Annotated in this window: 56 protein-coding genes and 1 rRNA gene (1 of these 57 running past the window's edge); 13 read left to right on the top strand and 44 right to left on the bottom strand. The window is 45.3% G+C overall.

Annotated elements, in window-relative coordinates:
- The 16 genes from NLX74_RS18310 to uptA form a co-directional block, all read right to left on the bottom strand.
- A 16S ribosomal RNA gene (locus NLX74_RS18310) occupies positions 1-63 on the bottom strand; the annotation flags it as partial.
- 451 nt (positions 64-514) lie between these two features.
- The gene (locus NLX74_RS18305; protein WP_254327115.1) at positions 515-1,393 is read right to left on the bottom strand and encodes a nucleotidyltransferase-like protein; all 879 of its coding nucleotides are present in this window, start codon (positions 1,391-1,393) and stop codon (positions 515-517) included.
- Positions 1,394-1,505: 112 nt separating this feature from the next.
- Positions 1,506-3,224 (bottom strand): glycosyl hydrolase family 18 protein, encoded by a 1,719-nt coding sequence (locus NLX74_RS18300; protein ID WP_254329562.1) that lies wholly within the window; start codon positions 3,222-3,224, stop codon positions 1,506-1,508.
- Positions 3,225-3,377: 153 nt separating this feature from the next.
- Positions 3,378-3,809, bottom strand: a complete 432-nt coding sequence (gene perR / locus NLX74_RS18295; RefSeq protein WP_254329561.1) for a peroxide-responsive transcriptional repressor PerR — start codon at positions 3,807-3,809, stop codon at positions 3,378-3,380.
- Positions 3,810-3,917: 108 nt separating this feature from the next.
- The gene (locus tag NLX74_RS18290) at positions 3,918-5,321 is read right to left on the bottom strand and encodes a DUF4097 family beta strand repeat-containing protein (RefSeq protein WP_254329560.1); all 1,404 of its coding nucleotides are present in this window, start codon (positions 5,319-5,321) and stop codon (positions 3,918-3,920) included.
- Between the two features lie 7 nt (positions 5,322-5,328).
- Entirely contained in the window at positions 5,329-5,982 is a 654-nt protein-coding gene (locus tag NLX74_RS18285) for a hypothetical protein (protein WP_254329559.1), read from the bottom strand.
- An 82-nt stretch (positions 5,983-6,064) separates the two neighbouring features.
- Positions 6,065-6,778, bottom strand: coding sequence for an MgtC/SapB family protein (locus NLX74_RS18280; RefSeq protein ID WP_071642911.1), 714 nt, complete (start codon positions 6,776-6,778; stop codon positions 6,065-6,067).
- 98 nt (positions 6,779-6,876) lie between these two features.
- The gene (locus tag NLX74_RS18275; RefSeq protein ID WP_254329558.1) at positions 6,877-7,338 is read right to left on the bottom strand and encodes a GNAT family N-acetyltransferase; all 462 of its coding nucleotides are present in this window, start codon (positions 7,336-7,338) and stop codon (positions 6,877-6,879) included.
- 131 nt (positions 7,339-7,469) lie between these two features.
- Positions 7,470-8,915 carry an Asp-tRNA(Asn)/Glu-tRNA(Gln) amidotransferase subunit GatB gene (gene gatB / locus NLX74_RS18270; protein WP_013311908.1) on the bottom strand — a complete coding sequence of 482 codons (1,446 nt, stop codon included), beginning with the start codon at positions 8,913-8,915 and terminating at the stop codon, positions 7,470-7,472.
- Between the two features lie 26 nt (positions 8,916-8,941).
- Positions 8,942-10,399 carry an Asp-tRNA(Asn)/Glu-tRNA(Gln) amidotransferase subunit GatA gene (gene gatA / locus NLX74_RS18265; RefSeq protein WP_235309967.1) on the bottom strand — a complete coding sequence of 486 codons (1,458 nt, stop codon included), beginning with the start codon at positions 10,397-10,399 and terminating at the stop codon, positions 8,942-8,944.
- A gap of 27 nt (positions 10,400-10,426) precedes the next feature.
- Positions 10,427-10,714 (bottom strand): Asp-tRNA(Asn)/Glu-tRNA(Gln) amidotransferase subunit GatC, encoded by a 288-nt coding sequence (gene gatC, locus NLX74_RS18260; protein ID WP_013311910.1) that lies wholly within the window; start codon positions 10,712-10,714, stop codon positions 10,427-10,429.
- A 304-nt stretch (positions 10,715-11,018) separates the two neighbouring features.
- The gene (locus NLX74_RS18255) at positions 11,019-11,405 is read right to left on the bottom strand and encodes a hypothetical protein (RefSeq protein WP_061831452.1); all 387 of its coding nucleotides are present in this window, start codon (positions 11,403-11,405) and stop codon (positions 11,019-11,021) included.
- Between the two features lie 80 nt (positions 11,406-11,485).
- Positions 11,486-11,695: a hypothetical protein gene (locus tag NLX74_RS18250; RefSeq protein ID WP_254329557.1), complete on the bottom strand. Its 210-nt coding sequence runs from the start codon at positions 11,693-11,695 to the stop codon at positions 11,486-11,488.
- 242 nt (positions 11,696-11,937) lie between these two features.
- Positions 11,938-12,567 (bottom strand): MBL fold metallo-hydrolase, encoded by a 630-nt coding sequence (locus tag NLX74_RS18245; RefSeq protein ID WP_254329556.1) that lies wholly within the window; start codon positions 12,565-12,567, stop codon positions 11,938-11,940.
- Between the two features lie 3 nt (positions 12,568-12,570).
- Positions 12,571-13,140 carry a thioredoxin family protein gene (locus NLX74_RS18240; RefSeq protein WP_061831455.1) on the bottom strand — a complete coding sequence of 190 codons (570 nt, stop codon included), beginning with the start codon at positions 13,138-13,140 and terminating at the stop codon, positions 12,571-12,573.
- Position 13,141: 1 nt separating this feature from the next.
- Positions 13,142-13,756 (bottom strand): undecaprenyl phosphate transporter UptA, encoded by a 615-nt coding sequence (gene uptA / locus NLX74_RS18235; RefSeq protein ID WP_069290373.1) that lies wholly within the window; start codon positions 13,754-13,756, stop codon positions 13,142-13,144.
- Between the two features lie 143 nt (positions 13,757-13,899).
- On the opposite strand from uptA, the gene NLX74_RS18230 reads away from it, so the two are divergent.
- Positions 13,900-14,223 carry a hypothetical protein gene (locus NLX74_RS18230; RefSeq protein WP_013311916.1) on the top strand — a complete coding sequence of 108 codons (324 nt, stop codon included), beginning with the start codon at positions 13,900-13,902 and terminating at the stop codon, positions 14,221-14,223.
- Between the two features lie 81 nt (positions 14,224-14,304).
- On the opposite strand, the gene NLX74_RS18225 is transcribed toward NLX74_RS18230, so the two are convergent.
- Positions 14,305-15,519, bottom strand: a complete 1,215-nt coding sequence (locus NLX74_RS18225; RefSeq protein WP_254329555.1) for a class I SAM-dependent methyltransferase — start codon at positions 15,517-15,519, stop codon at positions 14,305-14,307.
- A complete protein-coding gene (locus tag NLX74_RS18220) occupies positions 15,506-16,162 on the bottom strand; it encodes a DUF6483 family protein (protein ID WP_254329554.1) in 657 nt (218 codons plus the stop codon). The genes NLX74_RS18225 and NLX74_RS18220 overlap by 14 nt, the downstream gene beginning before the upstream one ends.
- A gap of 397 nt (positions 16,163-16,559) precedes the next feature.
- Between NLX74_RS18220 and NLX74_RS18215 the strand changes: the two genes are divergently transcribed.
- Positions 16,560-17,126: a pyridoxamine 5'-phosphate oxidase family protein gene (locus NLX74_RS18215; RefSeq protein WP_254329553.1), complete on the top strand. Its 567-nt coding sequence runs from the start codon at positions 16,560-16,562 to the stop codon at positions 17,124-17,126.
- Positions 17,127-17,219: 93 nt separating this feature from the next.
- Here the strand turns inward: NLX74_RS18215 and NLX74_RS18210 are convergent, their stop codons facing one another.
- Both NLX74_RS18210 and yyaC read right to left on the bottom strand, forming a co-directional pair.
- Positions 17,220-18,014, bottom strand: a complete 795-nt coding sequence (locus tag NLX74_RS18210; protein WP_254329552.1) for an alpha/beta fold hydrolase — start codon at positions 18,012-18,014, stop codon at positions 17,220-17,222.
- An 88-nt stretch (positions 18,015-18,102) separates the two neighbouring features.
- Complete coding sequence (gene yyaC, locus NLX74_RS18205) at positions 18,103-18,693, bottom strand: spore protease YyaC (RefSeq protein ID WP_023990265.1); 591 nt, start codon at positions 18,691-18,693, stop codon at positions 18,103-18,105.
- Positions 18,694-18,813: 120 nt separating this feature from the next.
- Between yyaC and NLX74_RS18200 the strand changes: the two genes are divergently transcribed.
- The gene (locus tag NLX74_RS18200) at positions 18,814-19,041 is read left to right on the top strand and encodes a DUF1128 domain-containing protein (RefSeq protein WP_013373034.1); all 228 of its coding nucleotides are present in this window, start codon (positions 18,814-18,816) and stop codon (positions 19,039-19,041) included.
- A gap of 196 nt (positions 19,042-19,237) precedes the next feature.
- On the opposite strand, the gene NLX74_RS18195 is transcribed toward NLX74_RS18200, so the two are convergent.
- Positions 19,238-19,957, bottom strand: coding sequence for a pirin family protein (locus NLX74_RS18195; RefSeq protein ID WP_254329551.1), 720 nt, complete (start codon positions 19,955-19,957; stop codon positions 19,238-19,240).
- 231 nt (positions 19,958-20,188) lie between these two features.
- Between NLX74_RS18195 and NLX74_RS18190 the strand changes: the two genes are divergently transcribed.
- From NLX74_RS18190 to NLX74_RS18175, 4 genes are all read left to right on the top strand, one after another.
- On the top strand, positions 20,189-20,893 hold the full coding sequence (locus NLX74_RS18190; protein WP_254329550.1) for a phosphatase PAP2 family protein: 705 nt from the start codon (positions 20,189-20,191) through the stop codon (positions 20,891-20,893).
- Between the two features lie 137 nt (positions 20,894-21,030).
- Entirely contained in the window at positions 21,031-21,288 is a 258-nt protein-coding gene (locus NLX74_RS18185) for a GlsB/YeaQ/YmgE family stress response membrane protein (protein WP_013311925.1), read from the top strand.
- Between the two features lie 50 nt (positions 21,289-21,338).
- Positions 21,339-21,740 carry a YtxH domain-containing protein gene (locus NLX74_RS18180; RefSeq protein WP_023990268.1) on the top strand — a complete coding sequence of 134 codons (402 nt, stop codon included), beginning with the start codon at positions 21,339-21,341 and terminating at the stop codon, positions 21,738-21,740.
- A 94-nt stretch (positions 21,741-21,834) separates the two neighbouring features.
- Positions 21,835-22,311: a DUF5665 domain-containing protein gene (locus tag NLX74_RS18175; RefSeq protein WP_254329549.1), complete on the top strand. Its 477-nt coding sequence runs from the start codon at positions 21,835-21,837 to the stop codon at positions 22,309-22,311.
- 115 nt (positions 22,312-22,426) lie between these two features.
- Here NLX74_RS18175 and NLX74_RS18170 read toward each other — a convergent pair whose 3' ends face one another.
- The 11 genes from NLX74_RS18170 to NLX74_RS18120 all read right to left on the bottom strand — a co-directional run bounded on the left by NLX74_RS18170 (position 22,427) and on the right by NLX74_RS18120 (position 34,478).
- The gene (locus NLX74_RS18170; RefSeq protein ID WP_254329548.1) at positions 22,427-23,386 is read right to left on the bottom strand and encodes a magnesium transporter CorA family protein; all 960 of its coding nucleotides are present in this window, start codon (positions 23,384-23,386) and stop codon (positions 22,427-22,429) included.
- A 120-nt stretch (positions 23,387-23,506) separates the two neighbouring features.
- Positions 23,507-24,280, bottom strand: a complete 774-nt coding sequence (locus NLX74_RS18165; RefSeq protein ID WP_013311929.1) for a sigma-70 family RNA polymerase sigma factor — start codon at positions 24,278-24,280, stop codon at positions 23,507-23,509.
- Positions 24,277-24,729, bottom strand: coding sequence for an anti-sigma B factor RsbW (gene rsbW / locus NLX74_RS18160; protein ID WP_061831463.1), 453 nt, complete (start codon positions 24,727-24,729; stop codon positions 24,277-24,279). The genes NLX74_RS18165 and rsbW overlap by 4 nt, the downstream gene beginning before the upstream one ends.
- An 18-nt stretch (positions 24,730-24,747) precedes the next feature.
- The gene (locus tag NLX74_RS18155) at positions 24,748-25,086 is read right to left on the bottom strand and encodes an STAS domain-containing protein (protein WP_023990272.1); all 339 of its coding nucleotides are present in this window, start codon (positions 25,084-25,086) and stop codon (positions 24,748-24,750) included.
- Positions 25,087-25,185: 99 nt separating this feature from the next.
- The gene (locus tag NLX74_RS18150) at positions 25,186-26,856 is read right to left on the bottom strand and encodes a response regulator (RefSeq protein WP_254329547.1); all 1,671 of its coding nucleotides are present in this window, start codon (positions 26,854-26,856) and stop codon (positions 25,186-25,188) included.
- A 19-nt stretch (positions 26,857-26,875) separates the two neighbouring features.
- On the bottom strand, positions 26,876-27,745 hold the full coding sequence (locus tag NLX74_RS18145) for a CheR family methyltransferase (RefSeq protein ID WP_235309957.1): 870 nt from the start codon (positions 27,743-27,745) through the stop codon (positions 26,876-26,878).
- Positions 27,746-27,824: 79 nt separating this feature from the next.
- Complete coding sequence (locus tag NLX74_RS18140) at positions 27,825-31,544, bottom strand: response regulator (protein WP_254329546.1); 3,720 nt, start codon at positions 31,542-31,544, stop codon at positions 27,825-27,827.
- Complete coding sequence (locus NLX74_RS18135) at positions 31,528-32,709, bottom strand: PP2C family protein-serine/threonine phosphatase (protein WP_254329545.1); 1,182 nt, start codon at positions 32,707-32,709, stop codon at positions 31,528-31,530. Before NLX74_RS18135 ends, NLX74_RS18140 begins: the two co-directional genes overlap by 17 nt.
- Before the next feature lie 235 nt (positions 32,710-32,944).
- Positions 32,945-33,286, bottom strand: coding sequence for a YflT domain-containing protein (locus NLX74_RS18130; protein WP_254329544.1), 342 nt, complete (start codon positions 33,284-33,286; stop codon positions 32,945-32,947).
- Positions 33,287-33,382: 96 nt separating this feature from the next.
- Entirely contained in the window at positions 33,383-33,901 is a 519-nt protein-coding gene (locus NLX74_RS18125) for a hypothetical protein (protein WP_254329543.1), read from the bottom strand.
- Positions 33,902-33,956: 55 nt separating this feature from the next.
- Positions 33,957-34,478, bottom strand: coding sequence for a DUF948 domain-containing protein (locus NLX74_RS18120; protein WP_254329542.1), 522 nt, complete (start codon positions 34,476-34,478; stop codon positions 33,957-33,959).
- 260 nt (positions 34,479-34,738) lie between these two features.
- Here NLX74_RS18120 and NLX74_RS18115 point away from each other — a divergent pair, with 260 nt between their 5' ends.
- On the top strand, positions 34,739-34,906 hold the full coding sequence (locus tag NLX74_RS18115; RefSeq protein WP_028541846.1) for a DUF1328 domain-containing protein: 168 nt from the start codon (positions 34,739-34,741) through the stop codon (positions 34,904-34,906).
- Between the two features lie 125 nt (positions 34,907-35,031).
- On the opposite strand, the gene NLX74_RS18110 is transcribed toward NLX74_RS18115, so the two are convergent.
- Together NLX74_RS18110 and NLX74_RS18105 are read right to left on the bottom strand one after the other, a co-directional pair.
- Positions 35,032-36,198 carry a C40 family peptidase gene (locus NLX74_RS18110; RefSeq protein ID WP_061831469.1) on the bottom strand — a complete coding sequence of 389 codons (1,167 nt, stop codon included), beginning with the start codon at positions 36,196-36,198 and terminating at the stop codon, positions 35,032-35,034.
- Positions 36,199-36,389: 191 nt separating this feature from the next.
- Complete coding sequence (locus NLX74_RS18105; protein WP_235309951.1) at positions 36,390-37,259, bottom strand: cation diffusion facilitator family transporter; 870 nt, start codon at positions 37,257-37,259, stop codon at positions 36,390-36,392.
- Positions 37,260-37,669: 410 nt separating this feature from the next.
- Here NLX74_RS18105 and NLX74_RS18100 point away from each other — a divergent pair, with 410 nt between their 5' ends.
- On the top strand, positions 37,670-37,855 hold the full coding sequence (locus NLX74_RS18100) for a hypothetical protein (RefSeq protein ID WP_029517162.1): 186 nt from the start codon (positions 37,670-37,672) through the stop codon (positions 37,853-37,855).
- Positions 37,856-38,028: 173 nt separating this feature from the next.
- On the opposite strand, the gene NLX74_RS18095 is transcribed toward NLX74_RS18100, so the two are convergent.
- The 8 genes from NLX74_RS18095 to isdC all read right to left on the bottom strand — a co-directional run bounded on the left by NLX74_RS18095 (position 38,029) and on the right by isdC (position 48,479).
- Positions 38,029-39,657, bottom strand: a complete 1,629-nt coding sequence (locus NLX74_RS18095; RefSeq protein WP_235309950.1) for an ABC-F family ATP-binding cassette domain-containing protein — start codon at positions 39,655-39,657, stop codon at positions 38,029-38,031.
- Between the two features lie 282 nt (positions 39,658-39,939).
- A complete protein-coding gene (locus NLX74_RS18090; protein ID WP_235309949.1) occupies positions 39,940-40,719 on the bottom strand; it encodes an ABC transporter ATP-binding protein in 780 nt (259 codons plus the stop codon).
- Complete coding sequence (locus NLX74_RS18085) at positions 40,709-41,692, bottom strand: FecCD family ABC transporter permease (RefSeq protein ID WP_069290386.1); 984 nt, start codon at positions 41,690-41,692, stop codon at positions 40,709-40,711. Before NLX74_RS18085 ends, NLX74_RS18090 begins: the two co-directional genes overlap by 11 nt.
- A gap of 14 nt (positions 41,693-41,706) precedes the next feature.
- Complete coding sequence (isdE, locus tag NLX74_RS18080; protein WP_235309948.1) at positions 41,707-42,666, bottom strand: heme ABC transporter substrate-binding protein IsdE; 960 nt, start codon at positions 42,664-42,666, stop codon at positions 41,707-41,709.
- Between the two features lie 158 nt (positions 42,667-42,824).
- Entirely contained in the window at positions 42,825-46,796 is a 3,972-nt protein-coding gene (locus NLX74_RS18075; protein WP_254329541.1) for an NEAT domain-containing protein, read from the bottom strand.
- Between the two features lie 98 nt (positions 46,797-46,894).
- Positions 46,895-47,392, bottom strand: coding sequence for an NEAT domain-containing protein (locus NLX74_RS18070; RefSeq protein WP_071642952.1), 498 nt, complete (start codon positions 47,390-47,392; stop codon positions 46,895-46,897).
- A 31-nt stretch (positions 47,393-47,423) separates the two neighbouring features.
- A complete protein-coding gene (locus NLX74_RS18065; protein WP_025718712.1) occupies positions 47,424-47,891 on the bottom strand; it encodes an NEAT domain-containing protein in 468 nt (155 codons plus the stop codon).
- A gap of 72 nt (positions 47,892-47,963) precedes the next feature.
- Complete coding sequence (isdC, locus tag NLX74_RS18060) at positions 47,964-48,479, bottom strand: heme uptake protein IsdC (RefSeq protein ID WP_254329540.1); 516 nt, start codon at positions 48,477-48,479, stop codon at positions 47,964-47,966.
- Positions 48,480-48,877: 398 nt separating this feature from the next.
- Between isdC and NLX74_RS18055 the strand changes: the two genes are divergently transcribed.
- The 4 genes from NLX74_RS18055 to isdG are packed head-to-tail and all read left to right on the top strand — an operon-like array spanning position 48,878 to position 52,006.
- Positions 48,878-49,858 (top strand): ABC transporter substrate-binding protein, encoded by a 981-nt coding sequence (locus NLX74_RS18055; protein WP_254329539.1) that lies wholly within the window; start codon positions 48,878-48,880, stop codon positions 49,856-49,858.
- A 9-nt stretch (positions 49,859-49,867) separates the two neighbouring features.
- Positions 49,868-50,866, top strand: coding sequence for a FecCD family ABC transporter permease (locus NLX74_RS18050; protein WP_254329538.1), 999 nt, complete (start codon positions 49,868-49,870; stop codon positions 50,864-50,866).
- Positions 50,863-51,654, top strand: coding sequence for an ABC transporter ATP-binding protein (locus NLX74_RS18045; protein ID WP_061831482.1), 792 nt, complete (start codon positions 50,863-50,865; stop codon positions 51,652-51,654). The genes NLX74_RS18050 and NLX74_RS18045 overlap by 4 nt, the downstream gene beginning before the upstream one ends.
- Before the next feature lies 1 nt (position 51,655).
- Complete coding sequence (isdG, locus tag NLX74_RS18040) at positions 51,656-52,006, top strand: heme oxygenase (protein WP_061831483.1); 351 nt, start codon at positions 51,656-51,658, stop codon at positions 52,004-52,006.
- 219 nt (positions 52,007-52,225) lie between these two features.
- On the opposite strand, the gene NLX74_RS18035 is transcribed toward isdG, so the two are convergent.
- Entirely contained in the window at positions 52,226-53,236 is a 1,011-nt protein-coding gene (locus NLX74_RS18035) for an MBL fold metallo-hydrolase (RefSeq protein ID WP_254329537.1), read from the bottom strand.
- Positions 53,237-53,447: 211 nt separating this feature from the next.
- On the bottom strand, positions 53,448-53,552 hold the 3' portion of the coding sequence (gene cydS, locus NLX74_RS26025; RefSeq protein ID WP_414126406.1) for a cytochrome bd oxidase small subunit CydS family protein. 6 nt of this gene lie beyond the right edge of the window; 105 of the gene's 111 nt are visible here — the last part of the coding sequence; the start codon falls outside the window, past its right edge; its stop codon occupies positions 53,448-53,450.

Genomic DNA, 53,552 nt, shown 5'->3' with positions numbered 1-53,552 from the left:
GACTTGCATGTATTAGGCACGCCGCCAGCGTTCGTCCTGAGCCAGGATCAAACTCTCCATTAAAGACCAACCGAAGCTAGTTTATAGAAAGAGCGATAAGCTCATTTTGAAACTGACGAGATAAAATATCTCTTGTTTTGATTTTGCGAACAAAATCGTTTTACTCACTCGTTGTTCAGTTTTCAAAGATCAAACCTGCATAATGTCTCACTTTGTTTCACCACCGCGTCTCAGCGGCGACTTAAATAATGTAACACATAACTTCATTTTTCGTCAAGCTTTTTTTGAAAATTTATTTTTTCGCTTGAAGCAACACGTTTATCCTGCTTTAAACAGATCTAAATTATTCATGCTGCTTAATGGGGCGAGTTATAACTTAGCACATATTTTATATACTCGTCAACCTAAATTAATAATTTATATTTTGTAACTATCTATAAACACTAAATCACGTACAAAAAAGGAAGAAAAGTCGATTTAACAACCTTTCTTCCTGACAAATCAACCCTGCACATCAAATAAGGGAGTAACGCAGTTCACGATTTTGCCCACGATCCCTAAAATCCCCGGCAGCTGTTTCTCTAATAAGTGAACGATATACCAGTTTACGGAGCACGACGGTAAGATCCAATTGAAGATTCTTTAGCTCTGAATGGTTAATAAGTTCATTTATAGACCAGGGTTCCCGTCTGCTGCCTAATATACGGAATAGCGGAGATGAGCACTCCTCCATTTTTGACATCACTGAAAATTCACAAGCAAGCAATACTAGTTCAACCCGTTGCTCCAAGGTTTCTGTACTTAATGTGAGTTCGTTATACAGTTTGTCAATCGTTCGATCCAGAGGCTGTACCTGAACCCATAAGTGAGTCTTTGGATAAATCCCCCGTTCAATGAGTTCAATAGATGCCCAATGATCCAATGCTTTCAGAACACTTTGATAAGCGTCAATGATCCGCCCTTCTCGCACCGCTCTTTTACCATGAACGTAATTGACCAGAAAGCGGGAGAACTCATGAAATCGCTTCTGCTCCCGTAGTGGATCGTTAAAATCAACAATTTCCTGTCTTAAAAGACGGACCCTGTCATCCCGTTCCCAGACAATACGACCTTCTAGTACATAATCTATAATGTTGGCTTGTTCACCAGCGATAATCCATTCCTTCAGACAACTGAGCGTTGTGTACAACACTTGGCATCTTAAGCCATTCATAAATAAGTGTTGAATAGAACGAACCGGCTTGGTGCCTTCTCCAATAATTAGAATGAGTTCATCAAAGTCATACAACATCGAACCGTGAAAATACTCTCCCGGCTTTCTGTACGAAATAATACCTATTGAATCTTCCTGCAACAATTCATCATACATTAGGTTTAATTTGGTTAGCTGCACTTCTCCCTCCATACCTGCAAGGCGGCTATGACCGCAAATTGGATATTTGGATACATGTGATCATTTCTACATAAATAAGAAACTTCCTTCTTCAATTGTATAATTTTTTATCTTATTCACTTATTTTTTTCAGTGTTACCCAAGCACTTGCATCAGCAAAAGTTCGATTCCACACACCAATTCCTCCGAGCTTCAGCGATTTGGCAAGTTCTACTCTTGCCTTCAGAGATACCTGATCCTCTAGCCAAATCTTTTTGACCACGCCGTCTTCTGTATACTCGACATAATTCTGGCCTTCGGAAGCTCTAAACTTAGGCTTCAACTTAAATTTGGCTATGATATCCGCTGCTGACTTCATACCAAGTGATTTGGAGGTGACCTTAATCTTCCCTTCTTTGGGAGTCTCGGACCACACGCGAGTATATAACGGAATACCTAAAATCACTTTTTGAGGCGGCACTTCATCTTCCTGAATAATTCGCTTAATTGACGCTTCCGTCCATGGTAGCGAGGCGACAGAACCAGCCTTTGGACTAGCCGCCCAATGCTCATCATATGCCATTACCATGAGGTAATCTGTGATGGTGCCCAATGATTTTCGATCCAAAAAAGCTGACCACATTTCACTTTGAGATTTAGGCGTAACATCAATGGACAGTATTAAATCATGTTCCCGAGCCATCGGTTTAAGTTCCCGCAAAAATTGGGTGACATTGGGGCCATCCTTCGTATGAACATTTTCAAAGTCAATATTAATACCATCCAGATCATTTTCTAGGGCAAGTGAAATCATCTGATCTACAATCGCCTTTCGACGTTCAAAGGTAGACAATGCTTCAGTTGTTAATTCGGGATTAAAGCTGTTGCTCAACAAGCCCCAAACCTCCATCCCCTTGCGATGTGCCCAGCTGACATAGGCAGGATCTGCCTTGCTTTCTACAGTGCCCTCAGGATCGACGACACTGAACCACGTAGGACTCACCACATTTACTCCAGGCATAGGATCAAACTTGGAAGGATCGGGCTTGCGATTATAGACGGCTTCCCAAGCGAGGTTTACTGGCCTACCCTCCCAATGTTTTTCCGAGATGGACAAATCGTCTTTAGCCGAAGGGATCACAAGCTCTTCTCCTTCAGCGATATGGTCTGACTTAATGTATCCCGCATAGCCATTGTCTAATTGAACAAAACACCAATCTCCTTGTTTGGACCAAATACGTACCTTCGTCCGCTGAGATATATCTGTCAAAATGAAAGATAGGCTGGAGGCTTCTTTACGTAAGGCAATTCTAGCATCCTGTGGGCCATCCTTCTTTTCTACACTCCCCAGCCTGACCTTCTCTCCAGCTTTCATTAGGATGACAGCACCAGTTACAGGGTCTTCGTGTATAGAAACGCCGTATACTTCACGTACAGCCTCTATCGGGATATATACCTCTCCACTGATCACCTGAGGGGCTACGCTCAGCGCATATGTCTTACCATTCAGTTCCCCTTGTGCCTTCGAAACCTTCATATAGAGCAGGCTTTGTCTCGTCGCCATAATGACGGTTTGGCTATCATCCTCATAGCGAACTGTAGGATCAATTTGACTTTGCACCAATTTAAGCGGCATCAGCATGTTCTTGCCCGAGCTTTGAGCTTCATACCCAGTCAACTTGCCCTGCATAAAAATAGGACGGACACTGCCCTGCCAATCGGGTTTCTCGTGAAGGGGATTACCAAACCATACGACAGTAATTGCGCATATAATCGCTGCAAATAATAGCAGGCTTGCCGCTCCTTTGAATCGTGAACGTTTACGGCGGCGTCTGGAATGATTTCTGGCCAATATTGAACCTCCATTGTATAAACTTTGAATTACAAAAATAAAGTGATTTAAATAAAAAAACGCGGTAAATCCCCGCTTATGGGGAATTCCTCACGTTTCCAATCCATTACAATATATACATACCGCACAAAAAAACTTCTATTCCTTGTTTCGTTACGTTTGTATGTTACTACAAGCTTTGCATACTCCGTGTAACTCCATACGATGTCCATGCACCTCGAAGCCTGTTTCCAACGCGGCATGGCGTTCCACATCAGCCAAATAGGGATAACTGAAATCTTCAATTTTTCCGCATTTTTCGCAAATGATGTGATAGTGCTCCGAAATATTGGCATCATAACGACTGGCGTTATCTCCATAGGTCAACTCATGTACCATACCCGCTTCTATAAACATCTTTAAGTTATTATAAACCGTAGCCACACTCATACTTGGAAACTTGGACTCAAGCGCTCGATATATTTCATCTGCAGTCGGGTGCCCCATAGTTTCCATTAAATAGTTTAATATGGCATGACGCTGGGGTGTTATGCGTACACCTGTCTTCTTCAGAAGTTCCAAAGCATGCTGGACGCGTGCCGCCATATATGTCCACCGCCTTATCCCTTACTTACGATCCTATCAATTACCACGCATCTATTTACAACTTACTTCTAAACCTACTCACATTGTACGGTCTACTCAAGTTTCTTGTCAACGCGCCGTATTGTCGCCGGATGTTCCTATAGAGGTATCTGACTCAGGAGCTCCGGGTTCAGCCGGAGAGCTTTCAGATGTATCGGGCGCAGTCGTACCCCCGGAATCATCCAAGTCGGGTAACGACGGCATCAGTAACTTTTTAATGGTTAAATTGCTGTTACCCTCTACGTTGATCGCATACTTACCTGCCCCATTCTGACCTGAAATACTTTTACTATCTATTTTAAATGGAAAATCGGATTGAAGATTACCATAACTGCTTGAACCCTCTAACTGAAAATCTCCATTCGACGGAAGATCCAATACGATATCACCGACAGCACTGTATATTTTCCAATCTCCGCCCACCTGCTCGCTATGCACTTTGATAGAGCCATTAAGCGAAGTTGCATTCAGCTTGGCTGTAGAATTCAGCACATTCATGTCACCATTCTGAGTATCTACGGTGATGTCCCCTTCCGAGCGAGCGAGTTGAATATCACCTACCATGGTGTGTAGTGTCACAGCTCCTTCAATATCTCCTGCCTGCATATCGCCACGGTTCGTGCGCACATCTACATCTCCAGAAATCCGATGCAATTTAACCTGACCGTTCAGCGTGCCTCCCTTGACATTGCCGATAGCGTCATTAACGGTGAGATTTCCATTACCGCTCTCGAGCCGAATGCTGTCAATAGCATCAACTCCATTCAGGGTAATATTCCCGTTGGAGGTTCTAATCTGCACATTGAACCGCCGGTCCTCCGGCACGGTGATCAGCATGTTCACACGGGGCTGACGTTTGCTTGAAGCTCCGTATGACTGTGCCTCCGGACGAATCTGGATGGTCTTGCCGTCGGTAGAAGTCAGTGAAGAAGCTCGTGCAATCTTGTCCGCTTCGGCAGCAGGCGCTTGATCCACCCATAGAGTCCCACGTACCTCTATATTGGACACAGGCCGTCTGATCAGTGTTACATCACCATTAACCGAATCAACTACTAAATCGGACGTCTGCATAGTTACAGGTACCAGTACACCACCCATATCATACCGATTCTCTTTAGCCTGACTAAAATCCATAGAGGCTGATGTCAGATTGAGACTGACCCGGTTCCACAGATACATATAATGATTTTGCTGGGTCACGATAAAAACCGAGGCTGCCACTACCAAAGCGGACAGAATCCCCTTTAGGTCAGGCCTGAATCGCCTTCCGTTGTCAGACTTGCCTTCTTTATAATAGTACACAGCAAAAAAAATCAGATACTCCAGTCCCCAAAGCACGAAGATTACGGGCCACCAAACGAGGAGCTGAAGCATATATTCAGTATTTTGAAACACATCTACAATAAGCAAAATGCCTACAGCCATCAACAGAAGCGAAGAGGTGTAGCGACCGACTCTTATTTTACGGTGCACGCCAGCTTCACCCTCTTTCTTTCAACTTTTTACGCTTAAAGGACAGAAAGGCTTCCCTTAGAAAAAGGGATAAACCGATCATCATTAATAAAATGGCCAGCGTCAGGAATCCATAATCCTCAAAGAAAATGCTCAACCAGCGAGGTTTCATGCGGAACAAAATCATAAGCCCACCGCCTGCCACCAATAGCACAGCAAAAGCAAAGCCTCTCTCCCATGCATAAAAAGGACTACTTTGCTGGCCTTTAGCATCCATTCGTGCATAACGATCTGGCTTACGCCGATAACGAACCATGTAATCTGCTGACTGTAAGACATCATATACATTATAAAAATATAAAACGGGTATGAACAATCCAAGCAAAATAAGTAATGGGATGTTAATCCTCAAGCCATCAGAAGAAACATACAGCATCGCAAAAATATCTAGCAGGAGCAATACAATAAAACTAAGCCCCCTAATAAACAGCCCTAAAAAAAGATGTCCCAGTCCGGGTAACAATGCCGCCATGATAATAGCAATCACTTTGCGAAATTTAGCGTATTTTAGACGTTTCCCCTGTCTGGGCTGTTCCCGCTGTTCCGATGCTTGTAGCTGTCCAGCCTCTCCAGACGGTAACGGTTGTTCCGAGTTCATGCCATCCTCCCCTTTGAATCCCATGCGTGGCTCCGCTGAAAATACTTCGATGCTTACATAGTACCCCAATCGGATTTAAGAGTAACTGTTAAAAAAAGGTAGACTATTACTCAACGGAGACAGCAGCTATATCTTCCCATTGTCGTAAATCAGCTGCAATACGTACGGGATTAAAATCATGACGGGCCAGCACCTCTAGGGAAACCTCCATACTCTGCCGATCTGGGTGTAATTCGTGAAATGGGACATTTTCATGTTCTTTAATCATTATTTTACGTATTTCCACTTTTTCTTGCTCTAAATAAGTCGAAATCTGCTCCAGCAGTCCGTGAGAGGACAATCCGTACAATGTAATAAGATGACGCTTGCGTCCACGCATATACCGAAGTTCAACTTTGTTAAACACCCATAAATTTAAAAATACGAGCACTGTCGCCGCTATAGACGGGAAATAAAAGCCTGCTCCCACCCCAAGGCCAATAGCAGCCACGACCCAAATGGAAGCCGCAGTCGTTAGTCCGGTAATGGATTTACCTGTGAACATAATCGTCCCTGCACCCAAAAAGCCTACGCCAGTGATCACAGCCGTAGCCAAACGAGCGGGATCTATGCGTACATTAGCTTCTTTAATAAAATCGGCAAAGCCGTAAATGGAGAGTAGCATAATCAGCGTCGAACCAAGGCTGACCATAATATGAGTCCTCAAACCAGCTGCGTGATTGGAACGTTCGCGTTCAAAGCCAATGAATCCACCGAGAAGCATGGACAGTAAAAGCCGTAAAATGATATGTGAATCGTCTATAATCCACGGATTATTCATTCGGGTCTCTCCTCCCGGTTATGTCGTGTTTCCCACTCCGGGTGCGCGATTTGTGGGCTTATGTGCGTTTTTAATGCCAATTTAATGATGTCTCAATGCTATTCCAACTTATGCAGATGGTAGGTGGTTAATTCCACGCCTGGGGCGACCTCGGCCGCAGATACGGGGCGAAAGCCATGTTTTCGGTATAATGTCACCGCAGGAGTATTTAAAGTTCCTGTAGAGACGATAAACAACGGGATATTTTGATATTCATTCAAAACATGCTTCATTAAAGAGTCTGCAATGCCTTTACGAAAATGATCTGGGTGAACCATCATACGGGTAAGGGTAAGCGAATCGGGCGACTCAGACTGCACAGCCAGTGCTCCTAGCAATTCACCGTCCTCCAGCCACCCATAAAAATACTCTCCACAGCTTCTCAGCGTATCCAATGTATCCATCAGTGGAGGAATCTCATCAAACCCAATTAGCTCAGCTTCCAGCCTATAGGCAACGTGCTGTAGACGCCATATCTGACTGACGATATCATCATCTTCCAATGAACATAGGGTAACCATGCTGTTTTCCCTCCTAAGGAAACTCATAAAATGCCATCAGGATTCTAAAGTTTGTTCGCGCCAATCGTTCTCAGCGTCTATGCAAAAGGGGCCTGTCCCTAAAAGACAAGCCCCCTGTCAAATCTATGCCATTAGCGGTTCAGCACTTCCGTCAGCAACTTATTAGCAAGGCCAGGGTTTGCCTTTCCCTTGCTCTCCTTCATCACTTGACCGACTAGGAAGCCGATGGCCTTTTGCTTGCCGGCTTTGTAATCTTCGACCGATTGCGGGTTAGCTGCTACAACTTGTTCGACAATGGTCAAGATTGCACCCTCATCACTGATCTGTACAAGCCCTTTTTCTTCAACAATTTGCTGTGGCAGTTTATCACTTTCCAGCATTTCCTTGAAGACCGTTTTGGCGATTTTGCTATTGATCGTTCCCTTCTCCAGCAGTCCGATCATTTCGCCCAAGCCCCGACCGGTCAATTTAACCTGCGACAGCTCTACACCGGCACTGTTCAAATAGCCGAGAAGATCCCCCATAATCCAGTTGGATACTGCTTTGGCATCCTTGGTGAATTGAAGGCTATCCTCGAACAAATCGGCCAATGGCTTGGAGGACGTAATCACCTGCGCATCATACTCAGGTAATCCATATTCCGAAGTGTAGCGTGCTTTACGCTGGTCAGGCAATTCAGGAATCGAAGCACGGATGCGTTCTTTCCATTCCTCATCTATATGCAATGTAACCAGATCCGGGTCTGGGAAATAACGATAGTCATGAGCCTGTTCCTTACCACGCATGGATAAGGTTTTACCTTGCGCCTCATCCCAACGACGTGTCTCCTGTACTATCGTTCCGCCTTCGTCCAGCGTCTGCTCCTGCCGGAACTGCTCATATTCCAGTCCGCGCTGTACGCCACGGAAGGAGTTCATGTTTTTCAGTTCCGCTTTAGTTCCCAGCTCTTTTTGTCCATGCGGACGAAGACTGATATTCGCGTCGCAGCGAAGTGATCCTTCCTCCATCTTCACATCGGATACGTCACAATACTGCATAATGGCACGTATTTTTTCCAGATAGGCCTTGGCTTCTTCCGGCGAAGATATTTCCGGCTCCGAAACGATCTCGACCAATGGTGTGCCGACCCGATTAAAGTCGACCAAAGATGCGTAGCCACCATCAACATGTGTTAATTTCCCTGCGTCCTCTTCCAGATGCAGTCGGGTAATACCGATACGCTTTGTCTCACCATTCACTTCAATATCAATCCAGCCATTTTCGCCAATGGGTTGATCGTATTGTGAGATTTGGTAAGCCTTAGGTGAATCGGGGTAAAAATAGTTCTTACGGTCAAACTTGCTCACATCAGCAATGGTGCAATTCAGCGCCATTGCTGCTTTCATTGCATAATCAACGGCCTGACGGTTCAATACCGGCAGCACCCCTGGATGACCGAGACAGACCGGACATGTATGAGAGTTGGGTGGTGCTCCGAAGGATGTCGAGCATCCACAAAATATTTTAGACTTCGTATGCAATTCCACGTGCACTTCAAGTCCGATGACCGTCTCATATTTGGATGTAGTTGTAGACATGAATAGGTTCCCTCCTTTTTAGCAAATTACAGCTGCGGACGCTGCTTGTGAAATTCGGTATTTTGTTCAAAAGCATGAGCTACGCGTAGCACGGAAGACTCGTCAAAGGCTTTTCCGATAATTTGTAGTCCGACTGGCATTCCATCTGCAAGACCACAAGGAATGCTGATGGCTGGCACGCCAGCCAAGCTCACCGGAATCGTCAAAATGTCGTTCAAATACATCGTCAATGGATCATCCACTTGTGAGCCGATTTTGAAAGCAGTTGTCGGTGCAGTAGGTCCGATAATTACATCATATTGTTCAAATACACGATCAAAATCCTGTTTAATCAGCGTGCGCACTTTTTGAGCTTTCAAATAATAAGCATCGTAGTACCCGGAGCTGAGTGCATAGGTGCCCAGCATAATCCGACGCTTCACCTCGGGACCAAACCCCTGCGTACGGGACTGATGGTAAAGATCAAGCAGGTTGTCCGGATTGTCAGAACGCACACCATAGCGCACGCCGTCAAAGCGGGCCAGATTGGATGACGCTTCGGATGAAGCCAGCAGGTAGTATGTCGCTACCGCATATTCCGTGTGAGGGAGAGATACTTCTTCCCATACAGCGCCCAATCCTTCCAGCGTTTTCAGTGCGTCGAGCACCTTTTCCTTAACCTGTGGATCTACGCCCTCACCAAGATACTCTTTAGGCACAGCGATACGAAGTCCTTTTACATCCCCGGTTAAAGCGTTCAAATAATCAGGAATGTCTACCTTTGCAGAAGTGGAGTCCTTATGGTCATAGCCTGCAATGGCTTGTAGGACATAGGCCGAATCCTGAACATTTTTAGTAATAGGTCCAATTTGGTCTAAAGAGGAGGCAAAAGCCACCAATCCAAAACGGGATACTAGACCATAGGTTGGTTTCAGGCCAACTACACCGCAGTAAGAAGCGGGCTGGCGAATGGAACCACCTGTATCCGAACCGAGCGTGAAATAAGCCTCACCTGCTGCAACAGCCGCAGCCGAGCCGCCACTGGAACCGCCGGGAACACGTTCTAAATCCCAAGGGTTACGTGCAGGGAAAAAGCTGGAGTTCTCGTTAGAGCCGCCCATGGCGAATTCGTCCATGTTCATTTTACCGAGTGTCACAGTTTGCGCTGCGCGCAACTTGCTAACAACTGTGGCATCGTAAACGGGATCAAAATTTTTCAAAAACTGACTGCCACATGTTGTACGCAGCCCTTCTGTCACAATATTATCCTTAATACCAACCGGCAGACCAAACAACAACCCTCTTTCCTCTCCGGAAATCAGCTGATCATCCAGCTGACGTGCGGATGCACGGGCCTGTTCCTCGTCAACGGTAATATAAGCTCTGATCTTGTCTTCCCGCGCACCAATCGTCTCCAGAGCGTGTCCCACCAGATCACTCACGGAAATTTCCTTTTGATGCAGCTTGTTATGTATCTCGGGCAATGTGTTATTGAACAAGCTCAACTTGCATCCTCCTTTCAAATATGAGATCTATTCCAGAACAGCAGGAACCTTAAACTGTCCGTCTTCTTCTTCAGGTGCATTGCGCATCACTTGCTCATGTGTCAAACTTTCACGAACTTCGTCGTCTCGCATGACATTGCTGACGTGCAGCACATGAGTGGTCGGTTTTACCTGCTCCGTATCCAGCTCATTCAGCTTCTCCGCATAATGGAGAATGGCGTTTAATTGTCCTGTCATCGTTTCTTCTTCAGCCGCGGTCAGATTCAACCTAGACAGCTTGGCTACGTGACGGACATCTTCCGTGGAAATGTTCATACAAAACCCTCCTCATGTATATGAGGATTTTGCAAAAAGTCCAATAAATGACTGGAATCGAATTTTGCAAAATCCTGATATTAAAAAATGCTACACCGAACTTTGAAATAACGTTTTTAATTATAGGATAGAACCCTTTACAATTCAATCTTTGACGCGGTACAGAAGCAAACTGTACATCAATGAGGGAAATGTTGCTAAAAGAATATAAAAAAAGCACCTCTCGGTGCTCTTTCGAGATAACTATAAGAGCTGAGATTGTGCCCATTATATATTTTTAAAAAGAGTCGGCAGTAGCCGACTCCTATATCCAAGCACGCAAATTGACTTGTCTGATAAAATCAGCCTGTGACAACAACTCTGCCGCGGTTTCTTCTTCTTCAGTCTCTACCGAATCAAGACCACCGTTCATTACATGCTTGAACAGTTGCTCATTATGAGTAGCAAGGGCATAATCTATCAGCGCTTCACGCTCAATCCGCTCGGCTTCTAGCTTGAGAATACTCTCCTCCAGCTCGATGTCCCCGGATGGTACAAAAAAATTGCGGTTCACCTTCGGTACGCGAATGACATAGTCAAAAGCATTGTCCGCATTACGGTCGTAAGCAATGATATAACCATGTTCGCCCACAGGAAGATTCTGCTCAAAAGCATCCGCGACGATCATAATTCTAGCTCCTAAATGATGCATCGTTAGCCCCCCCGTTTGTCTGAACTTATCTGCTAAGTCTACTAAAAAAAAAGTAGCTTGTCTATATCATCTATGTATCTTCATAATCGACCGTCTCCACGTCCCAACCTGTGTTCATTCAGCCTCACATGCCAGTTTTGTGAAGGGATTCCGCCCTGTCGTCTCACCTTTTTCCAAGTTATGATCTTCGGTTCGGAACCTACCACAGAATCTTCAATATCTATTATATTGGGAACACGGAAACTACCTCCAATCTCACGTTGTACCCCATATATATGTTTTCTTTTCATTCTTGCTCCCCCTTGTGATCTGACGGCCTCATGCCTGTTTATCCTCTTAATGGGCAAAAAAAAGAACGCAAACCGGGATTCATCCACAGCTTGCGTGCTTCGCGAGTTTAGTATGTAACTTTAATAAATTTATGTTAACAAAAATAAAAACCTTTGTCTATACGTAATTTATAATTTGTTGTCGAAATGGGGCAAAACTTGTCACACCTTTGATTTTGCCCCTCCTGAAAGTTTCATCACATTTACCGGATATACGGATTGTTAGCTTTCTCATAACCGATGGACGTTTTGGGACCGTGACCGGAATAGACTGTAACGTCATCTCCGAGCGGGAACAATTTGTTTTGAATAGAATCGTATAGATCCCGTTCCCGCCCACCCGTCAGATCCGTGCGTCCAACGCCCTGACGGAATAGCACATCCCCGGAAAAAAGATCTTTGCCACACAAAAAGCTGACACTTCCGGGTGAATGGCCCGGTGTATGGAACACCTTGAACGTGTGCCCGATCAGGTTCAATTGTTGACCTTCCGCCAAATCGTATTCGGCAGGACCGGTTGAGATTGGTGGAGATGCCTCTGGCCACATCAAGGAGCCATTCAGCTTAGGAGATGTGAGCCAGTCTTGCTCCAAGGTGTGCAAATACACCGGACATCCTTTGGCATTGCGAATCTCCTCCACCCCTCCAATATGGTCAAAATGGGCATGGGTCAGCAGGATAGCTTCAATAGTCAGAGACTCAATCGCCCTCAGCAAAGGACCCGGATTCATTCCTGGATCAATAATAATGGCGCGCTGTGGATCATCCCCTTGAAGCAAATAAGCGTTCGTCTGAAGTGGACCGAGATTAAAGCTGCGAATAGATAGCACCATAAGTTAAAATCCCGAGATCAGCTCACGTAATTCCTGAACAATCACAGGATGGACCTCGGTTCCCTCCCCATATTTTTCAGCCATTTCTTTACGAGCAACTGCGATTTTTTCTTGATAATCATCGGCTTCCCGATCTGGATTTTCACGTTTGAATTCGATCATAATTTGTTGGACATGTGCAGGGCGTGGTCCCCAGTGGCCAAGTACGTGACCTCCTGTATCCGCAAAAATCACAATCGGTACAGCACGTCCGCCCATTGTCAGGAAGTCATCCATCAGCGCCTGATGGTTTTCCAAGATTAATACTTCGGTCGGAATCCCGCTATTCTCCAGTGCACGGAACACAACTGGCACATTGCGTACCACATCCCCACACCAGTCGGCAGCCAAAATAAGCACGCGCAGATCATCCCGATGGTTCAGGCTTTCAAAATACTCTCGATCCTCTTCGCGATTCCACACAAACTGATCGTACCCAGAGCGGAAGGCTTCTTTGTTCTTTTCCATGCCCTCCATAAACTGTTCAGGGCTTAAGCCCTTTCCGAAGTATTGCGATACATTAGTACGGCTCATGTTATACACTTCCTTTTTTGTTTTTGGACAAAATCCATTTGATAACAAAATAAATGATCAAGAGCGCAAGGGCAACCAGCAAAATCGGTTTGATGTAAGGTGCTGCCACTTCGTCAATTTGCTCCCACTTGTCTCCTAGCAGCATACCTAAATATATAAACAAAACAGACCAAGGTATAATCGCTAGCGTCGTCAAAATAATAAAGCGCCATACGTTCATTCGAGCCAACCCGGCAGGGATTGAGATGGCATGACGCACAACAGGAATAAAGCGAGCTGTGAAAATGACCCCTGTGCCGTATTTGTTAAACCAGGCTTCAGCATGGTCGACATGACTTTTTTTGATAAGTATGTATTTCCCGTACTTATCTAATACCGGTCTGCCGCCATAGCGTCCAATCCAGTAAATGAACAACTGGGCCAGAACCCCGCCAATCGTTCCAAAAACGACTGCGCCAAAAAAATTAATATGACCCGAGGATACTAAAAAGCCACCATAAGCGAGGACAATTTCGCTTGGAATGACCTCAACCATCAAGCCTAGCATAATACCAAAATACCCAAGACTACGAATGATCTCAAACAAATAATTAATGATACTAGATATTTGGTCCAATTCTCTTCCCACTCCCTGCCTGTTTCTCTATTTTCATTAGTGTATCACAGCGGCAGAACAAGTCGCCACTTCGCCCAATAGGGAGGTCAGTGACCCCGGCTCCTCTGCCCGCATAAGTTGGGAGAGAGAGGAGGGGGTACAATATGCCTCCCGGCAAATTCCCCAAACATGACAATTCACAATCCCGTTTACCCACGGCTCGTGGTATCCGCCGCGCATGTACCAAAGAGTTGTATCGAACCTGCAAACGTCTGCCTGTTCACATTGCTCCTGATCTGGTCAAGCAGGGCGAGGAGCTATACTGCCGCAAGGTCGTCGGACACCTTATCTGGATTGCGGAAAACCATAGTAATCGCAAACTACTATGCGACTGGTGGGACGAAGACGTCAGCGAGGAGCTCGCGGCATTGTGGAAGGTAGATCGCGATGTCTTGTGCACCGCTTTTAGAAGCGCCTATGGCGGATAGATGTTTTGCGTACTGCAACCATGAACTGTAAACTACAAAAAAGTGGAGCCACCCCGCAGTGGCTCCACTTTTACTATATTCCTAGCTATGTGTCTGCTTCTTCCCCGCTCCTTCGGGAAGCAAATCCGCACAAGCGCGTTCCAAATAAGGATCAGCATGAATAAAATCCCGAAATGCTGTGTATTCACGCCACAAAACGGATTGTTCTCCCGCCTGCCCTTTGACGGCACGAATCAGAATATTTTTAGGTGTATGCTCCATGTCGATAAATTCCAATAGCTGTGTCCGATATCCCATCATATCCAGCAATTTGGCCCGGATTCCATCCGTTGCCAGTGCAGAAAAACGCTCCTTTAAAATACCGTGAGATAGCAAAGGCTCCATTACCGGATTTTCTAGTTGGCTGAACAGCTCATGCTGGCAACACGGAACCGACAAAATAACGGATGCTCCCCAGCGGACGGCCTTTTCCAGCGCCGCATCTGTTGCTGTATCACAAGCGTGCAAGGTAACAACCATATCCACCTGTTCCAGTTCGTTATAGTCTGCGATATCGCCGACCAGAAACTCCAACTGTCGATATTGCAGCTTTTGAGCCAGAACATTACAGGTTTCAATGACATCTGCCTTCAAGTCCAAACCAACGATCTGCAATGGTCGCTTTTGCTGTACAGCCAAATAGTGATACAGCGCAAAGGTCAAATACGATTTGCCACAGCCAAAATCCACAATCGTCAGAGGGCGGCCTACCGGAAGGCTGGGCAATACATCCTGCACCATTTCGAGAAACCGGTTAATTTGACGAAACTTATCATACTTGCGGGCCAGTACCTTACCATCCTCATTCATAATCCCCAGCTCAATCAGGAAAGGAATTCGTTCCCCTTCTTCAAGCACATACTGCTTTTTGCGATTATGAGACAGGTCGGCTTTACTTTTGCTCGGTGACTTTGTCAGAATGGATACTTTGTATTTTTTACTGATCAGCACTTGGTAGTCTGCATCCTTGGCGCATAAAAGTCCTTGGCGGAACGTGTCCTCAAACAAGGCAGTCATACGCTCATTAGCTTCGTCAGGGGTCAGATTTTCATGAATGACTTTGTTGCTATAATGAAAAGCAAACTGGTAATGCAGCTTATTTTTCAATTCTACAGGTTTGATTTGCACTTTAGTAAAAGAAGCATCCTCCCGTTTGCGAAGCTGACTCAGCGTCGCTGTTATGAGGGATCCTCCCGTGGTCAATTGGTATATAAGCTCGCGCAGTGAATCCAAAAGGTACATCTCACTTTCTTTCATGTAATTGGGTGATCTCGGTCAAACCCTCGGTGACTTCCTGGCGTGAAATTCCACCCAGCTCCAGCTCTGCATTGGTCTTATCCAGTAATTGACTATAAAACGTCTCCGCTTCCGCTAACAGCTCTGGCTGCTCCCATGCCAATCCAAACCAGACATCGGCGGCTTCGTCCAGCCTGTTTCCCCGCTCATAATGAACAGCCAACAGCTTGCTGGTTTCAGGGGGAAGCTCATATTCATGCACCAGTTTCACAATACACGCTATTCGTTCAGGCAGGACCTGTAAATTACGAGTCGCGCCATTCAAATCGCTGTACAAATATAAATGAAGAGATTTCATCAAGATACGTATGCTCTCGTCTGTTCTACTGGTTTCCAGGTAAATCACGGCTTCTTCCTCTAAAATGCGAGCCACCTGCTGGATCTTGTCTGCTTCAATTCCAGGGCCCAATCGGAAAAGCTCAATAATTTGTTCCGGCGGCAATCGTCTGAGCAGATCTGAACGAAGACGAAACTGCTTGTTGAGCAGGTCATCTAGCTGTTTTAGCGCTTCGACATGTTTATTTTCACGCCTTAGACCGAGCACCGATGCTACTGCGGATGTCAATTCTTCCATCATACTAAGCAAATAATCTTTTCTAAGCAAGCCGTTCCCTTCCTTTCATCCCGATGCCTAGACAACCAGAAACTCTGTCTTCTGATTGTATGACATCCTTGTCTAAAAGCCAAATGCCCTACCATGCAGAAATACCACTTATAACCTTCACCCTCAGTTAATAACATCAATGATTAGGAAGTCAGAATGCTCATGTATGGCAGTGAATTCTTACGGTACAGCACTTTGTAGCTGATCATGTGACTAGCGAATGACGTTTTTTTAAATCAATCAATATTGCTTCTTCGTTAGTGTTATGATATTTTTGTTTCATACGAAACAAAAAAATAATCAGTATATTTAAACATTCCATAAAGTAATTTATATTAATTATTTTCTTCAGAAACAAAATTCATATGAATATTTTTGTGAGAAAGGATGATGGAGTTTGGGTAATCAATTTAGCTCGATATTACCGGAACATCAAGAGTTTATACAGCGGCAGCATATTTTCTTTGTAGGATCAGCACCGCTATCCAAGACAGGGCACGTTAACCTTTCCCCCAAGGGATATGATTCCTTCCGTATTCTATCGGGCCAGAGAGTAGCTTATCTTGACTTGGCGGGAAGCGGCAACGAGACAAGCGCCCACATTATCGAGAACGGACGGGTAACAATCATGTTTTGTGCATTTGAGGGCGCTCCCAGTGTACTAAAGCTCTATGGTACTGGTACCGTCGCGCTGCCCGATACTAAGCAATGGAATGAACTGTACCCTCTCTTCAACCCGCTTCCCGGTGCAAGACAAATCATTGTTGTGGACGTTCACATGGTGCAGAATTCATGTGGTTTTGCGGTTCCCTTTATGACATACACGAGCGAACGGGAAAAGCTGAAGGAAGTCTCGATTCAGATGGGAGAAGAAGCACTTAAAAAATATGCCTATGAGAAAAATCTGGAGAGTATTGACGGTTTGCCGACAGCGTTTGCCTTTAACAAAAGCAATATAAATTAGACACCTTACACACCTAAAAATAATTGACTACCCAAAAACCGAAACCTTCTGTTTATCACATCAGAAGGTTCCGGTTTTTGGGCTTACTTTAGTCTACCTTTTCAAGTTTTGCTCTAAAAATGTCAAGATCGTGTTCGCTAATAACTCCGGTGCCTCGAATAGGCTCATGTGACCTGCTTCTGGTAGGGTAACCTGAGTTACTCCAGCCCGATCTGTTGTAAACGTCCGCGCTGGAGGAACCGCCTGATCCTGCTCACCCGCTACTAAAAGGGCTGGCAATGCAGAAGCCGACAATACATCCCGCCGATCAGTACGCTCGCGCATAGCCAGTGATGCTCCTACGGCTCCTTGTGGTGGTGTTTTGTAGCCAATTTCTTTGACTTTAAGTAATTGGCTGGACATCGACTCCACATGATCTGGAGCAAACAGTCCCGGTACGAGTCCATCTACAAAAGTGGTAATCCCCTCCGTTTGGATGGTGGATACAGCCTTATTCCGCTTTTCTTTACCTTCGTCCGTATCTGCATAAGCTGTGGAATGGATCAGTCCAAAGGCTGTCAGGCGCTCTGCATATCTCTGCACTGCCGAAAGGGCTAGATAGCCTCCTAGGGAGTGCCCAAACCAAGCAGCCTGAGGGATGTCCAATTGTTCTTGAAGTTTAAGCACATCATCTGCCATTTGATCAATAGTATAGGCTCCTAATGGAGCATCGCTGCGTCCGTGTCCACGCAAGTCTGGAACAATACAACGATAGCTTGGGGATAGCAAGGGAACAACCTCATCCCAGTAGGAAGAGCTTCCGCAAAATCCGTGCAATAGAATGATCGGATCTCCTTTTCCCTGTTCGGCATAGCAGATCGTCGTTCCTTCGCATAATACCTTTTCCATGTGGAACCCTTCCTTCTCTGTATATAATCTATTGGATCTGAATATATTAGTGAGTAGAACATGCTGATGTATATTATTAAGCAGACCATCAATATCTGAAACGGTAACCCTCTGGAAAATCTTGCGAAGCTGTTTTTAAACCAAATTCATAAGCCGCCGCATTAGCAATATGCGCAGCCATGGTCATGACCAAGTGAAGCGACGTCATTTGGAGTGTCCAATAGGGTTTGGGACTGCGCTCATTCACAATCGCTGCAACACTATAATGACCAACAGACGGCAGAGACAGCCCCACCGATCGCGCAGGAGTTAGCGGTTCACGCGCAATAAGAAACATTCCCGTTGAGCCGTGCTGTCCAAGACAAGCATCTATGGCGATCACATGATGATCTTGGGGAATGCACTCCAAGTATGAAACCAGATGATCTGCATCACAGGGCTCCGTCATTGTGCCAATCACGTGCGGAAAGCCTTGCTCCTTGAGCATGGTGCCTACCAGTGGCCCGAGTGAATCACCCGATGAGCGATCTGTACCGATGCAAACAAAAGTCAACTTATCTATAGCATGCTGATGATGAATTTCTCGGAAAAACGGCGCGAGTCCATCTCGATCTGTTTTCTTTACATTATGTTCTAAGGACGAGCGACCGGGTGCGGAAGCTCGATTATACAAAGACAACTTTGTCCATCCTCCTTGATTCGGTTGTATATCAGTAATCTGGCTTTCAGTACATTCTACAACAAAAACATGATACAATACAGGCAACTTCCCCTGTTATGAAAGGATGGAAAATTAACGATGGATTTGTCTGTACCGTCTCATGCCAACATTGAGTATATGATTGAGGGTATTAAAACCAAGCTCCGTATGGCGAGTGGTGCTGCTATGCAGGCATCCGCTTTCTCGCTGGAGCAATACGAGGACATCCATGATGTCTATGATATGGTGATAAGCAAGCCTAACCTGAGCATTTCAGAGGTTGAAGCTATTGTTTCTGAACTGGGTAGATTGCGTAAGTCCTCCTGAATTAGCTTATAGGAATACAGCTTAGCTGTATTACAACCTATCATCATGAACAACAGCCTTCATGATAGTGGCCCTGTCAGCGTAAATAAAGCTCGTATCTCCGCTCGTCTCAACAGACGTGCACCGGGATACGAGCTTTATTTTTTCGATTGCATATGCGCATTTCCATACACTTCTTCACTCACTCAAGGATGCTTCAAGGCAAATCCGCTAACACCAATTCAGATATATCCTCATTGCCTGTAGCCCGTATCTTTAATGTACAGCTTTTTTGCATTCGCGCGGCATCGCCAGGCCCTAACTGAAAATCCCCATCCTGGCACGTAACTTCCACATGACCGTTAACTACATAGATGTGGGTGCGGCGCTCCTCTTGCTGCGGATATTCAAGCTGCTGTCCTTTTTCCAATCTGCTCAGATACAGATTTATATCCTGCGCGATGGATAACGCTCCCTCCACTTCTGAACCAGACACAACAGGCTGAAGCCGATTTAGACGTTCACTGTGCTTGAATCTTTGCACCTGATAAGAAGGCTGAATGCCAGGACTCTCGGGTAAAAACCACATTTGCAAAAAACGAACCGGTCTTTCATCCCCAGTATTTCGCTCTTCATGTTCAATTCCGGTGCCTGCACTCAGAACCTGGATCGAGCCGCTTTTCAAATCCTGCTCATGTCCTAGGCTGTCGCTATGATGCAATTGACCTTCAATCACGTAGGTGACGATTTCCAAATCGTGATGCGGATGTCTTTTGAAGCCTTGCTGCGGTTCAAGCTCATTATCATTATGGGCTAGCATACAGCCAAAATGGGCATTGCTCGGATCTTCATAATCGGCAAACGAAAAGCTAAACTCACTATGAATCCATCCTTTATTTGAGGTATGTCTTTCTGCCGATGTCACTATTTTAATCATCCTTAACACCTCCATGGATTACAGTTCCGTAAAGCAGCTTTGCTTCGTGATGACTATTCCACTTCCGGCCCTGGCATTACAAACGCTGTGATACGATCCCTTTACCCCGGGCTTATATGCCTCAATCAGCCTGTCGTCTCCGTCGGGTTTTGCTCTTAAGTTCATTATTAGTTAAGTTAATAGTACGAAAAATTGAATCTATCACAGCCATAAGGAGGAGATTTATTACATATGCTATCTCATGAACCCCAACCATCCCGGTTCCTACCAAGCTATTTGCGTCGTAGTCTGTATGCATCTATTATCATGATCGCTGTGTTGCTTCTCATCGCCTACTCTGTGAAGTGGATGGGCACAGCTCCTTTTCTATATTGGGATGAACGCATACAGGATGCCGTTTTTCCAGACACAGCAGCTGCTCGTTACCAACTGCTAACTATCGCTATATTCATTACATCTTTCGGTTCATTCCGCATGTCGTTGATCATCGCCCTCGGTGCTGCTACCTTGTGTTGGGTCAGTCTTCGTTCAAAAGCTTATTCCTTTGCGATCCTAAGCAGCTTTACGGCGATGTGGGTGCTGAATACGCTCATTAAGGAAATTTTGCAACGGGAACGCCCGTCACTTCAACATTTGGTTGAAGCCGGGGGTTATAGTTTTCCCAGCGGTCATGCGATGATTTCCATGGGATTTTTCGGAATGATATTTGCCATTTGGGCCATAGAACGAAAGATTCGTGGGCGTTCGCTCTTTCTTCCGTGCGCTCTGGGTGCACTACTGATTCTCTTGATTGGATTAAGCCGCGTATATCTAGGCGTTCACTTTCCTACAGATATTGTGGGCGGCTATATTGCAGGTATAATTTGGCTGGTGTTTACCGTTCCTGTGATCTATTGGCGAGCGCGCATGAAGCTTCCTTCCACTCCCCACCGGTAAATGTCTGAGTCGGCTTTTTGTTTCACTCCGGGTCACGACGTTTATATACGAAGTAAGCAAGGCTCAGCAATATCGAAGCTCAGCCTTCATTAAAAACGTTATGGTTTTGTGAACTTAGGATAAGGGAGGCGATCCTTGTGTGGGGAATTGTACTAAGTATTGTAATGGCTATTATTATCGGATTGATTGGCGATGCACTAGCTGGTCATGAAATGCCTGGCGGCATTGCGGGCTCTATGATTGCTGGATTTGTAGGAGCTTGGCTAGGTGTCATGCTATTGGGAGACTGGGGCCCGGTCATCGGAGATTTTGCAGTCATTCCAGCCATACTCGGAACCGCATTGTTCGTGTTCTTGCTCGGACTGGTGTCCAGGCTATTAAGAAGGGCTACCTAACATTTATATATATTTTTTATTCTTTAATTCTATAAGAGGAGTGATATAACATGAGTAACATTGACAATCAAAATATGGCAAGTACTTCAGGTTTTGCAAAAGGTTTATTTATTGGAGGTTTGATTGGTGCTGCCGCAGCCCTGCTGTTCGCGCCGAAGCCGGGTCGTGATTTGCGTAGTGATCTGTCTGATAAAATTACAGTTGTCTCCGATAAAACAAAGGACGTGGCATCTGTAGTGAGCAGCAAAGCGACAGATTTGGCCAAAACCGTTTCCACCAAAACAGCAGATGTAGCCAAAACGGTATCCGAGAGCAAAGACAATATCGTATCCAGCGTAACCAAGGCTTCAGCAGATGTCGCTAATGAAGCAGCCAAAGCGGATAAAGAAGTTATGGATGCAACGGCTCAGGCGGCCAAGGATACGCAAAAACAATTGAATGCAAATTCCTAATAGCTATACATTCTGATGGCAAAAAAATAAGCCCTAGACACTGAACAGCCAGCATGCAAGAAGCTGGCTGTTTTTAAATGATAGAAAGGCTGGGATGACAATGAACAAGCCAAATTCCTATGGAGATGATCTTACCGCGAACAACAAAAGAACCTTTCATCCCCTACAGGGTCAAGATCAGCCAGATGAAGTTTCATCCAAGCAGACTTCTTCTACTCATAATCATGTTAAAACACATGATCAGGAGAGAGACTTTGATGTAAATGAGCATCCTTTTGAGCTGCGCCATGAGGTCAAGCGGCTTAACAAACGCTTAGATCAAATAGCAGATACGCTCGAAAGAGCAGAATTCAAAGATATTCTGGAGAACTACTCCAGCACTAAAAGAAGAATTATGAGCAATCTGACCGCAGGCATTGCACGTGGTCTCGGTCTTACGCTGGGTACAGTGGTCATACTCGCCTTGCTCGCTTGGTTGCTCAGTTTCCTGGTGCAATTAAATCTTCCGGTCATCGGAGATTTCATCGCCGAATTATTAGGATATATCAAAATGAGCCAAGGTACTAAGTAATTGTCCCTATCTCATTTAAAAACGATCCATCGTAACCGGTAATAGACTCCTCAAAGAGCCTCCAGTTACGATGGATCATTTTTTATTTGTAAATTGTAACAGCTGTAATCAGCCGCTACAATTTGTTGCGCTTGTTAGCCTTCAATAAGTCTCCTGTCCACCCCTTCATCATCAGCCAGCCGTACATTCCCGCCATACTTAGCAATGTGGCAATAATCACGGTGGTAAAACCCCAGCCTGTTTTAATCCAAGGCAGATTTTCAAAGTTCATGCCCCATATAGCGCCCACTACGGTTGCTGGTGTAAATACGGCGGTGACAATGGTCAGCGTCTTCGTAATCTCATTCCCCCTAAATGCGGAAATGGCGTCGTCAATGGAGATCAATGTGTCGATTTCCTTTTCATAATGCAGGAAAAGTCCTTCCATCCGAGTAACACGGTAAAGTAACTGCTTAAAAAAACGATTCTCCTCCAGTTGATCCAGATATGCCTCCCGAGAAGCCGTCACCAGCTCTGAAAAAGGAATGAACATATTGCTCCAATACAACAGCTCGAAACGTGCATTCAATATAGAATCCATCAGCGTACGGGCATTCCTTTTCTCCATCTCCTCTTCCAGTCTTCTCAGGTTGATCTCGAACTTATCCATACCTGTATGAAAATAATGAAGCACGGCTCTCGCCAATACAAACATGCCGTCAGCTGCATCCTCACACTGTTCCAGCATTTTTTGGCGTTCCGCGGTGTGCATGATTTCACGGGTATTTTGATCCAGATTTAACGTCACTAACTTTTGGTTTAGAACCAGAAAATAAAACTTGTTGCAATTACGCTGACTGTCGATCTCCTCCTGAACGGAGTAAATCAACGACCCGTACATTAAGGGCTGATTGCCATCTGGAAAGCGCACAGATATAAAGCTGGATGGACTGTCCTCTACCTTGTCCAGCCATTCCGCGGCTTCTGGGAGCTTCTCCTTCAAGTGCTGTATGACCGAATCTTGCCAATTCCCAGCACTGATGTCCCACCATTCCCATCCTCCACGAAAGGAAGAAATCTGTTCAAATGCTGTCATGGATTCCAACCTTCCTCCCAACCTTTTTCGCTTTATAAAAAGGACACGCTTCCCATATCGGAATAACGTGTCCTTACGATGTGACGCCAAATATATTAAGCCAAGAATTCCGCGGTCTTCTCATGAAATAGAGGAATTAGACATAATCTGCTTCAGCTTTTCTGTTGCCCGCTTCTGAATACGGGAAACGCTCATCTGCGATACGCCCAACGTCTGTGCAATCGCACGTTGAGATTGACCGTCCTGAAATGCCAGAAGAAGCACCTTTTGTTCCTGCTCCTTCAGTTGGCTTAAAGCCTGCTGCAAATCCATTCGTTTTTCCACAGTGTCATAATCGTTAGCATCCGAGCTAATGAGCTCGCCTAACGTAGCTGCACTCTCTTCCTGGGATAAAGGCGAGTCCAGTGAAACATAGTGATAGCACTCACGGCCTGCAAGCACCTCAATCGTTTCTTCCACGGTAAGATCCAAATAGGTCGCAATCTCATCCACATTGGGTGAACGTTCCAATTTAACGGTCAGTTCATCAATAGCATGTTGAACAAGCGCACCCTTTTCCTTAATACGGCGAGGAACCTGGATGTACCAGGATTTGTCGCGCAAATAATTTTTCATATGTCCCAACATACTTTTCATAGCGTACGGTTCAAATGGGATACCCAAGCTGATATCGTATTGCTGAAGCAGACGTATCAAAGCCATCTGACCGGTCTGATATAAATCCTCGTATAAGTCCGGACGGTTACGGGAGATCTTCCCGGCAGCCATCTTGACCATCGGCTCATACTTGCGGATCAGCACGGTAGCAATCTCGTTATCTTTTGTTTGCTGGTACTCCCAGATTAGACCAACGGCTTCATCCATCGACTCCGGGGGAGTTACCTTTTCATTCATACTCTTTCCTCACTTCTGGTTAGGCGCTTTACCAGCACCACTTCGGTGCCTTTTCCTGTCTCATTCAAGATATGGACATCGTCCATAAGCGCCTGCATGAGATAAAAGCCTAATCCGCCTATCTGCGCATCATTCAGCTCCTTGTCATGCAAGGATGCGATACGGGACGGGTCCTCCACACGCTCAAAGCTCTCCCCTTCATCTTTGACACGAATGGACAACGAAGCTTCATCAAATTCAAATGTCACTTCCACGACTCCCCCCTCATGACCATATGCATAAAGGACAGAGTTATTACAGGCTTCCGATACAGCCACTTTCATGTCTTCAATATCCTCATAAGAGAATCCCATTTTCGCGGCAATACCGTATAAATTTAATCTTACAATATCAACAAAGTCAGCAGTTGCCGGCAAATTAAGAACTACTTTTTGAATTTGAGCATTCATTTCTTTTTCTTTCCTTTCCTATTGGGAATTCTCCTGGGGGACAAAGAATTTGGCAATACCGGTCATATCAAACAGCTTTTGAATTTGAGGCGGTACCTCTTGGACAGCAAAGCGAGATTCCATCCCATGCCTTGCTTTTAAAATGGATAACAAGATACCAATACCCGTGCTGTCAATGTATTTAAGGTCTCTCAAGTTAATAATCAAATCTTGGCTGGACTCTCCCACCAAAGGCTCCATCACCAGACGAAAATCAGGTGCTACCGAAAGATCCAACTCTCCACTCAGATAAACGGTATTTACGCCATCGGTTGTTTCTGTAATTGCATTAAATTTCTCATTTTTATTTGTATTCATAGGCCTACTCTCCCGAAAAAAGATTTCCCTACATACTAACCCATTATACGAGCGTTTGAATCACGGTATAACTTTTTAAACACTACCAAATGCCACCATCTAGGCTTCATTGATTTGATTTTTACCCGGCTGCATTGGAAAATGGTCCGGAGAATGCCGTAGCAACGCCTGTTTTACACTGCTGATTTTAACGGGCTTACTAATATAATCGTTCATCCCAGCTTCAATACATCGAGGCTGAATACCCTCCATGACGTTAGCCGTCATGGCGATAATGGCAGGTTGGGATCTTCCCGCCAATTGTTCACGCACTCTACCCGTACACTCCAGACCGTCCATCACAGGCATTTGCAAGTCCATAAAGATATAGTCATAGTCCTGATTCGCCATGACCATATCAAGCGCCTGTTGCCCATCTGCTGCCACATCTGAGGCTAAACCGAGCTTATCCAGTATATTAACCATTAGCTTCTGGTTGATCGGATGGTCATCCACCACCAGTACAGGTTTACGACTTGGAGACTCCTGATGTGGAATTTCCCAATCGTGGCTGGACTCCCCCTCCATTTCATTTTCCTCAGCAAAGCCAAGCTTCATTGTAAAATGAAATGTCACGCCTTGTTCTCCGCTCGTATCTACACGGATATCTCCGCCCATCATATTCACCAAGGTTTTACAAATGGCAAGTCCTAACCCGGTACCACCATATTTACGCGTCATTGAAGAATCCAGTTGGGAAAAAGGCTGAAATAGCCTTCCGACCTTAGCCGAATCAATGCCAATGCCTGTATCCTTCACAGAAAACTCAACGGTAAGTCCATTGTCACTTTGCTCTTTGACAGATGCGAAGACATATACCCCGCCCCGGTCTGTAAATTTGACGGCATTGGATACTAGGTTAATCAACACTTGTCGCAATCGCCCCATATCTCCATATAAGACGGACGGCATCTGTTCATCGAGGAAATAAACCAGTTCCAAGTTCTTTCGGTTGACTTCTACTGTAAACAGGCTGAAAACTTCCTTGATACAGGAAACCAGATCAAAAGGATATTCTTCTACCTCCATTTTGCCTGACTCCAGCTTGGTAAAGTCCAGAATATCATTAATGACCGCTACCAGCGCGTCTGCGCTACGACGGATGATATCAGCATATTCCTGCTGATCGGTCTGCAATTCTGTCTCCATCAGCAGATCAATCATGCCAATAACACCGTTCATTGGTGTGCGGATCTCATGGCTCATCATTGCCAGAAATTCCGTTTTGGCATTGGCAGCAATCTCTGCTGCCTCCTTGGCGGCAATCAGTTCGCTGTTCATCTTCTCGAGCTCCTGCGTCTTGTGGTGAAGCAGCATGGACTGTGTCTTCAAGCGTTTGTTTGTCAGATACATTTGCACGAAGCCTTCAATTTTGGACTTGAGAATTTGAGGGATGAACGGCTTCACCATATAATCAATACCACCAGCTGAATATCCCGCAAACAAATGCTCCGCTTCCTTGCTGTTAGCTGAAATAAAGATAATCGGAATATCCTTTGTTTTCTCTCTGGCCTTGATTAACTTCGCAGTCTCAATTCCATCCATACCCGGCATCTGCACATCAAGGACTACAAGTGCGAATTCATCTTTTAATAGACATCGCAGCGCTTCTTCCCCGGATGTGGCTTTTACCAGATTATATTGTTCACTCTCCAGCACTGCCTCAAGAGCGAGCAGGTTCTCAGGTCTGTCATCTACCAGCAATATATGAATCGGTTCATGAAGCCCCATGGAATCCTCCTAAGCATCTCTATTTAATCTTCCGGTATATTTTTTCTATCCGGTCCAGCGGCTCGTAGGAATCACTATAATCGGTAAAATGTATGGATTCCTTGGCCCCAAGCACCAACACACCAAAGTGACTCAAGCTATCATAAAACAACCCATGTACATGGTTGCGAAGTTCGTCGTTAAAATAGATCATGACATTCCGGCAAAAAATCACATTGAACTCGTTAAAGGACCGGTCTGTCGCTAAGTTGTGCTCCGCAAAAATAATATTCTTCCGTAAAAAAGGATGAAACATCACTGAATCATACTTGGCTGTATAATATTCAGAGAACGATTGTGTGCCCCCGGACTCCAAATAATTTTTGGTATACAGCTTCATTCGGTCGATCCCGTATACGCCTTCCTTCGCCTGCTGTAAAGACAGGTTATTCATATCCGTCGCATAAATGCGAGCCTTATCATATAAGCCTTCTTCATGCAGCAAGATCGCCATAGAATATACTTCCTCACCAGTGGAACAACCTGCATGCCAGATTCGAATGTACGGATACGTTCGCAAAATAGGAATGATTTTCTGCCTGAAGTTCAGAAACAGCTCCGGGTCACGGAACATCTCGGTCACCGGAATGGAAAGGCTTTGTACCAGTCTATCGAAGGCGCTGCGATCATGCAGCACCTTCTCCTGTAGTCCTGATATCGTGCTTACATTCTCGGACTGCGCATGATAATAAACACGCCGCTTAATCGAAGGCAGAGCATAGTTACGAAAATCGTAGCCGTACAGCCGATGTATACCTTCCAGCAACAGCTCAATCTCAATCATTTCCCGCTCAGTATCATTCGATTTCACTTCATTAGCAGCATTATCCGCCATATCCTTAGATGTCATAATCTCTCTCCAATTCCTAAATAGGTTTTGCCTATGCCGCTCCAATCATGTGTCGATTTATATTACCCATTTTTTTGGGTTACGAATACAACCAAACCCGCATTAATGATAAAAGCTGTTCGGTTTGAATCGGTTTTTTCACATAATCGGAAGCGCCTGCCTCAATACACTTGGAACGATCATCCTTCATGGCCTTGGCTGTCAGGGCAATAATAGGCATCTTCTCGAATTGTGGCATTAGCCGGATACGTCGCATCGCTTCATATCCATCCATTTCCGGCATCATCATATCCATCAGCACCAGATCAAAATCAGGTGTCTGTTCCAGCAGTTCCAGTGCTTCTCTTCCATTTTCCGCAAAGGTAACCTCCATGCGATAGCTTTCCAGCACACTGGACAGAGCAAATACATTACGAATATCATCGTCTACCAATAATATTTTTTTACCTTCAAACAGCTCTTCCTTGTTGTATAGCTTCTGCAAAATTTTGCGTTTGTCCTCTGGAAGGTTCGCCTCTACACGATGCAAGAACAACGTTGTTTCGTCCAAAAGCCGTTCCGGCGATTTAACATCCTTAATAATAATAGACTCTGCATATTTACGAAGTTGCGTTTCTTCTTTGCTATCCAGATCTTTGCCTGTATAAATAATGATCGGCAGATCAGTTAGCTGCTCATTTTCTCGAATACGATCCAGCAGTTCAAAACCAGTCATATCGCTCAGCATCAGATCCAGTACCATGCAGTCATACCGCTGGGTAGCCAGCTCATTTAGTGCTTCCTGACCTGTCGATACTGCCGTAATGGCAACATCATCATGATCGATCAGCTCAATAATGGATTTACGCTGATTATCATCATCTTCAACCACAAGAAGACGTTTGACCATCTGGTCCGTATACGATTTGATATGTGAAAATGCCTTATCCAGACTTTCCTTCGAAGATGGCTTTTTGAGATAGGCAATCGCGCCCATCATCAAGCCCTGCTTCACATCATCTATGACCGAAATAACATGCACTGGAATATGACGTGTCGATGAATTTCCTTTTAGCTCGCCCAAAATGGACCAGCCATCCATCACAGGTAATTGAATATCTAATATAATAGCGTCCGGCAAATAAGACCGAGCCATGTTGAGCCCATCGTCTCCTTGGAGAGCGATCAGGGCCTTAAAGCCCCGGCTACGGGCCATATCGTACAAAATATTAGCAAAATTAATATCATCCTCAATAATCAGCAGCACTTTATCCTGCGAGGTAATCTCGTTTCGGTCATCCCCCGGATGTATAATGTCCGCCGCTTTGTTTTTCGAAGGCATCTGATATAATGGCAACCGTTTTGCAGGCATAATCATGGGAAGATCCGTCTCTGCCGAGGCTGCGACATTCTCAAAATCCGAATTCACAACCGTACCGTTAAATTCCTCTCTCAAATGAGAATCCATATCCTCAGCCGTTGGCGTTTGTTCCGGCAAATACAGTGTGAAGCAACTGCCCTGTCCCTGCTCGGATTCCACCGTAATAACGCCGCCCAACAATCTGGAAAGCTCGCGGCTGATCGACAGACCTAGTCCTGTCCCTCCGTACTTCCGGCTGGTTGTACCGTCTACCTGTTGGAAGGCTTCGAAGATCAGATCCGTTTTATCGGAAGCAATCCCAATGCCCGTATCACGCACAGATAGAGCCAGATAGGATCTTCGTGGATTTAGCAGACCAGGAAGCTGCTCTCCGTTTGCCCGGGATACATTGAAAGTAATAGAACCTTCCGTGGTGAACTTGAACGCATTGGACAGCAAATTACGTAAAATTTGTTTGAGACGATAACCGTCACTGATAATGGCATCCGGCAGATTCTCTTCGATTTCGGTATGCAGTTGAAGCTCGCGTTGGGCTGCAACCGGAGCAAAATTCTGCTCCACAAACAGTTCCAGTTCCTTCAAGTGGACCGCTTCATGGTTAATATCCATTTTTCCAGCGTCCACTTTGGATAAATCCAGAATTTCATCAATCATTTTCAACAAATCGGCGCCTGACATATAAATGGTTTGTGCATATTCCACTTGCTTTGGCTTGAGATTGCCTTCCTTGTTCTCAGACAAGAGCTGAGAAAGAATAAGCAAGCTATTTAGCGGAGTGCGTAGCTCATGAGACATATTGGCCAAAAACTCGGATTTGTATTTGCTTGTAATTCCTAGCTGCATTGCCTGTTGCTCCAACTGAGCTCGTGCATGTTCGATCTCGTCGTTCTTTTCTTCCACTTCTCGAACTTGTTCTTCTAACGCTCTAGTTTTGGCAATCAGTTCAGTATTAAAATGCTCCAATTCTTCTTGTTGACGTTGTAACAATTCCTCTGAACGCTTGAGTTCTTCTGTTTGCTCCTCCAAATTTTCGTTGGAGCGCTTGAGTTCCTCTTGCTGAGTTTGTAGTTCTTCGGATTGGCATTGCAATTCCTCAGTAAGTGCCTGAGATTCGCGCAGCAATTGCTCTACACGCATCCGTCCCTTGATATTGTTCAGAATGATCCCCAAGCTCTCTACTAATTGAGCAAACAGCTTGGTTTCCAGATCACTGAAGCGATCCAGTGACGCTATTTCTACAGCACCGATACACTCATCCTCGAACAAAATAGGGAAAATCATAATTCCCACGGGCTTACTTTCTCCTAAGGCAGAGCCTATGGACAAATATCCGTCAGGAGCCTCTGTAATCAAGATCGGTTTACGATCCAGAACACATTGTCCGAGCAAGCCTTCGCCCACATGGATAACGTCCCTAATCGAATTTTCGCCAGTCACCTTTGCATAGGAACCGTATAACTTAAAAAGGTTGTCTTCTACATCTTTCCCTTGCAAATAGATGGCTCCATAGCTGCCTCCCAAGATGGGCGTAAACTCACTAATGAACATCTGAGCAACCTGCTCCAGTGAATTCACACCACGGAACAGCTCAGTTACCCGAGCAGTATTGGCATTAAGCCAAGTTTGATCCTTCTGCGTTTGAAGGACAGAATGCTCAAATCTCCGCTTTTCTTCCAAGTCTCCGGCCATTTGTTGAAATACACGAGCGACCTCCCCGATTTCATCCTTGGAAGAAACACTCATTCGGCTAATGGCCCTGTATTTTCCCTTGCCAAAACCATTAATCATGAGATTAACGATATTTAGACCTTTGGCAATGCTTGGGAGCACCCACAAAATAACCAGTAAGCCCATGATCAGACCGGCGGCCATCAAAATTGTGGTAATCTGCACAGATTCCTCATAAGCCTGATTGGCTTGCTTCATGTCGTTATCAATCTCCCGATCCTGAAAAACGGCAAGGGCATTAATGCTATCCATTGCCTCCTCTTGTGCAGGCAAACCAGTACTATTGCGGAAAGCGTTAGCCTCATCAATGCGATCTTGTCCCAGTAAGGAAACTAACCTTTGTTCGTAACTTAGAAATTCATTCCAGGCGACGGCTACCCGATCAACCTGCTGCTGCTCTTCACTGGTGCCTGAATTTGTTTGCAAACTTGCCAGCACTTTCGTTCCAGTAGCAGAAATATCATCAAGCTCACGTTTGGCCTCGCTGACGGAGGAGCCAGGATTCAAGATCAGGTTGGCCATAACTTTGGCCATATCATTCACCTGACCGCGAATAGCCGTTGTTTTCCGGACCTTCATATATCGGTCCTGGTAAACCTGATTCAGCTGCTCATTCAGGCTCCCCATACGGTCATAGCTGATTAGCGTCAGCACAAGGAGGATTGCCATAAGCGATCCAAAGCCGATCAGCAGTTTATTTCTGATTTTCATGCAAGCTCTCTCCCTCTTTCAATGAAATCCAGATCAGGCACTTATCATCATCACGATCCTGTGGCACCTCATTACGAAAAAATGCATCCAGCATCGCTTCTTCATTCCATTCCTCATACTTACGCAGACACCCAGTCAGATACTCCAACTGCTCCTCATATTCACCTTCCACCGCCTCCAGCAAACCATCCGTATACAAAGCGATGTGTCCAGTTCCTTCATAATGAATCGTGTGCATTTCTGCATCAATCTTATCAAACAAACCAACCGGGCTACATGCACGGTCAAATTTGGTAATGCTGCCATCCTGGTTAAACAGCAAACCGGGAGGATGTCCCGCATTTACATAGTCAATTCGCCGTGAACGGGTATCAATCACCATATAAATCGCCGTAAAATAATACTGTACCAGCTGCTTGCCCAGATCCAGTTGGTTAAAACGACGATTCAGCTCTTGTATGACTTTCTCAGGCTCCACATAAGTGGTCACCGTATCCTTAAGTACAGACGCAATGAACATGCAGAACAACGAGGAAGAAATGCCATGCCCCATCATATCAAGCAAAATGATGGCATATCGCCCCTCCCCTAACGGATACCATGAATATAAATCCCCTGCCAGTTCAAAGGAAGGCTGGTAGAGCGCATTCACTTGCAGCACCGGGTCCTGAATGGCAGGACTAAGCACTGCCTGCTGCACCATCGCGGCCAGCTTCAGCTCATCCTGTATTCGCTGATCCCGATCTTTATGCCAGTCCTTTTCCTGTTTGAGACGCAAGGCAGACCGGATTCGCGCCATGAGCTCTACCTTGTTGATCGGCTTCGTGACGTAATCGACGGCTCCCACATCCAGAGCTTCGGCCAATTTTTTGGAATCGCCTACAGCCGTTACCATAATTATGGGGATATCTTTTAAATGCTCATATTCCTGCACAATACTGCAAGCTTCAATGCCGTCCATTTCAGGCATCATCATATCCAGCAGCACCAGATCAATATCTGAAGGAAGGGGTCTAAGACTAATCGTGCGGTCGCCGATTCCCAGATGCTCCAACATTTCTGCGGCCGAGCTAGCAGAGATCACATCCCGATAATTTTCTTTTTTCAGTATTTCACGAATAATAATGACATTCGTCGGGTTATCGTCAACAATTAGAATTCTCATTGGCCTCTCCTTATCTGTAACTCATGTATTATACTATACCTACTTAAACGGCAACATCCTTGTTGATTAGAAGTAGTGTTTCCGTAAGAAGGCATTCCAAAAACATAGATAAGGAATGAGGCTAAAACCCCATTCCTTATCTATGTTTTTGGAGGACCCGCGAAACACTTGTGCTGCGGTCAACTTCCTCTTTTTCGAATCTAATGTCACTCTGCTTTTATGGTGAACAGCAATATCACGCTTTTTTAGCAATGACCAGCACTTTACCCTGATCCAGTTCTTTTTCATAAAAGTCAGCTTCGGTATCTGTAAATCCCAAAGAAGTAATTTTAGCGCGAAGCTCATCGCCACGGGAACGGAACAAGTTGGCTAATGAATCGAAAACGCCCTCTTCCTTAATCCCGATTTCCTTGACATCCACCGTATCGGCAATACGATCTGTCCGATCCTGATCATGAGCGAGCACGAACACATCCTCATAACGATAGCCCGTGTTACGCAACTCATTTACTGCTTCAACGGCTTGTACACCGTTATCTACCACTTTGGCATAAGATTTATGATTGGTCTGATTCATGTTTCTCACGCTCCTTTAAGGATTGACTTCTCTGACTATTACACTTCACATATCCATTTGAAACTTCCATGTTATGTCACGCCTCAAAAAAATCGATTACCACTCCGTTTCATCAAAAAACTCAACATACTTAGGTTTATCAGAATTCTCATCCATAAACACTTTGATTGCACGTTGTCCGCGTACATAGACCTCTCCGTCTTCCGCTGTGAATTGCGAGCCACCCAGCGCCTGATCCAACGTTTTCCGTTGCAGCGGCAGCCACTTATCATTTACCTTGATTCGACCAGCAGCAGGATCTACATGCACATAAGAAACGACGTCCTCACGCATACCTACGACAACATCTGGATATTGGTATTCTGTAGAAAGCAGCAGCATATCCTTTTTGACTCGTTGTGGCTTGCCTAGCTTCTTCAACACATCCGCACGGGTGTCATCCAATGATATGCCATTTAAGGTATGAAAATCTGCTGGTACAGCATGTGGAGCGGGTATCGTCTGCACAGTCCTAACCATATGCCCCGCTGTTTGCGGGGAAACGGTTTGCTGAACCGTATCCTGTCCGGAAAAGGGAGTGAGCAAACCAGCAGCTAGTAATAACGTCTTCATCATAAATCTCACCCTTTCAATGAATTTCCTGTAGTTTACGATTCAGCCACTATGCATGCTACTGACGCATTTTCTGCCACACCCCAGCAGCGATGTCTACATAACCCAACCAGTTTTTAGCCGATTTGGCCGCAGGCTCCTCATACGTCGCATTGTAGCTCTGAACCGTCCGCTCCGTTGCGGTCAAAGGTCTATTCGGTGTCGTTGCCTTGATCGCGTGATCCGTTCTGGAGGTATTACTCGCCGCGCTATGCGATTTCTGAAACCGTGTCATTAACGCTGTTGAAGCCTGCTTGGCAGCCAGCGTCACTTCGCTGAGTACCTCTCCCAAGTTTCTAACCGATTCCATCACTGGCTCCACTTGCTTCAATTTATGATCAACGTCTGCGGTGATGTCATTCGCATGTCGAACCGTTTGTTTTACTTCATAACTCAGTTCATCTATCGTTTTTTGTACATCCTGCAAGGTTTGAGTCACCTTATCCAGAGAGCCTTGTGCTGCTTTTAACGTTTTGATGAGGAAAATAACGAGAACTGCAAATGCGATAGCAATAATAAAAATGCTGACCTGTGTTAACATAGCGTAACCTCTCTTTCGTCTTTCACGATGATGTTTATGATTACTGCATAGTTACCCTTTAGATTCAGACACGAAACAACGTCCAAGCTGGCTTCTTCTCCGCTCCAAACGTTATGATTCACGGACTCTCGCACCGTTTAAAACACCATATAACGATGGCACAGCCACGAATAATCTATAGAAGTCACTGTCATCTGCAACCACGCTCTATCGGAGCGTGAGTATGCCACATTATATACAACTAAAGGAGGATACAGAACATGCTAAAATGGTCCGCTTTATTCTTAATTTTTGCTGTGATCGCCGGGATCTTAGGTTTTTTTGGTATCGTCGTGTCCATAGCTGCTACAATCGCTAAAATATTATTTGTGATATTTCTGGTGTTGTTCGTCATTTCACTCTTTACCGGAAGAAAACGGGTTTCATAGTTATCGGATGCTAGCTGCACAAGAGCAATATTCTAAATGTTTATCAAAAAAGGATGTTCCCACCCTGGTTAACAGGGCTGTGGAACATCCTTTTTTGATGCAGCTTTTTAACAGTTAGCGGCGCTTTATTGAATCACGCTGCCCCCAAACAGGAAACGATCCTGCCAAGGCTTGCTGAAATCCGTAACTTTTACACCGCCACCCGCTACAGAAAACGTATGGAGAAGCTTGTTGTCTCCCAAATATACAGCTACGTGTGTAATCGTTTGGGAGGAATTATCCAAGGACGTGTACGCCCCGGAAGATGCATTATAATTTGTAAAGAAGAGCAAATCGCCACGCTTCAGCGTAGTCATGTCCGTATTCGGCTGACTGTTTTGCTTGATCCACTCACCCTGTGAACGAGAATCTGCCGGAAGCTGGATACCTACAGCCTGACGGAAAATTTGACGGGTAAATGCCGAGCAATCAAAAGTAGCCGTACTGTTGCGATCTGAACCATATTCATATGGAGTTCCGAGATAAGTCATCCCCGTGTTAATAACCTGCTCTATGGCAGCCGCTGCATCACCGGAAAACATGTTCATAGTTGACACAGGAGAGGCTGTCGCAGGTATAGCGGTAGTATCAGGAGTGGTTGTCACCGGAGCAGACACAGGCTGCTGCACAACAACGCCCTCACCAATACGAATATACTGTGGAGACGAGCTGACGTAGCCCACCGTACCATCAGCATTGGTAACCTTGAACCAATAAGCATTACTTGGGTCGGTAATCGTAACGACATCCCCTGCATTCAAATAGCCCAAAACCTCGGAAGAAGTGGATGCCTCCGCCCGCAAACGAACGGACGTTTGAATCGTGGCTTTCGTTTGACCGGCAGAACTATTCACTGAGGCCACTGCCTCTTTAGCTGAAACATTTTTAACTGACTCTGTGGCTTCCGATTTACGAGTGGTAGACGGAGTGACAGCAGCAGCGACGCTGGTAGCGCCAATTTTTATGTACTTGTCGGAGCTGCTAGTGTATCCGGTTACTCCATCAGAAGTCTTGATCTTATACCAATAGCTGTTCGTTTTCTCCAATACCGTTACGGCCTCTCCCTGCTTCATAAAGCTGACTACATCCCCTGTAGTCGAAGGACCGGATCTAAGCTTTACAGCCGCCTGAATAACCGCCTTCTGTCCTGTGGATGCTGTTGATGCCGCTGCGTCAACCTGACCCGGCGCCACATGAATTGCTGCCAACAGCGCGGCTGACGTCATGAGCATTCCCATCACGCGTCTTCTCAATGTTGCACCTCCTGGCTGTTTTTACGAATTTGAAGAGCATATCCAATTCCGACGAATATAGCCGGACATGCCTTCATTATAGTAAAAGCAGCAGGAAGAGAGATATAATCCAAACGTCACAAAAGGAAGCGTATACGCCTTTTACATATAGGTCTAAAGTCACTTTTAACACTAACAATTTAATAATTAATCTATAATTTAGGTTCTACATGGACATGGACATGCATCGTGTTATGAACCTCTTGCAGGCGTTCCTCAATCCGGTCGCTGATCCGATGCCCTTCAATCAGGCTGAGTTGCGGATCCACCTCAATGACCACATCCACCAGCGCATGATTGCCGTGTACACGTGCCTTAACGTCCCGAATCCCCTCTACTCCAGGTATACAGGCAATCGTACTCCGTAAGTCAGACAGTTCTTGCTCATCAAATCCATCGGTCAAGCTGTGCGTGGAATCCTTAAAAATATCCCACGCTGTTTTACATATGATGAATCCTACCGCGATCGCAGCTACAGTATCCAGCCAGGGTAGCCCGAACTGTGCGCCGATAATGCCAACTGCTGCGCCAACACTGACAAGTGCATCCGATAGGTTATCCTTGGCCGCTGCCAGCAAAGCCTTATTGTTAATTTGCCGTGCCAGTCTGTTATTGTAAAGGTACACTCCCAGCATAATCACCGCACAAATCACAGCTACACCCGCGGAGGTGATATTCGGTATTTGCTTTCCGCCCTTAAAAATGCTCCCGATCCCATCAATAAGCACCTGCAAACCGACGACAGCCATAATAAAGGACGCCAACAGCGCCGCGATCGTTTCTGCCCGAAAATGTCCATAGGCATGGTCAGAGTCCGGTGGTTTTTGGGAAATTCTCAGCCCCACCAGTACAGCAACCGACACGACAATATCGGTGACATTATTGAAGCCATCCGCCCGCAACGCGCTAGAAGCAAATATATATCCGCTAATCAGCTTAAAGGCGGACAGCAAGAGATAAGCAGCAATGCTCACCCACGCCCCACGCTCACCTTTTCGTATTTCTTCATAGACATTTACCACAACGTAGGACACTCCTTCAAGTATATAGTTTCCAGCAGAACGATCTCACCGGGCCCAAAATAAAAATAGCAGCATCGCTGCCCTGAATAATAACAATTTGTCTTTGGTTAACTGTTATTTTCAGGATAGCAGACGAACTTTGTGTGGGTCTAGAGAAACAGTCTTTCCGCTCTGCATCGCTGTAGTAACAACGAAAAAGTATTGCCAGACCCCATTCCTGTAGGTTACACAAAACATTTTTTCCTTCACACAAAAAACAGACGTTTTCTCTTCCACCCCACCCGAGATGTGTGTTATCATTGTTGCCCTTGTCCCTTCTTTTAAAAACGTATAAAATGAGGACACAGCCGCGTTTTTCTTCAATCCAGCATGATTGATATGAATCTGGCGGCAACAGGAGGAATTTATTCATGAGCGATGCCAATGAACCACGTAAAGTTAATCTCGCAGATGCCATTCGGGAAAAGCTGGCACAAAAAAAACAGCAGTCCGGCGCTTCACAGCAGGGCGGCTTTCAAGGCGGTTCCACCAAAACACTGAAAAGCCAAAATACGAAGAAGCCGAACAACCAACGCCGTCGTACAGGCGGATCATAATCCACCTCATAGCCTTAATAGGGTATTAAAGGTCTGGCGTACCTCACTGCCAGAACCAAGTAAGCTATGGGCATGGTACAAAAACGAAAAAGAGGAGTCTCCCTGCCATCTTAATGGCCTCAAGGAGCTCCTCTTTCGTTTATCTAGTTATTTGAAGTTAGCCGGTTTGAAGTTTAGCCAATTTCTACCGGATACATACGTTCACGCAACTTTGTGATTTCTTCATTTTCCAAGTACTCATCATAGCTCATCGTACGGTCGATTACGCCGTTTGGTGTAATTTCCACGATGCGGTTCGCGATCGTTTGAATAAACTGGTGGTCATGGGATGTGAACAATATAGTACCATCAAAATCAATCAGACCATTGTTCAGCGCTGTGATGGACTCCAGATCCAAGTGGTTGGTCGGTTCTTCCAGCAGCAACACATTGGCACCGTTCAGCATCATTTTCGCCAGCATACAGCGAACCTTTTCGCCCCCGGACAGCACACTTGCTTTCTTAAGCGCTTCTTCACCAGAGAAAAGCATACGTCCCAAGAAGCCGCGCAGGAACGTTTCGTCCTGATCCTTGGAATATTGACGGAGCCATTCCACAAGATTCATGTCCACACCTTCGAAATAGGTGGAATTATCTTTCGGGAAATAAGCCTGGCTAGTTGTAATCCCCCAAGAAAATTCTCCGCTGTCTGCTTCAATCTCGTTCATCAACACCTGGAAGAGCGTCGATTTAGGCAAACCGTTCGGACCCACAAACGCGATTTTATCGCCCTTGTTCACTACCAGACTGAACTCGTTCAACACTTGCTCGCCTTCAACGGTTTTACTGAGACTGTCTACGGTCAGCAGTTGTTTGCCCGCTTCACGCTCAGGCTTGAAGTTAATGAACGGATATTTACGGTTTGAAGGACGGATATCGTCCAGCGTAATTTTATCCAGTTGTTTTTTACGTGAAGTTGCCTGTTTGGATTTGGAAGCATTCGCGGAAAAGCGCTGAATAAAGGCTTGCAGTTCCTTGATCTTTTCTTCCTTCTTCTTGTTCGCATCACGAGTCAATGCAAGCGCAAGCTGGCTGGACTCGTACCAGAAGTCATAGTTGCCGACGTACATCTGGATTTTACCAAAGTCGATATCCGCAATATGCGTACATACCTTGTTCAGGAAGTGACGGTCATGGGATACAACGATGACGGTGCCTTCATAGTCCATCAAGAAATTTTCCAGCCATTGAATGGATTCGAGATCCAAATGGTTGGTAGGCTCATCAAGCAGCAAATTGTTGGGACGACCAAACAACGCTTGAGCCAAGAGAACGCGTACCTTGTCGTTCCCGCTCATCTCAGACATATTTTTATCATGCAGGTCACGCGGAATACCAAGACCGATCAGCAATGCAGCTGCATCCGGCTCGGCATCCCAACCGTTCAGCTCTGCAAATTCGCCTTCCAGTTCACCGGCACGCAAACCATCTGCTTCGGAAAACTCCGTTTTAGCGTACAACGCATCCTTTTCCTTCATGATTTCATACAGACGCGTGTGACCCATAATAACGGTTTCCAGAACCGGGAATTCATCGTATTCATAATGGTTCTGCTTGAGGACTGCCATCCGTTCGCCCGGTGTCATGTGAACCTCACCAGAATTGGCTTCGATTTCACCAGAAAGAATTTTCAAAAAGGTGGATTTACCCGCGCCATTCGCCCCAATCAGGCCGTAGCAGTTCCCAGGAGTAAATTTGATATTTACGTCTTCAAAAAGTGGGCGTTTACCATAACGAAGCGTTACGCCGCTTGTACTGATCATATAAGCATACCATCCTTATCATTAGTAAAGTGCTAAACACAAAATTACCGACGGCAATAGTATAACACACAAAAGATCGGATTCGAACCGTAGTATAAGCATAACTGCCCCTGAATCTCATCCAATATCTTATAAATAAAATAAAAAATGCTTCTGTCTCCACGATTGTCACCTGACAAACACATGGACCAGAACCATTTTCATGTTTTAAATTCGTTGAGATGCCGTGAGGACAGACGCGTTATTCAGTCGCAGCATTGATTGTTCTGTGCGTCGTAAACGTCAGGAAACCCCGACACCTATCGGAATGAGGTACATGCCCGCTTCATCATCCTGTTTGATTACGACCTCCACGTCATAGACAGCCTGGATCAGCTCAGATGTAACGACCTCTGAAGGTGGGCCGTTCGCTATAATACGTCCTTCCTTCATGGCAATCATCACATCGCTATACCGAATAGCCTGATTGATATCATGCAGCACCATCACGATGGTCAGTCCATGTTCTTGGTTTAACTGCCGAATGAGCTCTAAAATTTCAAGCTGGTAGTACATATCCAAATAGGTGGTCGGCTCATCCAAAAATAAAATTGGCGTCCGCTGTGCCAAGGCCATTGCAATCCATACACGCTGCCGTTCTCCTCCTGAGAGCTGATCTAACGTGCGAGTTCTACGCGTGTTCAGATTAGTACAGGCTATCGCCCACTCGATCGCTTCCTCATCCTCATCACGTCTCGCTGTGAACATATTCTTATGCGGCAACCTGCCGAAGCTGACGAGTTTTTCTACAGTCAAGTCGGAAGGTGCCTCGTTCTGCTGATGGACTACCGCCAGTTGACGGGCCAGCTCCTTGGGCTTGTAGTGGGCTATCTCCTTGCCGTCCAGAATCACCTGGCCCAAGCGGGGAACAGCATTGTTGGACATCACGCTGAGCAGCGTCGATTTGCCGCATCCGTTGGGACCAATTATGGTCGTAATCCGTCCCGACTCAATAACAGCATTAATAGCGTGCAGACGATCCGTTTTCCGATCATATGAGAAGGTTATATCCTTAATGTCCATAGGTGCGATCCGCCTTTCTGATCAGGAATATCAGGAATGGCCCGCCAATGACGGCCATAATAATAGAAGCCGGGATTTCATTGGGAGCAAGCACTGTCCGCCCCAGTGTATCCGCGAGCAGCAACAGCAAGCCGCCGCATAATGCCGAAAATGGAATCAGCCACTTATGATCCGAGCCAACAAGGTAGCGGGCACAATGCGGAACGAGCAGGCCGATAAAGGCAATTACTCCTGCGATGGCTGTAGCCGTTGCTGCAAGCAGCACTGCAATCACAGAAATCAAAAGTCGTGCGCGCGTTACATTGAATCCTAGATTTTTAGCTGTTTTATCTTGAAGGGACAAGAAATTGCACCAAGAGAACACGAGCATGGCTAAAATTAGCCCAATCCCGCCATAGGTCACAATAACCTCGACATCTACCCATTTTTTCATAGACAAGGTTGATGTGGTAACCTGGTTAATGCTGGTGACCGCATAACTACCTCGATAGTTAAACGACTGACCTAGACCGGAAAAAATGGCGTTCACAGCTACCCCGATCAGAATAAGACGAATCGGATGCAAGCCAGATTTCCACGAAAACCCATAAACCATTAGGCAGGCTAACGCACCGCCAATAAATGAAAAGAACGGCATCCAGAAATAAAGCGCCGGAAAGACCGTCACCGCAATCAGCGAGATCAATGCCGCTCCCGAAGAAATGCCGATAACCCCAGCATCCGCCAGCGGATTTTTCATGACGGCTTGCAGCAAAACACCCGCTACTGCAAGGGCTGCACCTGCCATTACGGACACGAAAATTCTCGGTAGTCTCAGGTCCTTGACCACATTCACCTGATCATCTGTACCTGTCCACAATCCGGTCACCAACTGACTCAAATCCACCTTGAGACTGCCTGTCATCGCTGAATACAGCATGACGCCAACGAGTAAGACAATTACAACAATAAGGCTCCAACCTTTTTTGGACATGTCATCAGCTTCCTTTAATTCGAAGGATACAGCATTTTCATCAGCTCATCCAGCGCCGAGTTTGCCGCTAAATTCCCTGTTGTGCCAAACAACGGTTCAGGCAGATCATAGACATGCCCATTTTTCACAGCGTTGAAATGCTTCCAGATATCGTTAGTTTTGAACTCTTCATCGAACATTTTCACTACTTCATCCGGCATCCCGTGTGCAGCGCGCAAAATGATATCGGGGTTGGATTGCTGCAAGGCTTCGGTATTGTGGGCAATGAACTCCACTTTCTCGCCCTGAACCACATTGGTTCCGCCTGCAATTTTAACCAGATCCCCAATATAGGAATGCTCTGTAGCCACCAGATAGCTTCCCGGTACTCCCAGCAAAATCAATACTTTAGGGGATTTCTTCCCTTTGATCTTTTGTTGAATCTCGGCTACTTTCGCATCCAAAGCTCCATTAATCTCTTTGGCCTTATCGGCTTTGTCAAACGTGTCTCCCAGTTTTTGGATTTCTTTTTGCATATTCGCGAGACTTTCAAAATTTAAAAATTCGGCATTGATTTTCAAATCTTTAAATTTAGGCTCCAGATCATATTTCAGTGTCGTCACCGACAGTACGTCCGTCGGCTTCAATGACATCACTTTTTCCATATCAGGACTCATCGGATTACCCACATCAGGCACATCCTTGTAACGGTCAGGCAGCACTTTCGTGCTTGTCGGCTTGCCTGCCAAATCCAGGCCCAGTGCATCCGTGATTTCCGCAATGGCTACCGTAGTCGCCACAATACGAGGAGCTTGAGCTTTACCGTCAGACGACTTTCCGGTTGCATTAGATGTTGCCGCTGATTTCGAACCATCGCTCTGGTTCTGCCCGGCCTGTGCCCCTCCCGAACATCCAGCCAGCAACAAGATCACGATGCCGATTAACATATACAAACCAAATGTTTTTCCTTGAGCCAATGCTATATACCGTTTCATGAAAATCCAGTCACCTCAATTCAAAATATAGAAAAACAGTAGGAGCCCCAACTTTTCGGGTATGTAAATGCTGACAAGTCTTGATGCCGGGGCACCAAGACTTGCTCGCATACAAACTTTGCTGTTATTCAGACTACATTGATTATCACAACCTGAGGCTACTTCGCTTTTAGGCTTTCTTCATCAAATTGGAACTGAACTGTATACCAGTGATCATACGGCACTCCGCCAAGGACCAAACCAGGCACAATGACGTGTGTGTAAGCACCCATTTTCTGAGACAAATCCCCTACCTCGAATTGAACGACACGTGTATCGCCGGATGTCGAGATTACTTCCACATCTTTCAGGGTACCGTTTTGCTCTACTTGGAGAGCTGGCATCCAGGAGCTATTTTTCAAAGTAATTTGAATATAGCGCTTGTCTCCCTTTTCAATCAGTGTAGCTGGCTTGTCGAGATAACCGTCCATAACGGAAGCTTCACTCGTTTTATCTTTAAATACGTTGTAATTAATCGTGTATTGCTTCTCGGAAGCCGTTTGAACCGGTTGCTCAACTGCTGGTTTTGTTTCAGCCACAGATGCAGTTGTTTCTGCTGCCTTGTCCGTAGAAGCTGCTGTTGGTTCAGTTGCGGTTGCAGTTGTAGCTGCATTGACTCCCTCACCTTTAAGCGATGCACGGTCAAATTGAATCTGTCCGCCGAATTTCTCATTTAGAATGTATTTCTCAGGCAGATATACCTGTGTGTACACACTCAACTTTTTATCCAGATCAGGCACTTCGAACGCAATAGTGTGCGTGTCACCTTTTGTGTCGGAAGCCACAATCGTTGGATTAGCATAGCGGCCTTCAAAGTCCGTTTGGAATAGCTTCAAAGCCTGGTTGTCCGTAACGGTTACATGGGCCTGAACTTTACCATCTTTCACAATCAATTTCGCTAGATTTTGTACAAAAGGAGCCACCAAAGAATCTTTATCCGTTCCGTTTGCAAGCACACGGAAGTTCGCAGTGTACTCTCCATCGGCTAAGTTATTTTTCCCCTGCTCTACTTCTTCTGCTTTGGTTTGGTTGTGATAAGATACATTACTGGTATCGAATTTAAATTCAAAATCGTATACCTTCTCTACCCGATCCTCAGTCTTAAAGACCATCGGAGTGGCACTTGCCACTTTAGGGGCTTCATAGACAACTAGTTGCCCTTTCACATTGTTTTTAAAGTCATTTACGCTAAAACGAACGTGCTTCGTATTGCTTGCTGCATCTTCCTGGGTCACTTCTGCATCTCGGTAGTCTCCGCTTGCGTTGTCCCAAACGCGCAACGCCTTCACTTCATTACTGTTTTGCAGCTTCAGACCTACAAACCGTTTGTCGCCTTCCACGACCAATTGCGCCGATTCGTCAGTGATGAAGCGTTGAACCGGAGAATCCACTGCTGTTGAGCCATCTGACAATACGATACTGAATTTCAAAGCATATTTGCCATTGACAAGCTTGTCAAAATCTAATTTGACGATAGGATCTGTAGCTCCTGTAGAGGAAGGCTCGACAAAGCTGCGAATAGTAGCAGGCTCGAATTGAAATTGCACATCATATACGTGATCATATGGGATGCCACCCAAATCCAATCCAGGTACGATGACATGTGTATTCACTGTCACTTTATCCGAGAGATTTGGCACTTCAAATTGTACTGTTCGTGTATCTGCGGAGGTCGATTGCTCAACCACCGGAGCTTCTGCACCATTTACTTTAAAGGTTTTGATCCAGCTGCTCTTGTCCATTTTGATCTGAATCACATTTTTACCGGACTGTTTTAGTAGCGTGGCTGGTTTTTGCATATAGCCATCCATCACAGATATTTCATTGCTTCCATTTTTGAGGACGGAGAAATCAATGCTGTATCTGCCGTTTTCAGTCACGGGAGTTGTGCCGCCGTCTGTTCCTTTTACCGCAATGCTGCTGCGGTCAAATTGCAGACGAAGCTTATGATCCATCTCATAAACTCCACCCGGGTAGGTCGTGCTCACGTGTACTTGTGCATTTAAAATCGCGTCCAAATCCGCTACTTTGAATTTCACAACACGTGTATTAGCATTCTTGTCCTCACTTACGATATCTGTATCTGTCAACGTTCCGTTTTGTTCTGTTTTGAACTCCGTCACTGTGGCGCTGTCTTTGATGGTAAAGGAGGCTTCATACTTGCCTTTCAATGCCGTCAGTGTCGCTGGAGATAATAAATATTGCGCCATTGCCGATTTTTGATCCTTTGTTGCGTGCAATGCATCGAAATGGATTGCATACGTTCCATCAGCTAAAACCTTTCCTGGCGTACCTGGCGTCCCAGGATCAACCGGGGATGTTGCCGTTCCTAATTGGAGATCGACATTATATGTTTCCACATAATTTAACTCAGGCCAGTTGATGCTTACCCATGCGTTCAGCTTGGCAGGCACTTCTTTAACCTCAAACTCGATAACACGTGTATTCGCCGTTTGATTTTCGCTTACTACGGCCGTATTGGTCAAAACTTCGTTTTGTTCTACTTTAAAGCCATCAATTTGCTTACTGTTTTTCAATGTAAAACGTACATACTTCTTGCCATTACGTTCAATCAAAGCGCCTGGTTTCTCTGTATAACCATCCATCATTGACTTTTCATTGGTTCCATCCTTTAAAAGGGTGAAATCCAGATTGGAACTTGTTTCTGGAGAGGTTCCATTTCCTGTAATACTATTCTTATCAAATTGCAGACGAAGCTTATGATCCATCTCATAAACCCCACCTGGATAGGTCGTGCTCACATGTACTTGTGCATTTAAAATCGCGTCCAAATCCGCTACTTTAAATTTCACAACACGCGTATTGGCGGCCTTGTCCTCACTTACAATATCCGCATCCGTTAACGTTCCGTTTTGTTCTGTTTTGAACTCCGTTACTGTGGTGCTATCTTTAATGGTAAAGGAGACTTCTTTTTGCCCTTTCGATACCGTCAAAGTCGCTGGAGACAACAGATATTGTGCCATGGCTGACGCTTGATCTTTTGTGGCATGCAGCGCGTTAAAGTTAATCGAGTACGTTCCATCCGCCAAATCTGATGGTACGGGTACAGAGGCCAACTGAAGATCTACATTATAAGTATTCACGTAGCCCAGCTCAGGCCAGTTGATGCTTACCCATGCGTTCAGCTTGGCAGGCAGTTCTTTTACTTCAAACTCGATCATTCGTGTATTCGCAGTTTGATCTTCACTTACAACAGAGGTGTCGGTTAACACTCCATTTTGCTCTACCTTGAAACCATCAATCTGCTTACTGTTCTTTAATATAAATTGGACATATCGTTTACCACCACGCTCAATTAGAGAGCCTGGTTTCTCCGTATACCCATCCATCATTGACTTTTCATTGCTTTCATCTTTCAAAAGGGTAAAGTCCAAATCAGCGAGTTTCTCTCCTGTATTAGGAGGCGTTACCGGTGGTGTTACAGGTGGAACCGTTGGATTCTCCGTTGAGTTTTTAAGTCTCAAACTGGAAGGATCAAACTCAATCCATTCCTTCACTGAACGGTCTGGATCAGTATCTACATACCATGGAGAACTGCTATTAAATCCAAACTCCGTATTTACATTTTGATGGAAATCATAAACATCGAAGCTTACAGTCCCGGAAGTTTTCCCAGAATCCACCTCTATTTTTGCGGGAACTGTTTCCCCGTTTTGTTCAACTAAAAATTTCGAAAGACCTTGAGATTCCGCAAACTTAAATGAAAAATGGTATTTTCCATTCTTAATGATCAAATCTCCAGGATAGGTATAGTTTGTTTTGAAGCTTGAATCCCTAGTGCTACCGCTGACTGTCTTTCTTAAAGGTTTGTAATCGATCAGGTATTCTCCATCTGCATAGGTCGCATCAGTAGTGGTCACAGCATTGGTAGGCTCATCATATGTGCTGGGCACTTCTACCGGAATCTCATAAGTAGCATAAGTAGCACTAGTGACTGTAGTGCTTAAATCGGGCAAATTCGACGAAGTGGACTCACCCTCAGGTGTTGCTCCTACATATGGTGAAAATAAAGAAAACAACATTAGAATAGCAGCAAATGTCGTTATAAATTTGTTAAATCGGCTTTTCAAGATGATGTATCCCCCTACTTAAAATATACTCATTTGGAGCTTTGAAACTAAGCTCCAAATGAGTATTCAATTTAAAATTATATTTTCAAAAAGAAGTCTTAGATATCGCTGTCGTCGAATTGGAATTGAACAACATAGTCGTGATCGTACGGAATACCACCCGTGTATTCTGCAGGCACACTTACATGCAGTTTAACGTTCAATTTTTGAGACGGGCTAGTTACAGGGAATTCGACTATTCTTGTATCCCCTGATGTGCTTACTACAGTCGCATTCACATACTGACCGTTTTGTTGAGTTTTGAATTCAGTAACCCAAGCACTTTTGGTAATAGCTACTCTCACTTTATATTGACCATTCGTAACAATCAGTGTGGCTGGTTTTTTCACATAACCATTTGTATCCATGTAAGATGGCTGAGTCGTTCCATCTTTATAAACGGTATAAGGCAATTGATACGTTCCATTAGGCAAAGCTGCGTTCGCTTTATTGGAAGAAAATGGAGCTAGTACCACAAAAACAAGCGCTGCCATCAGTACAGTAAGCATTACTTTTTTCAAAGACAATTTTTCCATACGATTCATAATCATGTTCATGTTCTTAATCTCCTTTTAGTTTTATTTTGGATTAGATTTCGTCGAATTGCAGTTGTACATCGTACTTGCCTGTGTAGCCGATTACTGGAATTGTGATTTCAGCGTAAGCATTCACTTTTGCATTCAGATCAGCAACTTCGAATTCCACTACACGAGTGTTGTTCGCAGTATCTGTGCTTACCACAGTCGCATCTTGCAATACGCCATTTTGCTCTACTTTGAACGTTGTAATCAGATTGCTGCTTTTCACAGTCAGACGAACGACATTTTTGCCATTAGCTACCGTAACCTGAGCAGGCTTCGTCAGGTAGCTATCCAATCGAGAAGTTTCATTGGTTTGATCCTTCAGAACGGTATAGTCTACGTTATACGTGCCGTCGGCTGCTGCCGCTTTAGCTGAGAATGGAGCAACGAGTGCAAAAACAAGCGCTGTCATGATCAATGCTACAAATACCTTCTTAAAAGAAAATTGCTCAAAGCGATTCATTACCATATTCATATCTACACACACTCCTCCATTTTTTATGCTTCAATTTGTGTTGATTTTATGAACGATAAAGATGGCTTGAATTTACTTCTTGGAAGATTTAGTTGATTTCGCTGACTGGACAGCTGCTATTTTTTTGAGGCTTTTGGAATCAAAAGCGAAGCGGATCGTATAATCATGATCGTAGTTATACGCAGGGACAGTAACATGAATTTTAGAGATTAGCGGGCTGTTCACACTCGTAATTGGAAATTGTACGGTGCGGGTATCGGTTTTGGCATCCTTATGGATGACCTTTGTATCGATGATTTTGCCTTTGTAATCTACTTTAAACCCAGTTGTCCATTCGCTATGATTCAGCTTAATTTGCATGGTCATTTGACCTTTTTTTACATACAACTTAGCTGGTTTTTCAAAATAATCATTAGCCATGGACACCGAATCATTTTCTGCCTTGAGGATATTGTATTTGAGCGTGTATGTACCATCCGCCAATTTTGGAGAAGCCGCAGCGGCTCCTACAGATGACGAAGTTGGCCAAAAGCTCAGCACACTCACCAGCAGAAACACAGCAATAATTGCAGAATACCCCTTCTTCATTTTGACAGCAGTCCCTCCCCACGAGAATAAACTAATTGATTATCATTCTCAATTGATAATTTAAAAAAAATAGCTCTTTTCGAGCTTGTCTCCCCACCTCTCTATTCCATAATTTCGCAAAATCAAGTAAACCCATCACCAATATATCTTACACTTTTCGAAAATGTCAATATGTATTTGTGTGTACGTAATCCCTTGATATATGCTATTTTTTAATAAAAATTTGTAGTTCCTTCTTCTATAATTCGAATTACTCTCTTTTATTTTTAGTTCAAAATTTATTTAAAAATTTGCTTTTTTCAATTGACAATCCCCAGTGATATTCATTATCATTCTCTTATACATAAATGAAAATGATTATCATTATTGTTTAACTCGAAAATTGCAGGAGGAATAATATGAAATCTTATGTGTTGTGGTCGTCCGCAGCGCTTTTATTGGCAGTTACCGGATGTAGTAATGGTGCCTCGACCGCAGATCACAAACCAACCAGTGCAGCCGTATCTGCCACTTCTGGCACGACAAGCAGTGCGGCGATTCAAGTTACTGATTTCTCAAAACGGATGTTGGCCTTTCAAAAGGTCCCTCAACATATCGTTGCGCTCAGCAATGGCGATCTGGATATTATTTACGCATTGGGCGGGACAGCCGTGGGCAGGCCCAACTCCAATGGACCAGCCGTCGTAGCTGCTGCTGAGAACGTTCAGCAAGTAGGCTCCACTCATGAAGTTGATCTGGAGAAAATTACGATGCTCAAACCGGATGTCGTGCTAGGCAATTATCCTATGAATGAAAAAGACATTCCAGCCATTGAAGGAGTCGGTTCACAGTTGCTGCTGACGGGAGCCAATTCAGTTCACGATATTCAGTCGCAAATTACGCTGTTCGGACAATTACTGCAAAAGCAGGCTCAGGCCGTGAAGCTGAACCAGCAAATTGACCAACAAGTAACCAAGCTGCAAAAGGAAACCGCTTCTGCCTCCAAACCGAAGGTGTTGCTGGTCTACGGAGCCCCGGCTACGTATATGGCGGCACTGCCAAATTCACTAAGTGGAAACATTCTGGAAGCTGCGGGTGGCTCGAACATCGCCGCTGATTTTCCGGGCCTGCAAAATTTCCCGCAATATGCGCAGCTAAACACAGAACGCATCATACAGGCTGACCCTGACTACATCTTCATCATGACCCATGGCAATACGGAAGATGTTAAAGCCGCATTTATAAAAGAAATGCAGGAAAATGCAGCTTGGAACGGAATCCGAGCAGTCAAAAACAATCAGGTCGAGGTTTTGCCTTCAGATCTGTTCGGTACGAATCCGGGCACACGTGTCACTAAAGCGCTGGATTTGATGCATCAAAAGCTGTATCCGGCGAAATAGGCGATGGAGATGAACAAACTACAGCGCGCCAGAAGACGCACCATCGCCTGGATTACCCTTCCGATTCTAATGCTGGCCGTCTCTGTGTACGGTCTGGCCTACGGTTCGGTGTCGATTCCACTTCAAGAAATCAATCATGTTTTGCTACATAATGATGAATCTACATATCGCACGATCCTGATGGATCTCCGGCTACCTAGAGTATTAGTAGGTTTACTGGTGGGAGCTTGTCTTGCAGCTTCCGGAGCACTTCTTCAAGGTGTGATGAAAAATCCATTGGCTGACCCTGGCATTATTGGTGTATCAGCTGGAGGTGGACTTGCCGCCGTCATTACGATGGTGATGCTTCCACAGCTCAGCTACCTTCTTCCGATAATCGCCTTTTTGGGAGCCTTTCTGAGCGCAATCGTCATTTATCTGCTGGCTTGGGACCGAGGGGCATCGCCTGTCAAAATTGTGCTCGCTGGCGTTGCGATCAACGCGCTGCTGGGCGCACTCACCAACGGCGTAATGGTCATGTACAGCGACCGCGTACAGGCCGTTCTTCCTTGGCTATCCGGCGGATTAAACGGAAGAAGCTGGCATCATCTAGAGTTTATGGCGCCTTACGCCATCATTGGATTAATCGCCTCTTTCTTTGCAATTAAACCTGCTAATTTACTGCTGCTGGGCGACGATTCAGCACAGCTGCTTGGTCAGCGAGTAGAGCTTCAACGTATGCTCATTATCCTGCTGTCTGCCCTGCTCGCCGGTACAGCGGTCAGTGTAGCCGGGCTAATCGGCTTCGTAGGACTGGTCGTTCCCCATGTCATACGGCTGCTAATCGGGGAAGATTATCGTTTCCTCCTCCCCTTTTCCATTGTAGGCGGTGGAACGCTGGTTGTCCTGGCAGATACGGTGGCACGATCCTGGTTTGACCCGATTGAACTGCCTGTAGGTATTTTGTTGGCCATCATCGGGGCACCATTCTTCTTAATCCTGCTCAAGAAACGGGGGAATTTCGGATGACAGCCATTCAGAGTGAGCATATCTCCTTACAACGTGGGTATTTCCAGCTGGATGATGTGAATATCACCTTGCCCGCTGGTCAGCTCACCGCGATCGTCGGACCGAACGGTTCAGGCAAGTCCACGCTTTTGCGGATTATGACCCGGTTGCTCAAGCAGGATCAGGGTCAGGTTTCCGTCCTGGGCAAACCCGTGCAGGAATACAAGCGGCGTGATTTTGCCCAGACGATTACAATGCTACCGCAAATGAAGGATATGCTGCCGTTATTGACGGTCCGCGAGCTGGTCGCTTACGGGAGATCTCCTCATGCCAAAGGCTTGAGGGTACGCCATACTGGACAGGATCAGCAAATCGTGGACCATGTCATGAAGATCACGGGCATCCAGCCCTATGCAGATCGAATGTTCCATACTCTATCAGGAGGTGAACAACAAAAAGCGCGAATTGCAATGGCTTTGGCTCAACAAACAGGTATTCTTTTGCTCGATGAACCGACCACTTTTCTGGATATCGCCCACCAATTTGAAGTTATGGATATGCTGCGGCGTATCAATCACGAGTCCGGCTTGACGATTGTTATGGTACTGCATGATTTGCAGCAAGCTGCGGCCTATTGTCATCATATGATTGCACTTAAAAAGGGACGAATCGCCGTTGCCGGCGAACCCCGTGAGATTTTGACGTCTGCTTTTCTTCGCGACATTTATGAAATGAACGCTACCATCAAATTTGAGGATGGCTATCCGGTTATTATACCGACCATACCACATCATTCAGGAGGAATTTAATATGGTTATCGTTACAAATACATCTAAAATCACACCGGGCAATGCACATTTACTCATCGAAAGATTTAACAAAGAAGGAAAAGTTGAAAAAATGGAGGGCTTTCTCGGTCTGGAAGTACTGCTGACTGAAAACACGAAGGATTATGAGGAAGTAACCATCAGTACACGCTGGAAAGAAAAAGAGAACTTCCAAGGCTGGACGAAAAGCGAAGCATTCCGCGAATCCCATAGCCATCGTCAAATTCCGGACTATATTATTGAAAATAAAATCACGTTCTATGAAGTTAAAATCGTTCGTCATCCCATCGCCAACAGCGATTCCTCTTTGGCAAGTGATTCCGAAGCAGTTTAATCCTGCATTATAGCTAAAAACCAAAAAAAGCGGCTCGGCAGGCAAAATTAATTGTCCGCCGAGCCGCTTTTTTTATCAGGATTTTGCAAAATTCGATTCCAGTCGCTCCGAAGTACAAGATATAGACGAACTAAAACATTTCGATCTATATCTTATTCATTGGAAGTCGCTTATTGGATTTTTGCAAAATCCTCTTGTATAAGGATTATGTCAAATTCCTCAGATTGTAGTTGAGCAGCGACGTCCAATTTTCAGCGTCTCTCCGTGCCCAAGAACATGAATGCGTTCCTTCGCAATACCCATACGCTCACGCTCCGCTTCGAGCCGATCCAGCGCCTCTCTTGGCGTATCATCCGCCAGCTTGAAGGCTCCGTAGTGCATCGGAATCATCTGATCTGCGCCACAATCTACAAACCCTTGCAATGCCTCCTCCGGTGTCACATGCTGCGAGGTCATGAACCATTCCGGTTCATACGCACCAATCGGCATAAAGGTCAGGTCAATGGCAAAGCGCTCGCCAATCTCCTTAAACCCACGAAAATATCCGGTGTCTCCCACAAAATACAACGTTGGTGCATCCTTTGAGTCTGTATTCGAATGAGGATGGGATTCCGTGACGGACGTGGCAGAGCCAATCACCTGCTGCTCATTTTGCAGAACGTATCCACCCCAATGCGAAGTGTTCGTATCAAACGGCGTGCGTCGTGTCCAATGCTGGGCTGGAACAAACGTGAATCGAACCCCTCCTACCGTAAAATGCTCCCACCATTGCAGCTCATGACAGTTACGAAAACCTTTGCGGATCATTTTCGCCTTTAACCCCGTGGGTACGAGCATCAGCGTATCTGCACGATATAATTTCCGCAACGATTCTAAATGTAAATGATCATAATGGGAATGAGACAGCAGAATGATGTCCAGTGGTGGTACATCCTGAATACGAATGCCGGGCGGAGCCAACCTTTTATCAAAAGCCATACGCTCTGCCCATACCGGATCGGTGACGATATTCAGCCCAAGATACTGGATGAAAAAGGTGGAGTGTCCCACCCAGGTGGCTGTCGCCATCTCTCGATTGCTATGCAGAAATTCCAGCTCCGGGGGATGGTTTGGCACGACGAACGTATAATCCTTTATTTTGCTGCGTCGTTCCTGCCGCCATTGTCTGAATTGCTTGATTGTTTTATCGGTATTTACATGATCCATATTGTTAAAACGTACTTTGGGCATGATGCAGCTCCCTCCCTGATGAACCCGTTCTCCAAAAAACACAGCGGTTCAATTTAACTATATATTGTCACTCGAGTGTGAACATAAAATGATACAACATCCTGATATATGTAAAGTATAATTCAATCACGTCTGTAAAGGAAATTCTGCGATAATACAGCAAAAACAGACCTCCCGTATCAATCAGGAAGGCCTGTTCTACCTGTAGTTGTCAGTCCTGTGGATTTTTAAAGCGTGCCGAATAAATAAACAAAAACGCTATCGCCACGACAATAATGATAGGTGACTCGTACATAATCGTAAAATGCTCGAAAGC

This window comes from Paenibacillus sp. MZ03-122A, from assembly GCF_024213325.1.
Taxonomy (GTDB): domain Bacteria; phylum Bacillota; class Bacilli; order Paenibacillales; family Paenibacillaceae; genus Paenibacillus; species Paenibacillus polymyxa_B.
Note: the sequence above shows the minus strand (reverse complement) of the source record. Positions and strands in the feature narration are given on the sequence as shown.

Coding starts and splice junctions, on each gene's coding strand:
- perR (WP_254329561.1), bottom strand. CDS start 3,809: ATGGCGGCACGCGTCCAGCATGCTTTGGAACTTCTGAAGAAGACAGGT.
- NLX74_RS18285 (WP_254329559.1), bottom strand. CDS start 5,982: ATGGGATTCAAAGGGGAGGATGGCATGAACTCGGAACAACCGTTACCG.
- NLX74_RS18280 (WP_071642911.1), bottom strand. CDS start 6,778: ATGAATAATCCGTGGATTATAGACGATTCACATATCATTTTACGGCTT.
- NLX74_RS18275 (WP_254329558.1), bottom strand. CDS start 7,338: ATGGTTACCCTATGTTCATTGGAAGATGATGATATCGTCAGTCAGATA.
- gatB (WP_013311908.1), bottom strand. CDS start 8,915: ATGTCTACAACTACATCCAAATATGAGACGGTCATCGGACTTGAAGTG.
- gatC (WP_013311910.1), bottom strand. CDS start 10,714: ATGAACATTTCCACGGAAGATGTCCGTCACGTAGCCAAGCTGTCTAGG.
- NLX74_RS18255 (WP_061831452.1), bottom strand. CDS start 11,405: ATGCATCATTTAGGAGCTAGAATTATGATCGTCGCGGATGCTTTTGAG.
- NLX74_RS18250 (WP_254329557.1), bottom strand. CDS start 11,695: ATGAAAAGAAAACATATATATGGGGTACAACGTGAGATTGGAGGTAGT.
- NLX74_RS18245 (WP_254329556.1), bottom strand. CDS start 12,567: ATGGTGCTATCTATTCGCAGCTTTAATCTCGGTCCACTTCAGACGAAC.
- NLX74_RS18240 (WP_061831455.1), bottom strand. CDS start 13,140: ATGAGCCGTACTAATGTATCGCAATACTTCGGAAAGGGCTTAAGCCCT.
- NLX74_RS18230 (WP_013311916.1), top strand. CDS start 13,900: ATGCCTCCCGGCAAATTCCCCAAACATGACAATTCACAATCCCGTTTA.
- NLX74_RS18225 (WP_254329555.1), bottom strand. CDS start 15,519: ATGAAAGAAAGTGAGATGTACCTTTTGGATTCACTGCGCGAGCTTATA.
- NLX74_RS18210 (WP_254329552.1), bottom strand. CDS start 18,014: ATGGAAAAGGTATTATGCGAAGGAACGACGATCTGCTATGCCGAACAG.
- NLX74_RS18200 (WP_013373034.1), top strand. CDS start 18,814: ATGGATTTGTCTGTACCGTCTCATGCCAACATTGAGTATATGATTGAG.
- NLX74_RS18195 (WP_254329551.1), bottom strand. CDS start 19,957: ATGATTAAAATAGTGACATCGGCAGAAAGACATACCTCAAATAAAGGA.
- NLX74_RS18190 (WP_254329550.1), top strand. CDS start 20,189: ATGCTATCTCATGAACCCCAACCATCCCGGTTCCTACCAAGCTATTTG.
- NLX74_RS18180 (WP_023990268.1), top strand. CDS start 21,339: ATGAGTAACATTGACAATCAAAATATGGCAAGTACTTCAGGTTTTGCA.
- NLX74_RS18175 (WP_254329549.1), top strand. CDS start 21,835: ATGACAATGAACAAGCCAAATTCCTATGGAGATGATCTTACCGCGAAC.
- NLX74_RS18170 (WP_254329548.1), bottom strand. CDS start 23,386: ATGACAGCATTTGAACAGATTTCTTCCTTTCGTGGAGGATGGGAATGG.
- NLX74_RS18165 (WP_013311929.1), bottom strand. CDS start 24,280: ATGAATGAAAAGGTAACTCCCCCGGAGTCGATGGATGAAGCCGTTGGT.
- rsbW (WP_061831463.1), bottom strand. CDS start 24,729: ATGAATGCTCAAATTCAAAAAGTAGTTCTTAATTTGCCGGCAACTGCT.
- NLX74_RS18155 (WP_023990272.1), bottom strand. CDS start 25,086: ATGAATACAAATAAAAATGAGAAATTTAATGCAATTACAGAAACAACC.
- NLX74_RS18150 (WP_254329547.1), bottom strand. CDS start 26,856: ATGGGGCTTCATGAACCGATTCATATATTGCTGGTAGATGACAGACCT.
- NLX74_RS18145 (WP_235309957.1), bottom strand. CDS start 27,745: ATGACATCTAAGGATATGGCGGATAATGCTGCTAATGAAGTGAAATCG.
- NLX74_RS18140 (WP_254329546.1), bottom strand. CDS start 31,544: ATGAAAATCAGAAATAAACTGCTGATCGGCTTTGGATCGCTTATGGCA.
- NLX74_RS18135 (WP_254329545.1), bottom strand. CDS start 32,709: ATGAGAATTCTAATTGTTGACGATAACCCGACGAATGTCATTATTATT.
- NLX74_RS18130 (WP_254329544.1), bottom strand. CDS start 33,286: ATGAATCAGACCAATCATAAATCTTATGCCAAAGTGGTAGATAACGGT.
- NLX74_RS18125 (WP_254329543.1), bottom strand. CDS start 33,901: ATGATGAAGACGTTATTACTAGCTGCTGGTTTGCTCACTCCCTTTTCC.
- NLX74_RS18120 (WP_254329542.1), bottom strand. CDS start 34,478: ATGTTAACACAGGTCAGCATTTTTATTATTGCTATCGCATTTGCAGTT.
- NLX74_RS18115 (WP_028541846.1), top strand. CDS start 34,739: ATGCTAAAATGGTCCGCTTTATTCTTAATTTTTGCTGTGATCGCCGGG.
- NLX74_RS18100 (WP_029517162.1), top strand. CDS start 37,670: ATGAGCGATGCCAATGAACCACGTAAAGTTAATCTCGCAGATGCCATT.
- NLX74_RS18095 (WP_235309950.1), bottom strand. CDS start 39,657: ATGATCAGTACAAGCGGCGTAACGCTTCGTTATGGTAAACGCCCACTT.
- NLX74_RS18090 (WP_235309949.1), bottom strand. CDS start 40,719: ATGGACATTAAGGATATAACCTTCTCATATGATCGGAAAACGGATCGT.
- NLX74_RS18085 (WP_069290386.1), bottom strand. CDS start 41,692: ATGTCCAAAAAAGGTTGGAGCCTTATTGTTGTAATTGTCTTACTCGTT.
- isdE (WP_235309948.1), bottom strand. CDS start 42,666: ATGAAACGGTATATAGCATTGGCTCAAGGAAAAACATTTGGTTTGTAT.
- NLX74_RS18070 (WP_071642952.1), bottom strand. CDS start 47,392: ATGAACATGATTATGAATCGTATGGAAAAATTGTCTTTGAAAAAAGTA.
- NLX74_RS18065 (WP_025718712.1), bottom strand. CDS start 47,891: ATGAATATGGTAATGAATCGCTTTGAGCAATTTTCTTTTAAGAAGGTA.
- isdC (WP_254329540.1), bottom strand. CDS start 48,479: ATGAAGAAGGGGTATTCTGCAATTATTGCTGTGTTTCTGCTGGTGAGT.
- NLX74_RS18055 (WP_254329539.1), top strand. CDS start 48,878: ATGAAATCTTATGTGTTGTGGTCGTCCGCAGCGCTTTTATTGGCAGTT.
- NLX74_RS18050 (WP_254329538.1), top strand. CDS start 49,868: ATGAACAAACTACAGCGCGCCAGAAGACGCACCATCGCCTGGATTACC.
- NLX74_RS18045 (WP_061831482.1), top strand. CDS start 50,863: ATGACAGCCATTCAGAGTGAGCATATCTCCTTACAACGTGGGTATTTC.
- isdG (WP_061831483.1), top strand. CDS start 51,656: ATGGTTATCGTTACAAATACATCTAAAATCACACCGGGCAATGCACAT.
- NLX74_RS18035 (WP_254329537.1), bottom strand. CDS start 53,236: ATGCCCAAAGTACGTTTTAACAATATGGATCATGTAAATACCGATAAA.